Below are 50866 nucleotides of genomic sequence, written 5' to 3'. Positions count from 1 at the left end.
GATCCTGGGTTCTGCGTCTTATTTGCTTATATGGCCGGGCGTTGTTTTGGCGAACGCGTTTCGGCACGGTGGCATTAAAGCACGGCGGGTTAGGTAGACCAGCGTCTTATTTGTCTATATGGCCGGGCGCTGTTGCGGCGAACGCGTTTCGCCACATTGAATAAAGTTCGCCTACTCAAGTTCGCAAACTGGAAGTTAGGACACTGACTTACTGAATCTAACACCTTTAAGAAGCAGCTTAACAAACTAAACCAAGGTAAATTTCAATCGAGATCAAAACTGAATTAAACCATATCAAACCGATTTCTCTCCCGAGATTGTTTTGGTGTGGCTTTTTTCACTTTTCCCAGGAAACCAATCACGTAGTTAAAAATTAAATTGACAAATACAATAGCAACTTATATAGTTAGTTACATAAGTAATTAACCAATTAACGAACTTAAATTTAAAGCCTGGAGGAACATCATGCAAACAGCGTCTATTGTCTCAGTTAAAGACCTACACAAAACGTATGGCAAGTCAGGGGAGAAACAGTATGAATCATTGAAAGGAATTAGTTTTGAAGTTGCTAAAGGCGAATTTGTTGGCATCATGGGTGCTTCTGGTTCAGGCAAAACGACCTTGTTAAATATATTAGCCACTCTGGATCAACCCACTTCTGGGCGAGTTGAAATAGACCACCAGTCGATTGCTGACCTGAAAGGCAACCAAATGACTGATTTTCGAGCTCATAAGGTTGGCTTTATTTTTCAAGACTTTAACCTATTGGATAATTTAACGAACTACGAAAATATAGCCTTGCCGCTTTCTTTGCAAAGCGTGAGTTGGGATAAGATTCGATCTGCCATCACCCAAGTGGCACAACAATTAGCAATTAAAGATATTTTGGACAAGTATCCCACTGAAATATCTGGTGGTCAAAAACAGCGAATTGCCGCAGCACGGGCGTTGATTTCTCACCCAGCATTTCTTTTCGGTGATGAGCCAACCGGTGCACTTGATTCGAAAAGTGCTCGGGATTTACTGGAAATGCTGACTAGGGTGAACGTAGCCCAGCAAGTGCCAGTCTTATTGGTAACCCACGACCCTTTTTCTGCAAGTTACTGTCAACGAATCCTTTTTATAAAAGACGGTAAAATTAGCCAGGAGTTAAAGCGGGGTGGCCGGTCACGAAAAGCATTTTACCAAGCTATTTTGAACTTGCTAGGCACGTTTGACTGAAAAGGGGGATACCATGATAAATAAACTTGCATTTGCCGGTGTTAAAAAGCGTTTGAAAGACTATCTCGTCCTCTTTTTAGGGCTGATGATCTCCAGTGCCATCTTTTACATGTTTGAATCACTGGCAACTAATCAATCTTTTCTGAAAGCCAACGCCCAACAAATTACAGGCGCTAATTTCATCTTTTTATTTGGCTCAATTTTACTGACTATCATTACGTTAGTTTATGTTTTTTATGCCAATTCCTTTTTGATGAGTATGCGTCGTCATGATTACGGTCTTCTCATGATGCTGGGAGCTAAGCAGTCTAAAATCGGTCAACTGATCATGATTGAAACTACCTGTATCGGCGCGTTTGCCAGTATTCTTGGTGCACTGGTAGGCTGGGGATTAACAGCCTCCATTGGCAGTTTCTTAATCGGCCAGTTGATTGGCACAAAATTACATCATTTTAGTGCTTTTTATCTTCCCGCTATGATTGTCACCGTTTTACTTTACCTTGGCCTATCTTTGATAGCTGGTTTGATCAATCGATCGACCTTAACTAGGACGCCAGTTTTAAAGTTATTAAAGGGTGATCAGCAGCCAAATCGGCCAACCTTAAAACCGACTTATCAAATTGTTCAAGTGGTTTCCGGTACTATCTTATTGGCAATGGGCTATTATTGCATGAGTCAAATTACTAAAATTGGCCTGAGTACGATTCCCATTGCGTTACTAACAGTTATTGGCGGGACGTATTTTCTATTTAACGCGGTTTTCGTCTGGTTGATGAGATTGTTAAAGCACTCCGCTCTAGCAACTCGCGGTCTCGGTAATTTCACGCTTTCACAGCTGACATTTCGAATTCGAAACTACACGAAAATTCTCTCAGTGGTCTCTATCTTGGTAGCTCTCGCCTTAGGAGCAATTACTGTTGGAATAGGATTACGACGCCAGGTACTGTCAATGGCAACTTCTAACACCGCTTATACCATGGCAATTAAGGATCCGAGTCAAAAAACGCTTCGACTCATTAACCAATTGCATTTGGCAACTAAAGTCACTTATCAGCAAAAAGAAGGACGTCGCAACGTTTATTACAGCCGTGATCAATTTATTGCTAAACCTTTTGAAGTTACTGGTCAAAACGCTAAGATGAATCTTCGTAAAAGTGGGTTAACAACGTCGACTTATAGGAAACTCACGACACAGCAGTTACAAGCGCATATTGAAAAGCTAATGTTGATGCAACCTGGTCAACAACAGTCTAAACGACCCAGAATTGCGTTAAAATCCACTTTTGAGCAGTCTCAAAACCGGCTCAGCCATTTGCTGCTTTTTCGGGTGAAAACGTTAAAGAACGACTTACCCATTTTAAGGCGAATCACACGTAGTCTGGGCATGAGTCAAACAGCAAGTCTCATTCCAGGTAGTTATGGCATTTACGTGGCCGGTAACGGTTTATTTGGTGGGCTGGAGTTCATGGGCTTCTTTTTGGGAATCGCCTTTCTAGCCATGCTTGCCAGTTGCTTGATGTTTAAGATTCTTAGCGGCGCCGCAAGTGATCGAATCAGATATGAGATGTTAAATAAAATTGGTACTAAGCAAGTAACTTTGCGGCGTTCAATCAGCAAGGAGATCCTCGTTTTATTTGCGCTTCCTGGTGTTGTGGGTGTTGTGCACGTCTTATTTGGACTCCAAATGTTTAAGCCTTTGATGCTTGATCCATATGGTCAACTCTGGGTGCCGTTTACAATCTTCTTTGTCTTGTATATGATTTACTACGTGATTACGGTTTGGCTCTATGAGCACATTGTCATACCAAAGCTTAAAATTGATCGATAGGAGAGTTAGAACAGCTAAATGAGGAACCAGGTGGTGCAACATGCAGTTTAACTTTGATAGTACTGAACCGCTATATCTGCAAGTCGCTGAACAGATTGAAGAAGCCATTTTTTTAAATAGTTTTGAGGAGGGTGCGCAAGTGCCGTCCACAACAGAAATATCTAAACAGTTTCATATTAATCCAGCGACCGTACTGAAAGGCATGAATATTTTAGTGTCTGCCGGTTTTTTGGAAAAGCGCCGGGGACTGGGAATGTTTGTAGCTAGTGGTGCAAATGGCAAAATTCGTGAAAAACGACAACAGGAATTTTACAAAGACTACATTTTAAATCTCGTCAGTGAGGCTCAAAAACTATCGTTGCCGGAAACTGCGATTATTGAAATGATCAAGAGGGGGTACGAACAAAATGGACTCGATTAAAATTGCGCACTTGTCCAAGTCATTTGGTCAGCAAGCGGTGTTGACAGATATCAATCTCACCATTGAACCGCAAACTATCTACGGCCTTCTTGGGCGCAACGGAGCCGGTAAGAGCACTTTATTTAATATCATTTCCGACCGTATCCCAGCAACTTCAGGGGAAGTTGTGATTGAAGGCCAAAACAACGTTAATAATGATCGGGTGCTTAACCGGATTTATTTGATGGGTGAACGCAATCTGTACCCGTCACGGATGCGAGTCAGTGATATTTTTCAAACGACTGCAGCACTGTATGGCCGAATGGATATGGATCTAGTCCATCAATTATCAAGCCAGTTCGGACTAAATATTCGTACCAGATTCGCTAAATTGTCCACTGGGTATCGGTCGATCTTAAAATTGATTATTGGCTTAGCGGTGGATGTTGACTACGTTTTCTTTGATGAGCCGACACTGGGCCTTGATGCTAATCACCGGGAATTGTTTTACAGTGCCTTAATGGACAGTTACGCCAAAAGGCCAAGGACGTTTGTGATCTCAACTCATCTGATTGAAGAAATTGCCAACATGGTCGAACGGGTGTTGGTCCTTCAAGAGCATCACATTACGATTGATGAGACCACTGAAAAGGTTCTGAATAAAGGCTATTCAATTACCGGGCCAACTGCAGACGTCACGGCTTATACAGCGGGTCTCAATGTGATTGGCCATGATCAGTTGGGCAACTTACGAGTTGATTATGTCTACGGACAGTTGAATGGATCCCGGCCCATTCCAGATACAGTGTCGATTAGTCACATTGATTTACAAAAGTTATTTGTGAACCTAACAAGTCAGGAGGTAGCAACTTTTGAAAACTAAAGCAGCTTTTTCTTATCAGTTTAAAAACTACTTGCGGCTTTTTGGCTGGACTTATCTTTGGGCAATTGTTTTGGTGGTCTTTTTGCCACTTTTAATTGCGTTGATTTTGGGGCAAATACACGGCTTCTCCGTGGCTGATTATTTACCCAGAGTTCTACCAGCAATTGTCGTTGGTTCGTTTGTATTTGCCTTCGGCGGTATTACTTATGATGGATTTAAGCTGTTCATTCAAAATGGTATCGGCCGTAAGACTTATTTCTACAGCAAACTGCTGGCGTTAAGTTCGATCTTGTTGATTGGAGAACTCATTAACGTTGTTTATGGTGTGCTCTACACGCACTTTATTTCTAATCGACGCGCAGCAATTTTTGCCTTTTCCTCCTTATACGGCAAGTACTTTAATTCTAAGGTTGAAAACACAATTTCAGTCATTGTGATCACGCTATTGTTTATTGTGTGCATCATGGTAACTGGTATGCTGCTGGGAACTATTCTGGGTCTCTTTAGTCGCCGAGCTCAAATGATGTTGATTGTTGGCGCCCCAATCCTCCTGATTATTCTGCTAGCCGTACTGATGTCGGTAAACACGCAAAATCGATTGATCTCAACTTGGCTACCACAGTTTTTGCTGTACATTATTGGGATGAGCGACATGTCAACACCACAGGGCCACTTTATTGCTTTTGCACCGATGATATCCGGAAGTGTGTACATCATTATTGTGCTAGTGACCACCTATTACCTGACACTGCGTCTGCGGGTACCACGGTGATCGATTCCAGGGAAATACCGTTTTTTGACGCTTTTGACTATGACTACCTGGACCGGTTTTCGTCAGACGTGCAAACGTGCTAAAATAGATAGCATAGTTAAAGAACGGAGCGAAGACAGTGGAAGCTAATAAACAAATCGAAGCGTTACGTGCGCAATTGGACGATATTCGCAAACAAGTCAATGCTGGAGAGCTATTTCAATCTCTCAGTACCAAGCTTGAGCAAATTATTGCTTCAGTTACACGTGATTCACAGGTTTCAGACGTGCATCTGTCAGATGATAGTGACGGGATTCGCGCCTTACTAACACGTTTGAATGACCAGTTTAAAAGTGAGTCATTGACCGCATTGAGCGACTCAGAAGTTTTGCAATTAGTGCGCCATATTGGTTCTCCAGATCCAAGTATTAGGGACAAGGGAATCTATTTCCTATTTAATGATTTGATTCAGCAGCATTTATTGTCTGATCAGCAGATGAACTTGGTCGTCCGTTATCTGATCAGCGATACAGTGCTATTTGCTCACGTTTTAGAACCGGAAAATGATGCCATTTATCAGCGGTCGTTTGCCGTTCTTTTGCTTTCTGTGATGCTGTATGCTGACCGTGCTGGTTACGACTTTTTAAGTCAGGATCTCGTTAACCAGATCGTGGATCAAGTTGCACTGTATATGGTTCTGGAGGTTGACACTCGGGGGTTCATTGACACCAACGGCTGGGCCCATGCCTTTACCCACGTTGGCAATGCTTTAGATGAATTATCTGAACGCGCATTATTGACGCGGGCGGATAAATTATATCTGATGGCTTTAATGATCGAGCGGTATAAAGCTTTGACTGGCGCACTAATTTTTGGCGAACCTCAACGGCTGGCCGGTTATCTGGCACGCTTGACCAATAAAAATAAGCTTTATGCGGATTATTTCTTAAAACAGTTAAAACACTGGCGACAACAATTAGTTGTCATTCAGTCTCAAGAAAGCCAGTCCGGTTGGAACCAAATTTATAACCGCGGGCGGCTGATTGAAGCCATGATTATTCGTCACGATTTTAGTGATCCAATCATGAAATATCTCAGTTCGGTGATTGATTTTTTAGGTTAAAAATAGCCGACTGTCATTCAATGAAAGGGTGAAACCAATCAATTATTATCGACGTTTATTTCAAACGTGCTATCAATTGTTAAGGGTTCGTGCGGTCAATTTAGGCTGGCTACTTTTATTGGCGATTTTAATGACGCTGCATATTTTAATGCTAAATGCCGGCCTGGTGTTAGTCAAAGCGGTATTGATCATTGCTTTTTTGTTCGGGTTGATCCTAGAACTTAATTTGATTCTAACGGCCTTTACAACGAATAAATCAATTCTAAATCAAACTGATCTACTGGTCATGACGGCTTGGAAACGCCTTTCTAAGCGGTGGCTGTCACTGCTCGGAATCGTTATTTTACTGGCAATTTTGTGGTTACCATTTGGGGACGCCGGTTTTACCGCACCGGTGCTAAATCTAGTCATGCTGCCACTTAAGTTCGTTGATCTAGTGGTTCTTCAGCGGCGCATTGTTGTTGTTATTCTGGCCATCTTATACTGTGGTTTGTTATATTTATTTTTAAAACTTCTTGCCCGTATAAGGGTCACCGTGAAACCGGAATTAGTTCCAATTAACGGTTGGCATCGGCTGGTGTGGTTTTTGCGCCCCTTATGTGCATTTTGGCTGCCAATGGCTATTATCGATCACGTCGTTATTTGGGGATTGCGAGAGCTTGGAGACCAGTTATCCAGTGGCGTTAGTAATGGTGCTAGTTTAACTATTTTAGTGATTTTAGTGGCTTTTTCGCTGTTAATGTTGAGTGCTTTTTTGATTGCCATGATTTGGGAATCAGTTGCACAGCCAGCGTTTCAACCAGATTTTGATGAGATCGAGTTACACAGCATGGCGTGGTTCCCGACCGGCCTAGTCTTCTTATTGGTGGTCCTTTTTGGCCTCCAGGCGTTTCATTTTGGGGTTGCTGCTTCTCCTAGCGTTACGGTCGCTCATCGAGGCGTGATTGGGAATAATGGCGTGCCTAATTCATTAACGTCTTTTAAGCAAACCGTGAAACATCATCCTAATTATGTGGAAATTGATGTTCAAGAAACTAAGGATGGTCACTTTGTAGTTTCTCATGGTCAAGATGTGACTGTAAAGAACTCTTCGGGGACTAAAAAAGTGGATTTACAGGAAATAAACTACCACGATATTTTACGACACCAGGTTAAATTCCACGGCAAAAAGACTAAACTTGTTGAATTATCGACTTATATGTCAGTAGCTCAATCTAAGCATCAGCGCTTGATGGTGGAACTGAAGGTTACACCACAGGATAGTGCGGATGTTGTGCAACGGTTTGCTAACCAGTATGGCGATCGATTGATTGCCCAGCACGACTTTGTTCATACGATGAGTTATCAGGCAGTTCTGAAATTAAAACGGCTGAAGCCTAATTTGATTGTTGGCTATGTTGTACCGTTGAACATTATGTCAATTAAAAATTTACCAGCTGATTTTTATTCACTACAAGCCATTGGCTTAAATAACACGATGGTTCGGCAGGCTCATTCCATTGGAGCACCGGTCTTTGTTTGGACACCAGATCGTGTTTCGGATATGCAAATAATGCGGGTGTTGGGTGTTGATGGTCAAATTACCAATCAGCTGATAAAGCTGCAGCAAGTCAATCGTCAGCCAGTGCGGAAATTTAACTGGGCGATTGTTGAAAATGTAATCAATCAATTTTGCTGAATTTCTCGTAGTTAACTCTATGAGGAGTGATAATTGTGACTAGTAGATGTCCGTGGGCTGAAAAAAGTCCGCAATTATTGATTTACCATGACTTAGAGTGGGGTGTTCCGGTGCATGATGAACGTCAGCTATTTGAGAATTTGTCGTTAGAGATTTTTCAAGCTGGCTTAACATGGCAGTTGATTTTAAAGTATCGTCAGGCGCTGAAACATGCTTTTTGGGACTTTAATCCAGAACAGATTGCCGAGTTACCACCAAGTAAACTGCAGGAATTGTATCATGATGACCGGATTATTCGTAATCATCAAAAAATTGATGCGGTGGTTGAAAATGCCAGAGTGCTGACCAGCCTTCATGAATTGGGTTGGCGCTTAAGTGAAACAGTGTGGCAACATGTCAACGGCGTCCAACTTGATCATCATTTACAGGCTAATGAGCAATTGGCGTTTGAGTGGTTCGTTGCAGATCTATCACAAACCCTGCGTCATTTGGGATTCAAACGGATCGGGCAAAAAACCTGCTACTCAATGTTGCAGGCGTCTGGCATGGTCAATGACCACTTATTGACTTGTTATCGTCATGACGAGATTAGTGACTCTGAATCGTAATGCTGATTCAAAAAGTGGCAAGCTTCCGAAATTGGGAGCTTGCCACTTTTTGTTTGATTAAAGTTATTCAATAGTATGAGGCTGTAACAAAACGACGATTGTCAAGTATGACTGGCTTTCTTCACGGCCCCAGTGATTTTTATTTTCAATTCTCTCAAGAATGTGACTTAGCCTAAACCTACTTCAGAACTCAGATCCTGGTCAAATAAGAAAATAGCCCCGCAGATTCCAGCCCAGGAATCCACGATGCTATTACTTAACTTCTGGGACCTACCCGAGTTTTATCGTCCTCGCATTGCGTTACCATATTTCAACATGGTAAATTAACTTTTATCGGTTGTTTTCAAAATCGCAGTGAGTCATAAAGATAACCCCGCTGAGAATTATTCAATTATCGATTAATCATCGACGTGTTTTGCAGGATGTTTAGCCGGCTTATTCTCCAAGTCGGTCCGAACAACCAAGACGTCGCAAACTGCGGTTCGAGTGACGTATTCAGTAACTGAACCAATCAGCAAACGCTTCACGGCGTTTAGCCCAGTGGCACCAATCATAATCAAGTCGATATCTAATTTCTTAGGCATGTCACGGGCGATAATGGTCTTAGGTGCACCGTATTCAATTGAGTAGTCAACGCTGCTAATGCCAGCATCTTTGGCCTGTTGAATATACTTATCCAAGGTCTTCTTGGCAGTATCGGTTACTTCTTCGACCATGGTCGTATCGAAGCTCGAAATATTTTGAAATGCGCGGGTGTCCACAACGTGAACAAGGTGCAGATCGGAATCGTTTCGTTTAGCAACTGCAACGGCTTTTTCGAAGGCCAGTTCGGCTTCGTAAGAACCATCAACTGGAACTAAGATATGCTTATATTGTTGTAACATGATGACTCACCTCTCTCTACTTGTTAACTCCATTCTACGTTATTTTGACGTAAATAAAAAGAGAAATGTAAATCGTTTTCATTTGATCTTCGGAAAGAAATGCACCAGCATTAATTGGACAGCGATGATATCAATGACGCCAACAAGCAACGTCATGGAAATGAAAACGTCATTTTGCATGATGGTTGCAATTGCTGCCACAACGCCAATCACAATCAACGACCAGCCACCAAAACGGACAATGCCAGAAAGGTTACGGTTACTTTCGGGATGAAAAACCAGAAATGGCCGCTTGGTGTGGCTAAGAAAATACCAGCCGATAAAAAAGGTTAATAAAATAAAGATGATCATCAAAATATTAATTAACACGGAAAAGCCTCCAGTGGGTGATCGTTAAATCAACAAATAAAGAGCTGACTTACAAGGTGCAAGTCAGCTCCCAAAGTGTTGCCACTTTGAAGATCTAATAGTGCCGTTAATTGCCCGATAGGTTTTGGCCCGCTGATAAGCAGGTGGGACAGGTATATCGGTATTCATGCTACCAAGTGTACAAGGCCTGCAATCCAACCGAGTTAACCTAAGTCCCAATGTAACAATATTGTTCGGCAAACACGTATGTGGGCAACGCGCACACCCTAGAACTTAAATATATTTTAGCATAAATAAGGCCGATTATCCATTTTAGCCCTCGCAACGGGTCAGTCTATTTTTGACCACGCTGTGCAGCTCGTAGACGCTTATACTGAGCTGCCAGGGCGGTTTCAAATTTACCGTTGGTTTTAGGTGAATAGTACTGGGCATGCTTAATTTTATCTGGGAGGTATTGCTGGGCCACCCAGTCGTTTTTAAAGCTGTGCGGATATTTGTAATCGACGCCATGTCCCAGTTGGGATGCGCCTTTGTAATGTGCATCCTTCAAGTGATCAGGAATCTCACCATAATTGCCGGAACGGATATCGCTCATTGCAGCGTCAATGGCCATGATTCCTGAATTGGATTTTGGCGACAGACAAAGTTCAATCACGGCATCTGCTAGTGGTATTCTCGCCTCGGGGAACCCAAGCCGTTGAGCTGCTGTGACGGCCTCAACAACCCTTGCTGCGGCTGGCGGATTAGCGAGACCAATATCTTCATATGCGATGACGGTCAAGCGTCTAGCAATTGTCGGCAGGTCGCCAGCTGTTACCAAGCGTGCCAAGTAGTGGAGGGCGGCATCGGTATCACTGCCACGAATTGATTTTTGAAATGCAGAAATAACGTCGTAATGGGCATCACCGTCTTTGTCGTGGCTGAAGGCTTTTTTCTGCAAACATTCTTCGATGATTGGCAGGGTTAAATGAATCGAACCATTGGTTTCATCTGTGGACTTAGCGGCCAATTCCAGACCGTTTAACGCACTTCTTAAATCACCGTTGGTGGCCGTTGTCAGCATCCGTTCAGCAGCAGAGTCTAATTCAATCTTTTCATTTCCCAAGCCCCTTACCTTATCCGTCAAAGCTCGGTCAATGGCTGTCCTAATGTCATCTGGTGTCAGCGGTTTGACCTCAAAGATTTGCGTTCGACTCCGAATAGCTGGATTGATTGAAATATAGGGGTTTTCGGTGGTGGCGCCGATTAGAACAATGCGGCCGTTTTCAAGGTGGGGGAGTAAGAAGTCCTGTTTTGCTTTGTCTAAGCGGTGAATTTCATCCAGTAATAATATGACTGTTCCGCTCATTTTGGCTTCCTCGGCCACGATTTGAAGGTCTTTTTTTGAATCAGTCGCTGCATTCAGTTTACGGAAAGCGTATTTTGTTGAACCAGCAATGGCACTGGCAATACTGGTTTTACCGGTACCAGGTGGCCCATAGAGAATCATTGAAGACAGCATTTTAGCTTTGACCATCCGGGAGATAATTTTTCCTGGGCCTACTAAATGCTGCTGGCCGACCACGTCTTCAATTCGTTGTGGGCGCATGCGGTAAGCTAAAGGTTGTGGCATATCTGTTCCTCTTTCAAAATTTACTGATTAAAGTGGTGCTTGATTTTTTCCCAGAATGAAGTTGGCGTTTTGGTTTCTTCTGGCTGAGCATCCTTAGACGCGGGATATTTTAGTTCCACTTTGATTGGATTCACATCGATCGCTGTTTTAGCGATCACGACTAAGCCAGAATTTTTCGGCTGGTCACCGTAAAAATCATCTTGCACGATCGTAAACGCTCGCTGCAACTGCCCAGCAATCGTTAGGTATGGCTTTAAAGATGCCATGCCTGCGTGGCCATTAAAGATGACCTGATAAACGGGATGAGCAGTAAGTTCTTGCTTGAATGCGGTTTGAAATTCACCTTGCTGCACCTGTTCGATCGACATTAGAAGTGAGACCCGTTCGCGGAAGGTTCCTAAATATTGACGTTGTTCATCGGGATGCAACTTTGGTGGACCGTACATGGCGTTGTCCAAGTGTGACGTTAATTCATCTTTGTCAGGCATTGCGTAACACCAACTTTCTTATATAATAGATTTGTTTGAAATTATCAGATGCATCCTGATATGAACATGAAGCAAGATGCGAATTGACTGTAAAATACATTGTAACATGGCTGAACAAGGAATGTGATCTTAGGGATGATTTGCAATCCTTCAAATCCAAATAGAGGTGATTAGATTGTTTACCGAATCAGATTTTGAGATCTTTGATGACCCGACGCTTTCGGGACGAATGGCTGGTATTCGTGCCAGAATCGATCCTAAGTTTGAGGCACTAGCACCGAAAGTCATTAAAGGCTTGTCACTTGCTCAGGCCATTTACCCGCATATCGCCAAACATTTACGGCGGCATAAAAATCCACCAATGAATACTTGGATTGCATTTAGCACTAATCCGAGGGGCTATAAAATGATGCCACATTTAATGATTGGGTTTTGGGATGACCGTTTATTTGTTTGGCTTGCGACTCTAGCAGAAGCCAAGGAACGCCAAAAGATGATTGCGAGATGGGAAGCATTATTGCCAAAGCTGACTGAGTTGAGTGGGAATTATCAAATCAGCCCTAACCATACTGCTAAATCTTATCGTGACCTCACACCAGCGGGGTTAATCGCTCAACTTAACCACTATCGAAGGGTTCAACAAGCCGATTTTATGGTGGGAAAGCAGTGGTTTAGGGGCGATAACATCTTTTTGCAACCTGCTCAGGTTCAATCGGAGTTATTACGGGTCAGTATTGAACTTCGACCAATTTTTGCTGAATTAATTAAATAGGCAGACGTCATTAATTTCATTGATGAAAGTCGACTCCAATCTTGATTACCATCTAGCTTGAATCGGTGTTAAAAATCAAAATACAGTTGGCGATGATACCAAAAGTGAGTTTTGACGGGTACCTTCAGAAAAAATTTCGATTTCGTGGGTGCACCTCAACTCTCAAGTTTCAAGGTGCCCACTTGGGGTATTACTATCCTTTATGTTTAAACGGATTTTGTCACCCAATCGAAAAAAAACGATTTGCACGGGTTCGTGCAAATCGTTTTTTGATAATCATTTGTGAATCAACGGTTGTAGAATTCAACGATAAGTGATTCGTCAATATCAGCATCCAGTTCCTCACGTTGTGGTTCACGAACAAGCTTACCTTCAAGCTTGTCAGCATCGAATTCAACGTATGGTGGACGGCCAACAACTGCTTCTACAGCATCCTTGATGACTTGCATATCCTTTGACTTTTCACGAACGCTGATCACTTGACCAGGCTTAACTTCGTAAGAAGGGATGTCCAAACGCTTACCATCAACGGTGATGTGACCGTGGTTAACCAATTGACGAGCTTGGCGACGTGTCGTAGCCAAACCTAAACGGTAAACGACGTTGTCAAGGCGACGTTCAAGTAAGATCATGAAGTTAACACCATGCTTACCTTCACGGATCTTGCCAGCACGCACGAACAAGTTGTGGAATTGACGTTCAGTCAAACCATAGGTGAAACGCAGCTTTTGCTTTTCACGAAGTTGAGTGCCATATTCGGACAACTTTGAACGACGGCCTTGACCGTGTTCGCCGGGTGCAAAAGGCCGACGTGCTAATTCTTTACCAGTACCTGAAAGTGATACACCAAGACGACGTGAAACCCGCCAGCTTGGTCCAGTATAACGTGACATAAATTTGGTTCCTCCAATATTTTTAGTTGGAGTAAAATAATCTAACGTGAGTTTGATATTCGTGCAGATCCCTTTGCAGTTTTCGCCTTGTGCAGCCGCAGGTTACTTACTGAACCACCATTTGGCAGTGATCTGTTGACGAGCTTACCGCTCACCGCTGCATTATTTTACACAAACGCCAGTATACTGCCAATCTTTACTGAATGTCAATATGTTTCAGTAGAATGGCAGCAAATTGTTCCAGCTCTGCTTGGTCGTCTTCAGTAAAACGCCCAATTTTAGGTGAGTCAAGATCCATGACACCAAGTTTAATACCATCCTTGGTTAACGGGATCACAACCTCACTATTGCTGGCAGAATCACAGGCGATGTGACCGGGAAATTCGTGTACGTCACGAACAAGCTGCGGTTCTTGCTGCTGCAGAGCAGTTCCACAAACGCCAGTGCCGTTTTTAATGTGTACACATGCAACGTTGCCTTGGAAGGGACCTAAAATCAGCTCATCATCTTTTGGCTGATAAAGATAGAAGCCAGCCCAGTTTAAATCTGTCATACTTTGATTTAGTAAAGCTGAGGCGTTACTGAGGTTAGCAATCAAATTGTGTTCATCGTATAACAGAGCGTCTAACTGTTGATTCATCATTGAAACGGTGGTCTTAGTTTCCGTCATATTAGTACCTTCTTACTTTTTAGTTTACGAATGTTTAAATTCGCATGAAGCCTTTTCGCTAGGTATGCTATAATTTAAGCTGTTATAGATTTTAATGGCTATTCGATGAAAAATCAAACATAACTATTTCATATACATAAAGTTATATTTTTGGTCACGAAGGACGGGGATTAGATGTTTAGGGTTTTAATAGGTATCGTTATCCTGGCAATCGTCATTTACGCTGCGATTTTAATTTACCAGCAGTACTTGATTCGGCGGTTGAAGGGAATCGATGAACAAAGAACTGAACTTTCGTTGGATGCGCTGGGAACTGCCGTAGCGGAAGTTAAGGCTATGAGCCTGACTGGTAAAACGTTGGAGCAGGTTAAAGACCTCACTAACGATTATGAGGACCTGAATAAAAACCGGCTGCCAAGGTTGGAAAAACAGATCAACGATGCGATCAACAACGCTAAGCAGTACCGGGTATTAACTGCTCAGCAAGCAACCAATAAGGCCACCCAGTCTTTAAATGTTGCTCAACAGGCAATTGATCAAATTCAAAAACGGATCCAGGAACTTAAGAAGATCGATGCCCAACATAAACAGGCCGTTAAATCACTGGAGGCCAAGTATCAGTCGCTCCGGAAGACACTGCTGGCAAAGAACTTTATGTATGGTGATGCTATCGATGGACTGGAAACCCAACTTGGAAAACTGGAAGACGATAACGATCACTTTCGAGAACTCACCAGTCAAGGCGATCATGAAGCGGCAGCAAAACTGTTGGATCAACTTCAATCGGATACGGACCACCTTGACGACATGTTGGAAATGATTCCGCCGTTGGTCAAGAACCTCGAAACTGAATTTCCAACCCAAATTGATGAACTTAAACAGGGTGAAAAAGAACTCAGCGAACAGGGTTATCAGTTTCCAGAAGCTGACTTGCATGACCAGATTGCTGCGTTACCTGCCGAGATTAAAAATAGTAAGGCTCAGTTGGCAAAGCTGAATCTGGATAACGTTCAACAAGTAGATACGGCGCTGTCGACAAAGATCGATCACTTTTACGACCTCATGCAAAAAGAAATGGCTGCTAAGCCGAAGGTCAATGAGAAGCTGGATTATTTAGCCAAGTTCATTTCCCATGCTAAGAACCAAAATACGTTGCTGACTCGTGAACTAGAGCGTTTGAATCTCAACTATACTTTAGACCATAACGAACTGGAAACCGCGCGGGAGTTTGCTGAACAGATCAGAAACATTGAAACGGCTTATCAAAAAGATGTGGAAGCCGTCCACAATAATGAAGCAATCTACACGGAAGTCGAAGCTCGTCAGACTCGGCAAGCTCAAGATTTGACTCAGATTGAAAAGCAGCAACAGGAGATCAACGATTCAGTGGCTGGTCTTGCTCAGGAAGAAGAGCAGGCCAAGCAAACTTTGCAGAAGTTCGAATTTAAACTGCACAGCATTCGTCGGGAAGTTGAAAATTTGAATCTACCAGGAGTTGCTAAAAGTTACCTTGATTATTACCAAGTTGTTAGTGATGAGATCGATAAATTGAATGATGATATGAACCAGGTTCAAATTGACATGGAAGACATTACCAAACAGCTCATCATGATTCAGTCTGACTTAGATATTTTGAGTGAAAAGACAGAGGACCTGGTTGATTCTGCGCAATTGGCAGAGCAACTGATTCAATATGCCAACCGCTATCGGATCACAAACGAGGAAGTGGCAACTGCCAGCAAGGAAGCCCAGCGCCTTTTTGATGAAGATTTCGACTATGCCAAGAGCTTGGAGACCATCGCCACTGCCGTTGACCAAGTTGATGCAGGCGCCTACAAAAAGTTGGAAGATCGATACTATCAAGCTAAGGCATCGTCTGATGAACCTGTTACTGATGAGGAGACAGATCAACAGTAAATGATACGTGCAGAGGTAGGGGCAAAAGTTAATATTGGTAAGTATCGAACTAATATTTTCACACAGAGGTCGTTAAAAATATGACTCAACCTTCAAGACTGTCCATGGTCTAAACGGGCGTCAAAATTCAGCTCCCTGCCATGCATGCAAAGAGCGCCGCAGATTCCAGAACCAGGAATCCACGGCGCTCTTTGTCTACACTATGGGCTCTAACCGAGTTTCGCCCCATTTTTTGGTGTCTGATGAAAGGCTAAGTTATCAACTTGTATTGGGTCAGGGAACTAAATTACGGTGAACAAGTTGATGATTTTCGCGTTAAAGAAGCACTCCTAAACTTTAGCTGGTTTGTTTGTAGACCGATTTTTATCATGGTCTCGCTTACGTCCGGTGCTTGCTTTCCCCATCCTAATCCATTATAATCAATCCCAGTCTACGTGGTTGGAGTCGAACCAATCTAAAACAAAGAGGCATAGGATATATGATTTATTTTGATAATAGTGCAACTACCAAGGCGGATCCCGAAGTTGTTTCCACTTACGATACCGTAAGTCAACAAGTCTGGGGTAATCCTTCTAGTCTGCATCAATTTGGCGAACAAGCCTTTAACTTGCTTGAACAGTCCCGCAAACAAATTGCCGATTTGCTAGGCGCTTCTCAAAGTGAGATCCTTTTCACCAGTGGTGGTACCGAGGGTGACAACTGGGTCGTCAAAGGAACCGCCATTGAAAAACGGCAGTTCGGTAAGCATCTCATTACAACTGCTGTTGAACACCCAGCAATTCATAATTCGATGGAACAGTTAAAACAACTGGGCTACGATGTTACGTATCTACCGGTTGATAAGCACGGCCGTATTTCAGTTGATGATTTGAAAGCTGCGATTCGGCCAACAACTATTTTGGTTTCTGTGATGGCCGTTAACAATGAAATTGGGACAATTCAGCCACTCAAAGAAGTCGCTGAGGTCTTAAAAAACTACCCCAAGATTCACTATCACATTGACGCCGTTCAAGGGATTGGCAAGGGTATTCAAGATTTGATCATGAACGACCGGGTTGATTTTGTGACCTTTTCAGGCCATAAGTTTCACGCTCCACGAGGGATCGGTTTCATTTACGCTCGTCGTGGCCGGAAGATTGCGCCTTTGATGACTGGCGGCGGTCAGGAACGAAATCTGCGCAGTGGAACTGAAAATCTGCCAGCAATTGCTGCCATGGCCAAGGCTCTCAGGTTATTATTAACTGATGAAGATCAAAAAGTGGCCTTGGAACGACAAATTAAGCAGCGGATATTTGATCACGTTAAACAATTTCCATTAGTGACAACATTTTCTGAAACGGGCGCTGATTTTGCCCCTCACATTCTTTGTTTTGCCATTCAGGGCGTCCGAGGCGAGACTATCGTGCACGCCTTTGAAGAGCACGATATCTACATTTCAACGACTAGTGCCTGCAGTTCTAAGAAACACGTGGCTTCCAGTACGCTAACTGCAATGCACATACCAGAAAATCTTTCTACTAGTGCGATTCGGATCTCTTTAGACGATCATAACACGCTGGCTGAAGCCGATCAGTTCAACCAAGTATTTGATCAACTTTATGATAAATTCAAAGTACTGTCAGCATAATCAAGAACGAAAAGGGGATCCATATGCAATATTCTGAAATTATGGTGCGTTACGGTGAACTCTCTACCAAGGGTAAGAACCGTAAAGACTTTATTCGTCAACTGGGCCGCAACGTTCGACGCAGTTTGCACGAATTCCAAGGCCTTAATATTCGCGCCCAATATGACCGCTTACACGTGGCCCTGAATGGGTACGATACAGATCAAGTCATTAAACGGCTTAAGGGTGTCTTTGGCATTGAAAATTTTTCGCCAGTGATTAAATTGGAGAAGAATTTTGATGCTGTTAAGGACACAGCGCTTGAAATGATTCAGGCCCAATTCCAACCGGGAATGACATTTAAAATTAATACCAGACGTCAGGATCACCACTACGAGTACGATACCAATCAAATTAATGATAAGTTAGGCGGGCATATTTTACGTCATATCCCAGGTATCAAAGTTAAAATGAAGCATCCTGATATTACGTTACGTGTAGAAGTCCGTTTGAACGGTATCTTTTTGAGCAGTGAAACCATTCAAGGCGCAGGTGGTCTGCCCGTTGGAACTGGTGGTAAAGCCACCATGATGCTCTCTGGTGGCATTGATTCACCGGTGGCGGCATATTTAGGCATGAAGCGGGGAGTTCAACTGGATATGGTGCACTTCTACAGCCCGCCATATACGAGTGAACAGGCTCTAGCTAAGGCTAAGGATCTGACCGCTAAGTTAGCCGGCTATGCTGGGAGTATCCAATTTATTCAAGTCCCGTTTACCCATGCTCAAGAAACGATCAAAGAGAAGATTCCCGAAGGTTATTTGATGACTATTCAACGGCGGATGATGTTACGAATTGCTGCGGCCATTTCACTGGCCCGCGGGGATAAAGGCGTCTTCACAGGTGAATCGTTGGGTCAGGTTGCTTCTCAGACACTAGAAAGCATGATGGCAATTAATGATGTCACCACGTTACCCGTTTTGAGGCCATTGGTATCAATGGATAAGACTGAGATCATTAAGATCGCCGAACAAATTGATACCTACGATTTGTCGATTTTACCGTTTGAAGATTGCTGTACCATTTTCACGCCACCAGCACCAAAAACACGGCCAGATCTGGAGAAGACGCGCAACTTTGAGAAACTGATCGATGTTGAGGGGCTAATGAAAGAGGCTCTGGATGGTATTGTGGTTTCTGAAATTAAACCAGGTGATAACTTCATGAATCAGCAACAAGAAGTTTTTGCTGAGCTTCTGTAAGCGTGATTTCTGCGGTTAAACAAATAAACTTGAAGTGGTAATCAAATTAATCGTTGTCATCTCTTTTGCAATCAAACTGTCAGACTTTGGCAGTTTGATTGCGATTTTAGTTATCGTAAAATTTCGATGATATTGCCTTGCTTTTCGAGCTTTATCGCGGTAAATTTAACCTAAAAGTTGACCGTCAAGGTTCGACTAAAGGAGTGGTAATTCATGCAAGTTACATTTAATGGTGAGGCTGCCAAGCTGGAGGGAACGCCGCCACAAGTTGGTGAGCAGTTGCCAAAGTTTAAAGTTTTCAATCAAAACGATGAAAAAGTTAAAATGGCGCAACTTTTGGGCAAGCCACTGGTTCTGTCCATTGTTCCCGACTTAGATACACCAGTCTGCAGTACGCAGACGCGCAAGTTTAACCAGCAGGCTGACCATTATCCAGATGCGACTTTTGTAACGATCTCTAACAATACTATTCAGCAGCAAAAGAACTGGTGTGCTGCGGAAGGTGTGACAAATTTGCAGGTTTTATCCGATGAGGAACTGTCATTTGGGTATGCTACCGATTTGTATTTGCCCAACCTCGGTTTTTTAGCGCGTTCAATCATCATTACTGATGCAGAAGGGAAGATCACCTATGAGGAGATTGTTCCGGAGATTACCGACGAACCAGATTACTTGGCTGCACTGGCCGCTTTAGAAAAAATGACGGATAGAGTTGACGAGTAATCAAAAATTGGCTATCATAGCGAGTATAAGCAATGAGCAAGAGAGTAGATCGTAGGTGCCGTGCAGAGAGAAAACGCTAGGCTGGAACGTTTTTCGCACCGCTGATTGAAGGTAACTTGTGAGCTGTCGGGCTGAACACTAGTAGGCCTGACCGGAGTGACATCCGTTAACGATTGTTATTAAGAGGGGTTAAAAGCCCAATTTAGGTGGTACCGCGAAGCACTTCGTCCTATGTTGATAGGACGGAGTGCTTTTTTCTTACATAGCAATCAATTCAAGAAGGGAAGAGATTAGATGACAGATAAGTCAACAGAAATGCCACCCAAGTACGATCCTCAGTCTGTTGAAGCTGGACGGTATAACCAGTGGCTTGCAGACGGATTATTCAAACCTAGTGGGGATAAGAAAGCCCACCCATATTCAATCGTTATTCCGCCGCCAAATGTTACTGGAAAGCTGCATTTAGGTCACGCTTGGGATACAACACTGCAGGATATGATCATTCGGCAAAAGCGGATGCAGGGCTATGATACTCTCTGGTTGCCAGGAATGGATCATGCCGGAATTGCAACGCAGGCGAAGGTTGAAGCTAAACTTCGTGAGCAAGGCATTAGCCGTTACGACCTTGGCAGAGAGAAGTTTATTGAAAAGGTTTGGGAATGGAAAGACGAATACGCGAATACCATTAAGCAACAATGGGCGAAGCTTGGTCTTTCGCTTGACTATTCCCGTGAGCGGTTCACGTTGGACAAGGGGCTGTCAGAGGCCGTGAAAAAAGTTTTCGTTCAACTTTACAAAAAAGGGTTGATCTACCGCGGTGAGTACATCATTAACTGGGATCCGCAGGCCCGAACAGCTCTTTCCGACATTGAAGTTATCCATAAGGATGATAAGGGTGCCTTTTATCATGTTAAATACAAGTTTGCTGACGGTCAGACCAAGCTGAACGGTAAGGATTACATTGAAATTGCAACCACTCGGCCCGAAACGATGATGGGCGATACTGCCGTGGCAGTGAACCCAAGCGATGAACGTTATAAAGATGTTGTCGGTAAAAAGGTCATTTTACCGTTAGCAAATCGTGAAATTCCGATTATCGCTGATCAACACGCGGATCCAGAATTTGGTACTGGGGCTGTGAAAATCACTCCAGCCCATGATCCAAATGACTTTTTGGTTGGTAACCGGCACCATTTGGAACGAATCAACACCATGAATGAAGACGCCTCAATGAACGAAAAGGCGGGTAAGTACGCCGGTATGGACCGTTTTGAAGCTCGCAAAGCAATGGTTAAAGACTTGCAGGATCAAGGCTTAATGATTGCTATCGATCCCATCGTCCACTCAGTTGGGCATTCGGAACGGACTGGTGTCCAAGTTGAGGCACGGCTGTCGACGCAGTGGTTTGTTAAAATGAAACCACTGGCTGAACAAGCCTTGAAGAACCAAGAAACGGATGATAAAGTCGATTTTGTGCCCGAACGATTTGAAAAGATCTTTGAACAGTGGATGGATAATATCCACGATTGGGTAATTTCCCGCCAGCTGTGGTGGGGTCATCAGATCCCTGCCTGGTACAACAAGAAGACCGGTGAGATCTACGTTGACGAACAACCGCCGAAGGATATCGAAAATTGGGAACAGGATAAAGACGTGCTTGATACCTGGTTCTCAAGTGCTTTGTGGCCGTTTTCAACCATGGGCTGGCCGAACACGGACGCCCCTGATTACAAACGGTACTTCCCAACGAACACGTTGGTTACCGGCTACGATATTATTTTCTTCTGGGTATCACGGATGATTTTTCAAAGCCTTGAATTTACTGGTCGACGGCCGTTTGAACACGTTTTACTGCACGGCTTAATTCGTGATGAACAGGGTCGTAAGATGAGTAAATCCCTTGGTAATGGGATCGACCCAATGGATGTTATTGATAAGTATGGTGCTGATGCCTTACGTTGGTTCTTGTCGAATGGTTCGACGCCTGGTCAAGATATTCGGTTCACTTACACCAAGATGGACGCCGCTTGGAATTTCATCAACAAGATCTGGAATGCCAGCCGATACGTCATTATGAACTTAGGCGCTATGAGCAAGCCCGAATTACCTGATGAGAGTCAGTGGGACTTGGCTGACCGTTGGATCCTAAGTCGTCTGAACAAAACGGTTGCGCAAGTGACTGAACAGTTTGAAAAGTTTAATTTTGGTGAAGCTGGCCGAGCACTTTATGATTTTATCTGGAGTGACTTTTGCGACTGGTACATTGAAATGAGTAAGGAAATCTTGACTGGTGATGACGAGGATGCTAAGGACAAGACGCGTAACGTTTTAGCCTATGTTTTGGATCAAACGTTACGCCTGTTACACCCCATCATGCCATTCGTGACTGAAAAAATTTGGCTCACGATGCCACACGAAGGCCATTCACTGGTGACCGCCCAATATCCAGTCACTCATAAGGCGTTTGAAAATGAAAAGGCCGAGGCTCAGATGGCTAAACTGATCGAATTGATCAAAGCGGTCCGTAACATTCGTGCGGAAGCCAACGCACCAATGTCATCCGAAATTGACGTGTTGATCAAGACCGATGATGCAGAGTTGACTCACGTTTTTGAATCCAACCGCGATTACATTGACCGTTTTGTTCACCCAAAGGAACTGCAAATTGGTCCTGATGTTAAGGCACCAAAATTAGCAATGACCGGGATCATTACCGATGCTGAAGTTTATGTACCATTGGCTGAACTGGTTGATTTAAATGATGAGGCCGCACGGTTACAAAAAGATATCAAGAAGTTTGAGTCTGAAGTTGACCGCGCTAAAAAGAAACTTGCAAACAACCGCTTCGTTGAAAATGCACCTGATGAGGTGGTCGAAGGTGAGCGTCAAAAGCAGGCTGAAAATGAATCAAAATTACAAGCTACTAAAGACCGTTTAGCAGCTTTACAGACTGCACAGTAAGTGAGTGACATGGTATAATAGGACGCATGATCAACGAGTGGTGTCGCACGAGTTGTCAGTTGATTAGCGACGTTAATATACCAATTCAATGACTGATACAAAACAAGCGAAATTCTCAGTTGATAGCTGAAAATCTCGCTTGTTTCATATTATCGTTAAATGATTGCGTAGCAAAATTAGTGGTCTGAACCGGAAAGAGTGGCAAAGTTAACATGGTGGAGAATTATGAAGCGGCGTTAGGATTTATTCATGGCAGAACAAAGTTTAAAAAAAGTGATCATCTTAACCGAATGAAAAAGTTTCTAGCCTTACTCGGTGATCCTCAAGATAACGTGTCGGCGATTCACGTAGCCGGGACTAATGGCAAGGGGTCCACCGTGGCGTTTACTCGTGACCTGTTACAGTCACAGGGGTACACAGTTGGCACGTTTACCTCGCCGTTTTTAGTGCGGTTTAACGAACGAATCTCAGTGGACGGAAAGGCTATAAGTGACGGTGATTTAATCGATTTAGTCAATCAGGTACAGCCGGTGGTTGCTGATTTGGATGCCCATTATCCAGAGGGCGGTCCAACAGAATTTGAAATCATTACGGCAATGATGTTCCTGTATTTTAAAAACCACGTTGATGTCGCCGTGATCGAAGTCGGCATCGGTGGCCTGTTAGATTCGACAAACGTTTTCACACCGGCTGTTTCGGTGATCACGACGGTCGGTTTTGACCATATGAAATTGCTGGGCAACACGCTGGCTGAAATTGCTTCACAAAAAGCTGGGATCATCAAGCCCCATGTCCCAGTGGTCGTTGGTAAATTACCGGATGAAGCAATGGCGGTGGTCAATCAAACTGCTAGTGCCCACCAAAGCCCAATTTATCGGCTTGGCAAGGAGATTCAAGCACCAATTAAATCTGAGGCAGGCTGGCAGGAAAAATTTGACTTTCATTTTCGTGATTTCAACTTTAAAGGGTTAAAAATAAGTCTTTTAGGTGATTATCAGGTTGATAATGCCAGTTGTGCTTTGGCAGCGTTTCTTTTATATCAGCAGCAACATCATCAGCCCGTCGTGGCAGCCAACGTGGCGCGCTCATTAGATGAAACCGTGTGGGCTGGCCGTTTTGAGCCGTTACACAAAGAGCCTTTGATCGTCATCGATGGTGCCCATAACGAACCTGCGATCACCGAGTTAACGAGATTGCTTAAGCAACGATTTAGCGATAATGAAATTTTTATTTTGTTCGGCGTACTGGCTGACAAGCAGCATGATAAAATGCTTTCAACGCTGCGGACAATTTCAAATCTGCATATTATTCTGACTACCTTTAAGGGCCCAGGGACCCGTCAAGTTACTGATCCCAAGGCGTTAGCTGCGCAGTATGCTGACGATGATCGAATCGAGGTTATTGATAACTGGCAACTAGCAATTGGTGCTGTTTTACAGCGAATGTCTGCTGAGGATCTTTTCTTGATTACCGGTTCGCTGTACTTCATTTCTGATGTACGGGCCTTCTTTTTGGAGCCTTAAAGTACTGAAGATGCGTTTAGGTTGCAATGTAATATTTAATTTCTTTTAAATCGTTAATTAATACTTGCCAGGACGCCCCTAAATTAGTTATGCTTTTAACCGGCAAGTAGTTATTAAATGACTAGGTATGGTATAATAACACCTAGCAAATTAACAAGCAATCTAACCGTGTGATTGTGGCTAAATGAAGGGATGAAACAGATTGTTCGGATTAGGAACTAAAAACATTGGCATCGACCTCGGTACGGCCAACACGATAGTCTATGTCGACGGTAAGGGAATCGTTTTACGCGAACCCTCAGTCGTCGCAAAGAACTCGAAAACTGGCGAAATTGTTTCCGTTGGTGAAGATGCGAGAGCAATGATCGGACGCACACCAGCAAGTATTGTAGCTATTCGTCCAATGAAAGATGGAGTGATTGCCGATTATGACACAACCGTTGCCATGATGAAGTATTACATTCAAAAGACATTGGGTAAGTCAAACGGTAAACCATACGTCATGGTTTGTGTGCCAAGCGGGGTCACAGAAGTTGAAAAACGGGCTGTGATCGATGCTACTCGGGTTGCCGGTGCTCGTGATGCATACGTGATTGAAGAGCCATTTGCAGCAGCTATTGGTGCCGGTCTTCCTGTAATGGATCCTACTGGGAGCATGGTTGTGGATATTGGTGGTGGGACCACCGATGTTGCCACGATTTCATTAGGTGGGATCGTTTCTAGTCGTTCAATTCGAATGGCAGGGGATAAGTTGGATGAAGCCATCGTTGCTTACGTTCGTCAACACTTTAACCTCTTGATCGGTGAACGAACTGCTGAACAGTTGAAGTGGGATATTGGTTCCGCCTCAAAGGAAGCCGTTAAAGAAGATGATGGGGCTACGATTCGTGGGCGTGATCTCATTTCGGGACTGCCAAAGACGATTGAGGTATCAGCAATCGATATTGCCGATGCGATCCACGAGCCAGTCGAAGAAATTATTTCTGCCATCAAGGAAACCTTGGAAGAAACTTCTCCAGAAATTGCTGCTGATGTGATCGACCATGGGATCGTTTTAACCGGTGGCGGTGCGCTCTTGAAAAATCTGCCTGACGTGATTGCTGATGCTACAAAGGTGCCAGTTTTCATTGCTAATGACCCACTTGATTGTGTTGCGATTGGCACAGGTGAATCACTTAAGAGTATTGATGTCATGAAAAAGAAATAACATTCGGGAGTGAGGCATCGGTTCCAGTCATGTATCTGTTAGGCATAATGCACTGCGGATAGGCTGAGAGCCCCTCCAGCCGTGAAAGCAAATAATTCCGTATGTTCAATTTCAGAACATACGGAATTATTTACTTATAGCCGTTGGATTGAAAAATGCCGCGCTTTTTGAATGTGGTAATGAGACGATATCAACTTGTTACAATTTTGAGATTGCAACGTTCATTGGAGGACGATCATGAATAAATTCTTTTCAAACCGACGATTAGTGATCGTGATTGTTTGTCTAATTGTCAGTTTTGGGCTTATGAGTGTTTCTGTTGCTATCCGCAACAAACGCTCAACACCGCCATTGATCCAGCAGTTTGGCAATGACGTTGTGGGACTGGTCAACCGGGTTATTGCGTGGCCAGTTAATGGTTTGAAGGGTTCCGTGACTGGTGTTTCGGATTTACTTAACACCTATCAGGAAAACCAGCGATTAAAGAGTCAGGTTCAAGAACTGGCGCAGACTAAAGTTCATGATCAATCTGTTAGTCAGGAAAATAAGCGGTTAAAACAAGAACTAAAGTTAAACCACGCCTTGACCGATTACTCACCTGTTAACGCTACCGTAATTGCACGAACACCATCATCATGGGAAAATCAAGTGATCATTGATAAGGGTAGTGCAGCAGGTATTAAAAAGAACATGCCAGTGCTTTCTGGGTCTGGTTTGGTCGGGCGTGTCTCAGAAGTTAACCGGACAAACAGTAAGGTTGAACTGCTGTCAAATAGTAGTGAATCTGCCAACCGTTTTGCGATTTCAATCACCAATAAGAGTGGTAGCACGGTCAATGGTATTATTTCCGGTTTTGACAACGCTAAGAATCAAATTGAGATGGGTAACATTACCTCAAAGACCAAGATTCAAAAGGGCGATAAAGTCGTTACCAGCGGTCTTGGCGGTATCATGCCGGCTGGCCTGTTGGTGGGTACAGTCGCCTCAACTGGAACGGATAACTATGGGACGGCCTCAAAGATTACGATCAAACCCGCTGCAGACATTTCCGAACTTAGCGTTGTGACAGTTGCAATCAGACAAGCTCAAACAACCAATTAAGGAGGCAACTATGTTACGAGTAACTAAATTACGTTACGGCTTTCCAATTGGGTTGTTACTGTTTTTCTACCTTGACGGTATCTTGGGTGCGGTTTTTCCCAAACAACTTTTCAGTTATCCGTATTCAATGAGTAGCTACTTAGTTGTTTTGTGGCTGGTACTTTCGGTTTTTTTTGAAGACCAGATTCATATTCCGCTAGAAATTTGGGCTGCAATTGCTGGGGGCCTGTTTGACGTCTACTATACCGGTATTTTTGGAATCTTTGTGTTTGTATTTCCAATTGTAGTTGCACTGACTAGGGCCTGTTACAAAGCCTTTCCAATCAACTTTTTAAGTGGTCTGCTGGTTCATTTTATCGACGTGACCATTGTCTGCACCTTAAGTTACGTGGGCAATTTGGTTGTGCACTTGACCAGTGCTTCTTTTGCTGACATGCTGGTTTACTCGTTAGCGCCGACACTGGCGTATAATTTGGCCGCTTACGTGATACTATATTTTCCAATTCAATGGGTCTTTGACCGGTTGAAGAATTAAAGAGGGGTCGGGAGTATGCAAGCTGTTGTGTTAAGAGGAAATCAAGATGGTTACCAGATCGTGTTGGATCAGGCCGCCGGTTTTGAAGAGATCAAGGAGAAACTTAGGGAACTGCTTGATAATTTGGCAACTGATTCGCCGGTGACTGATAAGATCAGTTTCGATGTTTTAAGCCCAAAACGGTTACTGACGGCGGATCAACATCAGCAATTAGAAGCGATTTTTGGGACCTACGATCATTTCCAGATTCATAAAGTGATTCCGGACGTGATGACGATTGAGGATGCCACCCGTTTAAAAGAACAGGAAAACGTTCACCTAGCTACTCAGACTATTCGGAACGGGCAGACGCTTGAAATGAAGGGTGACGTTTTATACTTTGGTGTCATTAACGAAGGCGGGCGGCTATTAACAACCGGCAACATTTACGTTATGGGTCGCGTCTTGGGAATCTTGCAAGCTGGTTACCCTAGTTCTGAAGATAAGATCGTGATCGGTGATTTTCACCGAGCACAGCAAATTCGAATCGGTGAACAAATCAACATCGTAGAACCGGATGAAGTTCCGGATGACGCACAGACTGTGGCATACGTGAACGACCTTCATGTATTGGAATACGGACAACTTTCAGAGTTAAAAACAATCAATCCAAAAATGTACCACCAAATGGGAGGCTAACATAAAATGGGAAAATCAATTGTAATCACCTCAGGTAAGGGGGGTGTCGGCAAGACGACTTCGAGTGCAAATATTGGTACGGCACTCGCATTGATGGGAAAACGGGTTTGTCTCGTTGACCTGGATATTGGTCTGCGAAACCTGGACGTGGTACTCGGGTTAGACAACCGAATCATTTACGATATCGTTGATGTGGTTGAGGGTCGCGCTAAATTGGCTCAGGCCCTGGTCAAAGATAAACGGTTTGATGATCTGTTGTACTTACTGCCCGCGGCACAAAATACGGATAAAACCGCCCTGTCTGAAGAGCAGGCTAAAAGTATCGTCGATGAGTTAAAAAAGGATTTTGATTACGTCTTGATCGACTGTCCTGCCGGTATTGAGCAGGGATTCTTAAACGCCATTGCGGGTGCCGATACGGCGATCATTGTCACCACCCCAGAGATTTCGGCTGTTCGTGATGCTGATAGAGTGGTTGGCCTTTTAGAAAAGAATCCTTTGAAAGAGGAGTCTCATTTGCTGATCAACCGAATTCGCAGTCATATGATGGCGGATGGCGATGCTATGGATATCGATGAGATCACTCATCATCTTGGCGTGCCGCTACTGGGCATTGTCCTCGATGATGACGAAGTCATTGCAACCTCTAACCGTGGCGAACCGATCGTTCTTGACTCGGATAATCCTGCCGGTCGCGGTTACCGAGATATTGCACGTCGCTTGGAAGGCGAGACGATTCCATTGATGAAGATTCAGCAGCCCAAGACTGGTTTTTGGGCCCGAATCAGCCACTGGTTCAAACGCGGCTAGGTCAGCGTTAAATCCATTTAAACGTTGACTAATATGGCTTGATTGAGCTTTGAGATGTCTGGGGTTTCCAATTTTGAGAAATAAACGATATTGACACCTGAAAGATTTAAGCTATAATGAGAACTAATCTAATAAATAACTTTGATCAGACTAGTAGTGATGATGTTTTAGCCAGAGAGTCCGGGATGCTGAGAGCCGGATAAATGATCATGATGAATCACATCTGTGAGTTGACTTTCTGAATGAAGTAGGAAAGATCCGGTAAGCTCGTTATCGCTGAAGTTTATTAATTAAACTTACTGAGGTTAGCTGTGTGAGCAGTTAACGAATCAGAGGTGGAACCGCGAAATGATCGTCCTCTTGGCATTGGCCAAGAGGACTTTTTTAATTAGTGGACTTCTTGAGGGTCGCTGTGTGAGCAGTGACTGATAGTGAGGTGGAACCGCGATAATTGTCGCCCTCTTGAACCGTATTTGGTTCAGGAGGGCTTTTTTATTTAAGAAGGGGGATCCGTTATGTTACATTATGCAAGTCAAATATTACCATCACTTTTAAGTGGTGCTTGGATGACCATCAAGATTTTCTTTTGGACCTTGATTGCTTCTATCCCGTTAGGCGTTGTCGTTAGTCTGGGATTAACGTCAAACATCCCGCCACTGCGGTGGATCTTAAAATTTTACGTCTGGCTGATGCGAGGGACACCACTGTTACTGCAATTAATTTTTGTCTTTTACGGTTTACCGATCATTGGCATAATCTTTCAACGTTATGACGCCGCCATTTTTGCTTTTATTTTAAATTACACCGCCTACTTTGCCGAGATCTTTCGTGGTGGTTTTCAGGCGATTCCTCGCGGTCAGTACGAAAGTGCTCGGGTGCTCCGCTTAACACGTGGTCAAACGTTACGTCGGATCGTCATTCCACAAGTGGTTAAAATTGTTGTGCCGTCAATTGGCAATGAAGTTATCAATCTGATCAAGGACTCATCATTGGTCTACGTCATTGGTCTTGGCGACTTATTAAGAGCTGGAAACGTAGCGACTGCCCGCGATGTCACTTTGCTGCCACTGGTATTGGTTGGTATCATTTACCTTTTGATGACCGCCGTTGCCACGTTTATTCTACGGCGAGTGGAACAGCACTATCGGGCATGGCGTTAGAACCAGAAAGGAGATCACAAGATGCTTGAACTTAAAAATATTAAAAAGCAGTTTGGCAACCGAACCATTTTAAATAATTTCAATTTGCAGGTTCCTGATGGCCAAATTGTTGCTGTCGTTGGTCCTTCTGGTGCTGGTAAAACAACGTTACTGCGATGCATTAGTGGCTTGGAGTCCGTTGATTCTGGTCAGTTTTTACTGGATGATAAACCGTTTGATCCCGCTAACAATCGGGACAATGACAATGTAATTGGCGTCGTCTTTCAAGACTTTCAACTGTTTCCTAACCTAACTGTTTTGGCTAACATTACGTTAGCACCACAATTAGTTTTGAAACAGTCCAAGGCTGATTCAGAAAAACGGGCGCAAGAACTGATTGACCAACTGAATTTAACCGGAAAAGAATCCCTTTATCCTTATCAGTTGTCAGGTGGTCAAAAGCAACGCCTGGCCATTGTTCGAGCTTTGGCAATGAACCCCAAGATCCTTTGTTATGATGAACCCACCAGTGCTTTGGATCCTGATTTGAGGCAGACCGTTGAGCAAATCATCCTTGGCCTAAAACGTGATCAAATGACTCAAATCGTGGTGACCCATGATATGCAGTTTGCAAAAAATATTGCTGATCAATTGGTACGAGTTGAACCAATCAAAGCCTAGTGAGGAGATGTGAGCATGAAAAAGAAAATTTGGCTTGTCCTGATCATGCTGGTCTGCACCGTCTCCCTACTGTCAGGCTGCGGCGGTGTTAGCATTGGCAAACGAGCCAATCACGTTGATAATTGGGAACGGATCAAGAACCGGGGATTTGTCACCGTTGGGTTAGACGATACATTTGTTCCCATGGGATTTCGCGAAAAGAGCGGTAAATTAGTTGGTTACGATGTCGATTTAGCGCGTGCCGTTTTCAAGCTCTACGGGATCAGGGTGAGCTTTCAGTCGATTGATTGGTCAATGAACGCTACTGAACTTAATAATGGGACGATCGACTTGATCTGGAATGGTTATTCGAAGACGCCGGAACGTGAAAAGAAGGTCGCCTTTAGTGACACTTACCTACAAAATGACCAAACCCTTGTTACCTTACGTAAGAACCATATCAATTCATTTGCCGATATGCAGGGGAAAACATTGGGGGCCCAAGCCGGTTCATCAGGTGCTCAAGATATCAGTACCTATCCAAAATTATTAAAGGATCGCATTAAGGGTAACACCCCAGTACTTTACGACTCATTTACGAATGCCTTCATTGATCTTAATGCTGGGCGGATTCAAGGGATGATCATTGACTCCACATACGCTGGTTACTATGTTAACCATGAAAGTAATCCCAAGGCATACCAGATCACTAACGGGGCATTTCCAAAGGAACAATTTGGTGTTGGGATGCGGAAAACCGATGTTACAATGCGTCGAAAAATCAATCGTGGGTTAAAGATTCTGGCTAAGAACGGTACCCTAGCTAAGATCAATCATAAATGGTTTGGAAATAGTGCCGACTCACCTTTACTCCAGAATAAGTAAAGCTTTAAAGCACAAAATACGTTCAGAGCGTGGGACAAAACTCGATTAGATCCCAGAATGTAATCAAGAGCGCCGTGGATTCCTTGTTTTGGAATCTACGGCGCTCTTTGATACATGGCCGGGATCTGAGCTTTGACGCCCGTTTAGGCCACGTCCAGTTTCGAGATTGAGTAACACGGTAACTACCTCAGCGTTTAAAAAGGAGTGCGATACTTACCAATATTAACTTTTATCCCAGCCTCTAAATGTATTTTTAATTTAGTGATTTTGTTTTTACTTGAATCGTTTTGGAGAAAGTAACCTGCGCCACAAAAATCACAAATCTGGGAAGAACGTATCATAAAGCGCTCTGACAGCTACGTCAGCATGAGCCTGCTTGATCCCAAACATCATCGAAATTTCCGAAGCGCCTTGGTTTACCATGACTAGCTTCACGTTTTGCCGTGCTAAAGCATCAGTTGCTTTTGACATAATTCCGGTGCGGTTGGCCATTCCTTCGCCAACGACCATTAGTAAGGCGTAGTCATGAGTGATATGAATCTCGTCGGGGCGCAGTGCAATGACCAATTCACGAATCAACGTTTCTTCAATATCCGCGTTTAATTGGTCCTGACGCATAATGACCGTCAAATCATCAATCCCAGACGGCATATGTTCATAAGACAAATCATGTTCAGCAAGAACTTTGAGAATTTTTTGCGAGACACTTTTTTTGTCCAGCATGTATTTTCGAATGTAGATCCCACAAAAGCCAGGCGAACTTGCGATTCCTGAAACGGGGTAGGCCGGATTAACACGTTTGTGTGACATGATCGACGTTCCGCGCTGACTAGGATGATTGGTGTTTTTAACTACCACCTGAATGTCACCTTGGATGGCGGGAATCAAGGCTTCATCATGAAAGACAGAGAAGCCGGCGTATGCTAGTTCCCGCATTTCTCGGAAGGTCATGTTATGGATCGCAATCGGATGACTGACGACCTGCGGATTAGCGGCGTAAATGGCATCCACATCGGTAAAGTTTTCGTAGCGACTGGCGTGAACGCCACGAGCGATGATGGCACCCGTGATATCAGAACCACCACGAGAAAATGTGCAAATCTGCTCCTGTGTATTGTAACCAAAGAAGCCAGGTATCACCCGAACTACCGAACTGTCCGCCCAAGCATAGATTCTTTGATAACTGCTGGGCTCAATTTCGGCATCATTTGGTGAATCGGTCACTACCAGACCAGCGTCGTGCGGATCTAAGTACTTTGCCCGAACCCCTGACGCCTGTAGAACTTGAGCAAAGAGAACAGCATTCATTTTTTCACCGTGAGCTTTAAAAGCGGCCATGAGGTAGGTTTCATCTTCGTATTCTTGATCTGGCAGTGACAGAATGGTCTGTTTAATGCCCTCAATCACTGAAGCAGGTAAATTAAAGGCCGTTGCTATCTCGTCGTAGCGGGCAATGATTTGACCGGTGATCGTTTCTGTAGGCTGTTGCTTCAAAGTGGCATTTGCGTACTGAATTAAAAGGTCAGTGACCTTGATATCACCGTCAAAACGTTTGCCAGGAGCAGATACGATAACAAATCGCCGGGCTTGATCAGATTTGATTATACTAACTACCTTGCTCACTTGAGCGGCATTTGCGAGGGAACTGCCCCCAAACTTAACGACTTTCATTAAAATTTCCTCCTAGATGGTAACCTTGACATTAAGAATAGCAAAGAAACCAGTTAAATTGCAAGTTGCTACAATTGGATTTTAGGTTGAAAAACAAGGGGCTAACAGACTTTTAGAAAATGAGATAATCCTCAGTATTCGTTAAACTGGTCATTCTTTTTGAAAATTAGGCTTAAACTGAATATATTTGTTATTTTTCAAATCAAAGGGGTAGCGTTTTGTTTCTAAATCATCTAATATAATTTGGTAATGTTTAAGAGGAGGGCAAAAATTGCCAAAGCAATTAGCTAAGGGTGTATGGCTTAATGTGATGCCAACGACCCAATTTAAAACAATCAGTATGACTGTCGATTTCTTAGTACCAGGTTCCGCCCCAGAACTATCTAATCGCATTCTTTTAGCACAGCTATTAGAGACTAGCAGCGCGCAATATCCGACCCAAACAGCGATGGCCGAAAAATTATCAATGATGTACGGTGCCAGCTTTGGGGTTAACGTTTTTCGCTATGGCAAAGCTGAGGGACTTCGTTTTTCAAGTACTATTATCAATGACCACTTTATTGGCGGTCATTCCCTGCTTAATGAAATGATTGACTTCATGCAGAGTGTCATTTATCAGCCGTTAGTAAAGGATCGCGCCTTTGATCCGGAGACCTTTAACCGTCAAAAGCAAAATCTAATTGCTTATTTGAGGTCGTTAAACGATGATAAACAGTACTATGCCGAACAACAATTGAATGCGCTGTATTTTAAGGGTCAGCCTTTTTTTGCGACTAGTTTGTATGGTGATGAAGCCTCTATTTTAGGAATTAACGGTTCAGACCTTTATCGCGATTACCAAACTTTATTAGCGCATGACCAGATTCAGATCACAGTCGCCGGTGATGTCGACGAAAAGGCGGTGGCTTTTGCCCTATCAAAGTGGGGACTGACCGACCGCCAGGAGCAGATTGAAAATCCAATTTTTCAGCGACCGGTTACCGCCGTTGAAACGGCTACTGAAAGTCAGAAGTTGCAGCAATCTAAGTTGAATTTAGCCTATCGATTGCCAGTCTATTACCGTGATGAAAGGTTTTACCAAGCCCTAGTTTTTAACGGTCTCTTTGGTGGCACACCAATCTCGATGCTGTTTAAAAACGTTCGTGAGAAAAATAGTTTAGCCTATTACGCCTCCAGTCGTTTTGACGGTTTTACGGGCACACTGCTCGTTCAAGCCGGTATCGACCAGTCAAAAGAAGCCGTTGTCAAGCAACTCATTGACGAACAGTTGGTTGCAATCAGCAAGGGTGAGTTTAGTGATGAGGTCTTTAACCAAGTGGTCGCCAGCTTGATCAACGCTAGGGAGTCGCGCCTTGATTCTCAACGCGCCTTGGTGAATCATTCAATGTTAGATCATTTAGTACGGCAAACTGTGAGTGCGAAAGAGTGGGTTGCTAAGGTCAAACAAGTCACGCCGGCTGAGGTAGCTGCCATTGCAAGACAAGTCCGGTTACAAGCGGTTTATTTTTTGAAGGGAGAGGATCTCAAATGAAACAGCAGCACTATTCAGAGTTAGGTGAGACCCTCTATTCCGAAACCTTAGCCAATGGTTTGCGGGTCTATTTGTTACCCAAAAAGGGCTTTCATAAAACCTACGCAGTTATGACGACCGATTATGGTTCCGTTGACCAGTCCTTTGTTCCCTTGGGTGAAACCAAACCGGTGACTCAACCGGCGGGTATTGCCCACTTTTTGGAACACAAGATGTTTGAGAAAGCCGACCACGATGCATTTGATACGTTTGCGCATTTTGGCGCGAGCTCCAACGCATTTACCAGTTTTACACACACGAGTTATCTCTTTTCAGCCACTCATCACTTGAAGGATAATTTAGTGACGTTGCTTGACTTTGTTCAAGATCCTTACTTTACAGCTCAGACTGTTAATAAGGAAAAGGGAATCATCGGCCAGGAGATTCAAATGTACGATGACGATCCTAATTCACGGGCTTACTTTGGCACGATTGCTAACCTTTATCCCGGTCAGCCATTGGCAGATGATATTGCAGGAACGATCAGCTCAATCGATAAAATTACGGCCGATGACCTCTACCTAGCACACAAAACCTTTTATCATCCAAGCAACATGAGCTTATTTGTGGTTGGTAAATTAGTGCCAGATGAAACGTTAGACTGGATTCGAGAAAATCAAGCGGCAAAGCAGTTTGCTAAACCAGCAGTTATTCAGAGAATCTTGCCAGCAGCATCCTCGAAAGTTATTTCTCACCGAATTTTGAACATGCCGGTAGAACGTTCCAAGGCCACCATTGGTCTACGTGGTTTCGATTCTTTGCCAACTGGGTTAGAGCGTTTAAAATACGAAGATGCGCTATCACTTGGATTCACACTCTTATTGGGAGAAACAGCACCCGACTTTTTAAAACTCTATGATCAGGGCGTGATTGATGACAGTTTTGGTTATAATATTGAGATTCAAAGGGATGCCCACCACGTGATCATGGCGGGTGAAGCCGAGGATCCACAGGCCTTTGAAGAGGCAATTTTATCAATCTTGAAGGGTTTCACAGAGAAGCTGCAGCGTGCCAGCAATCGTTTTGAAGCGGTTCGCAGAGAAGCTATTGGCAATACGCTAACTTCATTTAATTCCCTTGAAGCGATCGCCAATCAGTTTGATGACCAACTTTATGCACCGGCAAGTTTATTTGACGAGGTCAAAGTCATCAATTCTCTGACACTGGAAGATGTGATCGACACGATGAGTCACTTTTTAGAGGCTGCTACGATCAGTCGACAGGAAATTCTAGCCGGTAATTAAGAAACCATTAAAAAGATGTTGCGATTCAATTCATCGTTAAATCAGGGTCAGACCTATGCTATACTAAGACTGAAATAAACAGATTTTATAGGTGGAGAAATATTTATGAGTGAAAATACTAAGTCAATTGGCGAAACGTTACGTGACGCCCGAATCGCTAAAGGTTATACCTTAGACGACCTGCAACAAACGACCAAGATTCAAAAACGTTACCTGATTGCGATTGAAGACGGTAATTTTTCGGATCTTCCCGGCGACTTTTATGTCCGTGCATTTATCAAACAGTACGCTGAAACAGTTGGTCTAGATGGTAATGATTTACTGGAAGAATACAGTGATCAACTGCCAAGTACCAAGACCCAGGAGTACGTTGACCGCGTGAATGAGGACAATCCATCAACACGTTCGGCACAGCGCAAAGTGGATGATCGAACTGCTCGAATCAGGCGGCAGGTACCGATTGTTGCTGCCGTGGTCGTGGTCGTTGCAGTGCTCATTGGTATCTGGTATGCTAGCACCAGGAATTCACAGTCGAGCAGTAGCTCGCAAAATGTTGATAGCAGTTCCGTTTCCGTTTCTGGCAGTAGTGCTAAGTCCAGTTCACAGGCAAGCAGTTCGAGTAAGAAGGCCACTAAGGCCTCTACTAAGGCTTCTAAAGCTAGTTTCAGTAAGGTTTCAACTTCTGGCTCGACGACGACCTATACCATGACTAATGCACCGAAGACTAAGACGCTGAAGATTAGGACTTCTTCGAGTGCTTGGGTGGCCGTCACTTCGGCTGGATCGTCGGTTTATCAGGGCACACTGCCGGCTTCGCAGGTAAAGACGGTTAAGCTGAGCTCGAGTGCAACCTCGGTTAATATTAATTTAGGTAATGCACCTGTGACCAAAATTTCAATCGGCGGTAAGCAATTACCGATTTCAACGGCCACTAGTTCAGCCACAACCGCTTCTTCGACAACGACCGGCAGCAGTTCCACGACTACTGGAACGGCAAATGGAACCAGTGCAAGTTCTACGTCATCAACGACCACGTCACAAGTTCAAAACATTGTGGTTCAATTTAAGTAGTTGTAGAGGTGAGCCTAAGGGCTTGCCTTTTCTAAAAAGATAAAAGAAATGTTTAGGGGTGGCAGCTTTGAATTTACCAAATAAATTAACCGTTGGGAGGATCATTTTAATTCCAATCTTTCTCCTAGTCCTTGCAGTTCCAATGAACTGGGGCTCTGTTGTTTGGCTTTCGACTAGGATTCCTGTCACACAGATTGTTGCCGCTTTGATTTTTGCCGTGGCGACAGCGACCGATTTTTTGGATGGGCAAATTGCCCGTCGACGTCATCTGATTACTAACTTTGGTAAGTTTGCTGATCCACTCGCTGATAAAATGATTGTGATGACCGCGTTTGTTTTATTGGTGGAAAAAGGACTAGCACCAGCTTGGGTAGTAGCAATCATTGTTTGTCGAGAACTAGCCGTAACTGGTTTGCGGCTCTTGATCGTTGAAACCAACGGTGAAGTCATGGCCGCTAAAATGCCTGGTAAGATCAAAACGGTGTCGCAAATGTTCAGTATTATTTTTCTTCTGCTGAATAATGCGTTCTTTGCTATTTGGCATTTCCCGTTAGGTACGATTTTACTGTATATCTGCCTGATCTTTACGATTTATTCGGGAATTGACTATTTTGTCAAGAGTCGTGGGGTCTTTTCAGAATCCGTTCATGAATAAGCAGTATCTTAGGGAGTACTCGGAAGGGTGCCCCCCTTTTCGTTAAAATTGATCATTACTGGAGGAATGTGTATTGAATGCTGAAATTATTGCTGTTGGAACCGAATTATTGTTGGGCCAAATTGCTAATACAAACGGCGCTTATTTAGCTCAAAAATTAGCTGAGATCGGCGTTAATGTTTATTATCAGACAGTTGTGGGGGATAATCCCGAACGACTGGAAAAGGTGCTTAATGTTGCTGAGAAGCGAAGTGATCTAGTGTTGACCATTGGGGGATTGGGTCCGACTGAAGATGATTTAACCAAGCAGATCGTGGCGCGTCATTTAGGGGAATCACTCGTAACTGACCAGCCGGCAAAGGATAAGATCGATACCTATGCTGCAACAACCAAGCGAAATCTGACCGCTAATAATTTAAAGCAGGCCTTAAAGATCGACCATGCAATCAGTTTGACCAATCACAACGGGTTTGCGGTTGGGGACCTGTATGTCAACGAAGATGGTCCTAGTTATGTCCTATTGCCGGGTCCACCAGCGGAGTGCCTAATGATGATTGATCGTGAATTAATTCCGCAATTAAAAAAACGTGGGCATTCAAATCACGTATTTATCTCTAGGGTGTTAAGGTTTATTGGAATTGGTGAGTCAAAATTGGTGACGGACTTAGCTGATTTGATCGATCACCAAACCAACCCAACCATTGCACCGTATGCAAAAATGGCAGAGGTCACACTTCGAGTTACCGCTGCTGCCCAGGATGAACAGCGGGCAAATGAACTCATTGAGCAAACCGTTGATAAAATTTTAAAGCGTGATGGCCAATATTTCTATGGTTATGGGGACGATAATTCATTGACTCAGGTTGTCATTAATCAGTTGATCGATCGAAAACTGTCTGTTACCGCAGCGGAAAGTCTGACAGCTGGAGAATTTCAAAGTACGATCGGCAGTGTGCCCGGTGTATCAGCGGTCTTTCCCGGCGGTTTTGTGACCTACGCAAATGAGGCTAAACACCAGTTGCTGGAGATCCCTAACGACGTCATTGATACTCAGGGAGTGGTCAGTAAAGCGACTGCCATTTGGATGGCAAAGCAGGCCAAGGCGAAAATGCAAACGGATATTGCAGTCTCCTTTACGGGTGTGGCTGGTCCCGATGAGTTGGAAGGTCAGCCAGCGGGTACTGTTTGGATCGGGATTGCGTATCGTGATCAGGAACCAGAGGCTTTCTTGTTTCATTTTACTAATGGCAGACAGCAAGTTCGTGCTCGAAGTGTCATGACTGGTCTTGATTTGATTCGGCAACGTTTAGCAGCAGAATAAAAGTACGAACCTTTGTTCTATTTTTGCTTGCATTTTCACTTCAATACAGGTATAGTTTAATTTGCAAATGGCTACTAAGGAGGAACTACATGGCTGACGAACGGAAAGCGGCTTTAGACGCTGCTTTAAAGAAAATTGAAAAAAACTTTGGTAAGGGCTCGATCATGCGAATGGGTGATAAGGCCGATACTCAGATCTCAACGATTTCCACTGGTTCACTGGCACTTGATAACGCACTGGGTGTGGGTGGCTATCCACGGGGTAGAATCGTGGAAGTTTACGGACCTGAAAGCTCTGGTAAAACGACCGTGGCTTTACACGCAGTTGCAGAAGTTCAAAAAGAGGGTGGTACGGCAGCCTATATCGATGCTGAAAATGCCTTGGACCCAGCCTATGCCACGCATTTAGGCGTGAACATCGATGATCTGCTGTTGTCCCAGCCAGATACTGGTGAACAAGGCTTGGAAATTGCAGATGCTTTAGTTGCCAGTGGCGCCGTTGATTTACTAGTTGTTGATTCAGTCGCTGCATTAGTTCCACGAGCTGAAATTGACGGTGAAATGGGTGACGCCCACGTTGGTTTACAAGCACGACTGATGTCTCAAGCACTGCGGAAACTTTCAGGGTCGATCAATAAAACCAAAACGATTGCGATCTTTATCAATCAGATTCGTGAAAAAGTCGGTGTCATGTTTGGTAATCCTGAAACAACTCCTGGTGGTCGGGCTTTGAAATTCTACGCCACGATTCGTTTGGAGGTTCGGCGAGCTGAGCAGATCAAAGAAGGTACTGATATTATTGGTAACCGTGTTCGTATCAAAGTCGTGAAGAACAAGGTTGCGCCGCCATTTAAGCGTGCTGAAGTTGATATTATGTACGGTACTGGAATTTCTCAAACTGGTGAGCTCGTTGATATGGCCGTTGATAAGGATATTATCAATAAGTCCGGTTCATGGTATTCTTATGGTGATGACCGGATTGGTCAGGGACGTGAAAACGCGAAGTCTTACCTTGCAGAACATCAAGATGTTATGGATGAAATTCGGACTAAGGTTCGTAAAGCCTATAACATGGATGGGGATGCGGAAGATGACGCTAACATACCATCAGAAAAAGACGTGGAGACGTTAGATATCGATACGCCTGATAAAGATGCTAAAAAAGCTAAATCAGCTAAATAATTCCCTTATTAAAGTCCGAGATGATCGGGCTTTTTTTGTGCGAGGCTATTCAAGAAAAGTTTTTATTTTATAAGCTAATTTTCAAAATATTGAAATTGCTAAAATGATGTTGCATTTTGCAATCCCTGATTGATTTGTTTTTTGAGGAGTCAGTTTTGTTGAAAACAAGTCATGGAGGCAAATTATTTTTTCTATTCTCGCTTAGTTGGTTGAATGATTGGCAAGCTAGCTCAGCGAATTTTGTCAAGACATTCCTTCTGCCTAAGTTTCAGCTCCACTCTTTTATTGACAGTCTCGCCTCTAAACATTAGAATGTTAGTTGTGTCAATAATCAATTAACATCTAAAAATTTACTGATTTAGCAATCAAATAATTTTGATGATGCGGAGGTGGAATCATGAGTATTCCTGAAATAATCCTCGCTATCATCGCTATCGTTGTAGGTGTTGCTATCGGTTACTTCGTTCATAAAAGAATTATTGAAAATCAATTGGACGCGGCACACGAAACAGCACAGGGCATTTTAGCTGATGCGAAAAAGCAAGCTGAGACTGACACCAAAGAGGCCCTGCTTGAGGCCAAGGATGAAAGTCATCGCTATCGATCCGAAGTTGAACGTGACTTAAAGCGGCAACGCGGAGAAGTTCAAAAACAAGAGGATCGGGTTTTACAGCGAGAAGAAGCACTGGATCGCAAAGATAACGCTTTTCAGAAGCGTGAAGATGTTTTGGAGCGAAAGGAAAATAAACTTAACTCTGAACAGCAAAAACTGACCAAATTGCAACAGCAAGCGGACTCACTTGTTGAGAAACGACAAGCAGCCGTGGAAGAAGCAGCTGCCTTGTCACAAGAAGAAGCGCAGTCTCTGATTATAAACGAAGCAAAGCAAGCGTTAAGTTCTGAACGCGCTAAAATGATTAAAGAAAGCAACCAGAAAGCTGCTGAAGAAGCAGACACAAAGGCGAAGGAATTAATCGTTCAAGCCATTCAAAGAAGTGGGGCTGACATGGTCTCTGATACGACCGTTTCGGTTGTCACACTGCCTAACGACGACATGAAGGGGCGGATCATTGGCCGTGAAGGTCGTAATATTAGGACTTTAGAGACCCTAACAGGAATTGATCTGATCATTGATGATACTCCTGAAGCCGTCGTCTTAAGCGGTTTTGACCCGATTCGTCGTGAAGTTGCCAAGATTGCCTTAGAGAAGCTCATTCAAGATGGCCGAATCCATCCAGCTCGAATCGAAGAGATGGTTGAAAAGGCGCGTAAGGAATTGGATGAGCAGATTCAAGACCTTGGTGAACAAACGGTGTTTGACCTTGGGATCCATTCAATGCATCCTGCATTGATCAAACTGGTCGGTCAGATGAACTACCGAATTTCATATGGGCAAAATGTGTTAACGCATGCAATTGAAGTTGCTAAATTATCAGGGGTCTTCGCTGCTGAATTAGGTGAGGATGTTACGCTAGCAAAACGCGCAGGATTATTACACGATATTGGTAAAGCGGTTGAAAATGACGTTGAAGAGTCTCATGTTCAAATCGGTATCGATCTAGCTAAGAAGTATAAAGAAAGCCCGGTTGTGATTGACGCAATCAGTGCTCACGAGTCGACTGGCACAGCCCATTATGTTATCTCTGAATTAGTGGCTGCTGCTAATACGATTTCGGCTTCTCGACCTGGTGCACGGAGTGATTCACTGGAAAGCTTCATTCACCGATTGGAAAAGTTAGAAAACATTGCCAACGAATTTGATGGCGTTAAAAAGTCATTTGCCATTCAAGCAGGACGCGAAGTTCGCGTAATCGTTAAACCAAATAAAATTTCAGATTTGGACGCTGTGACACTAGCTCACGATATTAAAGAAAAAATTGAGAGTGATATGGATTATCCAGGTCACATCAAGGTTTCGGTTATTCGTGAAGTTCGGTCAGTAGCGTACGCAAAGTAACACTTATGTTTTACAAAAGTATTCCTTGGAACGCAACAGTTCTTAGGAGTACTTTTTTACGCTATGAATGTGTTAAACTAAAGCATGTTGTAGCAAACTAAAAAAGATTAGAGGAACAGCATGCGTATTTTATTTATCGGTGACGTTGTTGGTAACCGCGGCGTTCAAATGATTCAGACGTACCTTCCCAAATTAAAACGGGACCTAAAACCTCAAGCGACCATTGTCAATGGTGAAAATTCGACACCGGTTGGTCGGGGTATTAGTCAAAAGATTTATAAGCAGCTACTTGAAAGCGGCGCAGATGTCGTCACGATGGGTAACCACACGTGGGATAATCGCGAGCTGTTTGATTTTATTGATTCTGCGACTAGGCTGGTTCGGCCAGCCAACTTCCCGGGAAAAGATGTGCCTGGACAAGGGTGGACAAAATTACGCGTCAATCAGGCTACCTTAGCAGTTATTAATTTGCAGGGGCGGGTCTTTTTACCGCCATTAGATGATCCGTTTGCTGTTGCTGACCAGCTGGTGACTGAGATTCGCAAGGAAACTCCGGTGATATTTGTCGATTTTCACGCTGAAGCCACTAGTGAGAAACGGGCTATTGCCCTGTATTTAAAGGGTCGTGTGTCGGCTGTTATTGGGACCCATACTCACGTTCAAACCAGCGATGGTCAAATCATCGATCGGCAAACTGCTTTTATGAGTGATGCCGGGATGACTGGACCTTCCGCGGGAGTCTTGGGTATGCAGCCGGCGGGGGTGCTTTCCCGATTTCTCAATCAGCGGCCTTCAAGATACGAAGTTGAAACGAGCGAGCCAGGTATTATGTCGGGCTGTGTGATTGATATTAATGACCAAACAGGCCACGCAACCAAGATTCAGCCGGTTTTAATTGACGGCGCGCATCCTTATGATATTTAATTAAGTTGACAAGAAATGAAGTAGAGGTGGAAGGATTGGCGAAAGTAAGTCAAACGCCGATGATGGTTCAGTATCAAAAGATCAAGGATCAATACCCAGACGCTTTTTTATTTTACCGTCTAGGTGATTTTTACGAAATGTTCAACGACGATGCGATTAAAGGTGCCCAGTTATTGGAACTGACGCTGACAACTCGAAATCATAGTTCCAAAAATCCCATTCCCATGTGTGGTGTTCCCCACCACGCCGTGCAAAACTATATCGACATTTTAGTTGATAAGGGTTATAAGGTTGCCATCTGTGAGCAAATGGAAGACCCCAAGCTCGCTAAGGGCATGGTCAAACGTGAAGTGATTCAGTTAGTGACACCGGGGACACAAACCGATGCAGGAGCGGGCAACGCTAAGCAGAATAATTATTTGACCGCTCTGACTCGAGTTGATCAGCAGTTTGGGTTTGCCTACGCAGACCTTTCCACCGGAGAGTTAAAGGTTGCAACGTTAAGTAATTTTGATTCGGTTTTAAACGAAGTTATGAGCCTGCAAACCAAGGAAACGGTCGTTGATAAATCGATTACAACTGACGTGATCGAGAGACTGCAAAAAATTGGTATTTTAATTTCCCATCAGGATGAAGTTGTCACTAAGTCAGAGCTTAGTTATTTGACTCAAGATGTTGAGTTGCCTGAACAAACGGCGGTATTAAATCATCTTCTGACCTATATTGTGACGACCCAAAAACGCAGTCTTGCTCATTTACAACGGGCTATCGTCTATGAGCCGGCATTTTTTCTCAAGATGGATCACTATTCACAACGAAACCTTGAACTGGCTCAAAATATGCGAACCGGAAAAAAGAGCGGTACGTTGCTTTGGTTGCTTGATGAGACTAAAACGGCCATGGGTGGCCGCCTACTTAAACAGTGGCTTGATCGGCCGTTAGTCAATCGTACCGATATTTTAAATCGGCAAAATAAGGTGGCTGTGCTAGTTGATCAGTATTTTGAGCGCAATAGCTTGCAGGAAGAGCTCACGCAGGTGTATGATTTGGAGCGCTTGGCGGGCCGCGTGGCGTTTGGCAGCGTCAATGGTCGTGACTTGATCCAGTTGAAAACATCTCTGCAGCAAATTCCCAAATTACAGCATATTATTAATGAATTGCCCAATGATACGTTCGATGATATTTTGAAACGGTTAGATCCAATCGATGACGTGACCGATGTGATCGAACGAGCGATTGTGGACGAACCATCTGTTTCCGTGACGGATGGTGGCGTGATCAAAGACGGTTATGATCAGAAGTTGGATGAGTATCGTCTAGCAATGCACAACGGTAAGCAATGGCTGGCAGAACTGGAAGCCTCGGAACGTCAAATTACGGGGATTAACAATTTGAAAATTGGTTTCAATCGTGTCTTTGGCTACTACATTGACGTCACCAAGACCAATTTAGGAAAATTGCCTGAGGGACGTTACGAACGGAAGCAAACGTTAGCAAATTCAGAGCGCTTTACAACTCCTGAATTGAAGGAAAAAGAGCGACTCATTCTTGAAGCCGAAGAACAGTCAACTGACTTGGAGTACAAGTTGTTTGTTAAAGTTCGTGAATTAGTGAAAAAAAACATCCAGCGAATTCAAAAATTGGCCCATGCGGTTTCAGAACTGGACGTTTTGCAAAGCTTTGCGGATGTCAGTGAGAAGTATCGTTTCGTGGCGCCAACACTGACGAAAAAGGGGCATACCTTAGACATCGTTGAAGGTCGGCATCCAGTTGTTGAAAAAGTTCTTGGCCGTCAAACCTATGTGCCCAACGACGTTAAAATGCCAGAGGACACGTCGATTCTTTTGATCACTGGGCCTAACATGTCTGGTAAAAGTACTTATATGCGTCAACTGGCCTTAACCGTGATTTTAGCGCAAATGGGCTGTTTCGTTCCTGCCAAATCGGCAACCATGCCAATCTTTGATCAAATATTTACTCGAATTGGTGCGGCTGATGATTTGATATCGGGTGAAAGTACCTTCATGGTGGAAATGAAGGAAGCCAACGAAGCGTTGGAGCATGCGACAGCTAATTCACTGATTTTATTTGATGAAATTGGCCGTGGGACTGCCACATACGACGGCATGGCTTTAGCACAGGCAATTATTGAATTTGTCCACGATAAGGTCCACGCTAAGACGCTTTTTTCGACCCACTATCATGAATTGACCGTCCTTGAAGATAGCTTAGCGGGATTGAAAAATGTTCACGTGGGTGCAGTCGAGCAAAACGGAGAGTTAGTCTTTTTGCACCAAATGCAGTCTGGACCCGCTGATAAATCATATGGGATTCACGTTGCCAAATTGGCAGGTTTGCCTGATTCGCTTTTAAAACGGGCGGATACGATCTTAAGTCAGTTGGAAACCACGCAAGACCAAAAAAACACCGGTCAAGTGGTGGCGACTAACCAATCCCGTGATCTGCCAGAACCGGATGAAACGGAACTCGTTCAGTCTGAACCAGTTGACTTGACACCACCAGAACAGGCCGATGATACGCAACTATCATTATTTGGAGAACCAGAAAAAGAGCCATCTCAGGCGGATCAGCTAGCAAGTCAAGTGAAGGCCTTGAATTTAATGGGTATGACTCCAATGGATGTTATGAACCAAGTGTATAAATGGCAACAGCAGCTAAATCAGACAAAGAAAAAAAGATAATGGGGTGAGAAGATGGCAGTGATCCACGAACTTTCAGCAGTTTTGGCTGATCAAATTGCAGCTGGTGAAGTGATTGAAAGACCGGCATCAGTTGTTAAAGAACTCGTTGAAAATGCCATTGACGCTGACAGCCATGAAATTGATATTTTAGTTGAAGAAGCGGGCTTAAAATCAATTGAGATCATTGATGACGGCAGTGGCATTGAAGCTGATCAGCTGGCCCTTGCATTTCGTCGGCATGCCACCAGTAAAATTGATGACCGTAAAGACCTTTTCCGTGTTCACTCGTTAGGCTTTCGTGGTGAGGCGTTACCCAGTATTGCATCAATTGCAGACGTGGAGATGACAACTTCAACTGGCGGGGAGGGTGCAGTCATCCACCTAGCAGGCGGTAAAGTTATCTCTCAAAAACCGGCTGAGGCGCGCCGTGGCACGGATATCAAAGTCCGTGATCTGTTCTATAATGTCCCAGCTCGGTTAAAATACATGAAGTCGCTGAATACTGAGCTCTCAAAAATTGTTGATATCGTCAACCGATTGGCTTTCGGGCATCCAGATATTCAAATTTCGCTAACTCACAATAATCGTGAATTAATGCGCACAGCCGGACGGGGTGACCTTCAGCAGGTCGTCGGCAGTATTTATGGCATGAATAAGGCGGCTAAGATGCTGCCAATCTCAGGTTCTGACGCCGATTTTAAAGTTAGCGGTTACGTCTCGCTGCCGGAACTGACTCGTGCTAGTCGCAGTTACATGACAATTTTGATCAATGGGCGCTACATTCGTAATTTTCAATTAAGTAAAGCGATCATTGCTGGTTACGGTTCAAAACTGATGGTTGGCCGTTATCCAGTTGCAGTGGTGAACCTGGAAATGGATCCGCTGCTAGTAGATGTGAATGTGCACCCGACAAAACAAGAAGTCAGAATCAGTAAGGAAGACCAACTGAGTAAGCTTTTAACGGTCACTATCCGATCAAAATTAAGTGAACAAAACCTTATTCCTGACGGTTTAACGAATCTTCACCATGGCAGAGTCGACCCTGCTAAAGTGTCAGTCGAGCTAGAATCAGTCTCTCAGACTCACCAACCCCAAAGCAGTCAGACTGAAACCGATTCAACTGATAGACAGTTGGTAGTCCGTTCCCAATCTTCCGCACCGAAACCGAACTCGGCTTCGGTGGGCACGGCGGATTCGCAGGCGTTATTTGCCCAACAGCCCTCTGAAACGGGTCATCGGCCAATTGTAATTCGTTCTAAAGAGCAGTTGGATTCTCCAACGGTAGCAGCATTTGAGAACAAGTATCAGGTACCCAAGCCACCGTTCGATAAGGTAGTTCAAACGTTAGATCAAACGAATGCAAAGCGGTCTTCCAAGATGACGGAACAAGAATTGTTTCAGCAAAAAGGCCGGTTTCCAAATTTGGTTTATATCGGTCAATTCCACGGAACCTACCTTTTAGCCCAGGCGGATGAGGGACTTTACATTCTTGATCAGCACGCTGCCCAAGAGCGCGTTAACTATGAGTATTATCGGCAGGTAATTGGTGAAGTCAGTGCCGACCAGCAGCGATTGTTAGTGCCTATCGTTCTAGACTATAGTACTAGTGATATGCTTAAAATCAGTGATCAGTTGGAGACACTTGCAGCTGTTGGTTTGCATTTGGAACAGTTTGGCCCAAATAGTTTCATTATCCGCCAGCACCCGACTTGGTTTAAAACTGGTCAAGAATCAGATACAATTAAAGAAATGATTGATTGGGTATTGCGAGATGGTCATTTAACGGTGGCTCAATTCCGTGAAAAAACGGCCATCATGATGAGCTGTAAGCGCGCTATCAAAGCTAATCATCATTTGGATGATCAACAGGCAAGAGCCCTGATCGAACACCTTAAAAAAGCTGAAAACCCATTCAATTGTCCCCATGGCCGTCCAGTGCTGATTCACTTTACGGATAAAGATATGGAAAAAATGTTTAAACGAATTCAAGAACCACACCAGTCACTTAGATCTGAGATTTAACGATCAGTAACTGAAAACGATAGGTCATTTGATAGTACAAATTAAAAAGGCAATTGTTTGAAATGGTTTTGCTCCTTTGGATAATAACCGTGATTCTGGAGTGAAGGCTGTGATGAAAACGATTGCCTTTTTTAGTAATCAATGGGTATCTAGGAGTCCGTTATTCAGCTAATCTTGGTATTTATCAAATGAGGCATTAGACGATTGGAAGGCCTGATTAACTGATTAGACAGCATCATTTGAGGACTGCTGATGAGTATTCGCGTTCAGCTCGCTGCATGTAAGAGTGTGTGTAGGTGATATTTTCTCGAAAATTCCGTGCTAATAGTGGCTGTATTTGGTAAAATTAGACTGTTAAATTGATTTCGGAAAGGGGATTCTCATGGAAGAATCACAATTAATTGGCATCATTAACCGCCTTAAGGCGATGCAGGAAGATGCAGGTGACGAGCCGCAGCCGCGTCGTTTCGAACGTGATGGTGTTGAAAAAGCACAAGTTGTTTATAACCCTGATACGCAGACCTATACCTTAGATGAATATCAGCCAGATGAACATTTTGAATTTGATAACATCGACCTAGTCGCCATTGAATTATTTGAACTTCTTACTGATAACTAGACTGAAAACTATGGGGAACCATAGTTTTTGTTTTATTGTCGTTGTATGATTATCAATGCATAGCGCGGTTATTAAATTTACAAGTTTGAAGTTTTTTCAAAGTAATTCTGATGAGATTGCTATTTACTTGAGATTCGATATAATGGCATTTGTTAAGTTTATCCTGGAGGCACGAGTTTATGTCGGATTTTGTAAAGCGAATGGCTGCTAAGTTACACACCGTGTTCGGCTTTTTTATCTTAGTGGTCGTTTTATTTTGTATTAAAACCTATATCGCTTACCAAACAGAGTTTACGTTAGGGGTAAAGGGTGGCGTGCAGCAGTTTTTACTAGCTGTCAACCCGATTCCAACGGCGCTGCTACTGTTTGGTATTGCGCTTTATTTCCGTGGTCGTTTAGTTTACTGGTTAATGCTTATCATCGACCTGTTACAAACCACTTGGTTATTTGCCAATATTATTTACTACCGGGAATTTTCAGATTTCCTTTCGTTTAGTGTGATCAAAGGTTCAGGAAATGTTCAAAACAATCTGGGGAAGAGCATTGGTCAGATCATTCATCCAACGGACTTTTTAGTCTATCTAGACATTGTCTTATTGATCATTTTACTTATGACTCACGTGATCCGAATTGATGGGCGTCCGTTTAAACGCCGCTATGCACTGACAATGACGGTCCTCGCGTTTTCCCTGATGGGTGCCGAGTACGGGATGGCTAATGCCGACCGTTCAGGACTGTTGACCCGGACATTTGATAACAATTATTTAGTCAAGTATTTAGGACTTAACGAGTACGGTGCTTTCAGTATTTATCAGACCCAAAAGCAAAGTGCGACTCGTGCACACGCCAGTGCTAGTGACTTACGAAGTGTCGAAAAGTATTTGAAACATAATCGTGTGGGTGCTAATCCGACTTATTTTGGTACTGAAAAGGGTAAAAACGTCATTATCATTCACCTAGAAAGTTTCCAGCAGTTCTTGATCAATTATAAAGTGGATGGCAAAGAAGTGACTCCCAACTTAAACAAGTTTTATAAGAATCAAAACACGATGAGTTTTGATAACTTTTATAATCAGGTGGCTCAGGGTAAGACTTCAGATGCTGAAATGATGCTTGAAAATTCATTGTTTGGTCTGCCTCAAGGCTCCGCAATGACGGAGTACGGGACCCAAAATACCTTTCAGGCAGCGCCGGCGATCCTTGATCAGCGCGGTTATACATCAGCTGCTTTTCACGGGGATGTTCCAAGTTTCTGGAATCGTGATAACACTTATAAATCATGGGGTTATGACTATTTCTTTAGCTCACAATATTATAAGGAGAAAGCAGACTATACGGTAGGTTACGGTCTTAAAGATAAGATCTTTTTCCGTGATTCGGCTAAGTATCTACAACAGTTGCCTCAACCGTTCTATGCTAAACTGATTACTCTAACTAACCACTATCCGTATGAATTGGATAAACAAAATACGGATTTTCCAGCAACCAAGACGGGTGACAAGACGGTTGATCCATACGTTCAAACTGCCCATTATCTCGACGAGGCATTTGGTGAGTTTCTCACGTACCTGAAAGAGTCGGGACTCTATAAGAACAGTATGATCGTTCTCTATGGTGATCATTATGGGATCTCGAATAATCACCGCTCTGCCATCGCACAATTGTTAGGTAAGAGTAAGGTGACAAATTATGACTTAGCTCAGTTTCAGAAAGTTCCATTGATGATTCACGCTGCAGGTTTGAAGGGTGGCATTAACCATACCTATGGTGGTGAAATTGATGTGTTGCCAACGTTGCTAGATTTGTTAGGCGTAAAGAATACTAATACGATTCAGTTTGGTAATGATTTGCTAGCCAAGAATCGAAATCAAACCGTTGCGTTTCGGGATGGTGACTTCGTGACACCTTCATACACTAAGATCGGAAGTACGGTTTATAATACCAAAACGGGTGATGTGATCAAGCCGACAGCCAAACAAAAGAAGGTTTTGGCCAAGGAACAAAATCATGTTACTGCGGAGCTATCTTTATCTGATCGGGTTATTCAAGGTGACCTGTTACGCTTCTATCAACTGAAAAATTTTAAGACTGTAGATAAGAAGAATTATAATTATCGTTATGTAAACGGCGTTAAGCAGTTAGAGCAAGCACAGAAGAAAGAACCAACTAGTTTGAAAGCCAAGAATCATGGCAAGGTGACTGCCACGTATAAAACGGATGCACCTGAGTTAAAGTAGTTTGAAAAACATCACGAGAACAGCGCATTTGGCGTTGTTCTTTTTTATGAGATATTCCAAAAAATGTAAAATACATCTTGACCTAAATTCTTTATCTTGGTAATATTATATTCGTTGTTAAAAAGTGTATTCAGGAATCGTTGTAGATGGCAGATGATTGTTCATCAACTTTTGATGTTTTGGATTCAGCGTTGTTCTTTGAAGATGGTTGAATACACAAGTTAATTAATAATTATTCAAATTATTGTTTGACTTCATTAATAGCAATTGCTATACTAATATAGCTTACTGATTTGATCTGAGTCCATAAAGCTAATTTATCGTTGCAAGTCTGGGATTTATTCTTAATTAGTTAGATAAAATATCGCTTGACATTTTATTGCTCGGATGATATCATTTATAAGTTGCCTGTTTAAATATTCATTGGTAACCAACAATAGTAGACCTTTGAAAACTGAACAAAGTTTCGTTTCACAAATGTGCAGGGCATATCGACTAAGGCCGA

General features: G+C 43.5%; 42 protein-coding genes, 1 other RNA gene and 2 other annotated features. Of the genes, 35 read left to right on the top strand and 8 right to left on the bottom strand.

What is annotated here, in order from left to right; genetic code table 11:
- Positions 1-465: 465 nt before the first annotated feature.
- From GM612_RS10350 to GM612_RS10315, 8 genes are all read left to right on the top strand, one after another.
- The gene (locus GM612_RS10350; protein WP_155432289.1) at positions 466-1221 is read left to right on the top strand and encodes an ABC transporter ATP-binding protein; all 756 of its coding nucleotides are present in this window, start codon (positions 466-468) and stop codon (positions 1219-1221) included.
- 13 nt (positions 1222-1234) lie between these two features.
- The gene (locus GM612_RS10345; protein WP_155432288.1) at positions 1235-3049 is read left to right on the top strand and encodes an FtsX-like permease family protein; all 1815 of its coding nucleotides are present in this window, start codon (positions 1235-1237) and stop codon (positions 3047-3049) included.
- 40 nt (positions 3050-3089) lie between these two features.
- A complete protein-coding gene (locus GM612_RS10340; RefSeq protein WP_155432287.1) occupies positions 3090-3470 on the top strand; it encodes a GntR family transcriptional regulator in 381 nt (126 codons plus the stop codon).
- A complete protein-coding gene (locus tag GM612_RS10335; RefSeq protein WP_155432286.1) occupies positions 3457-4332 on the top strand; it encodes an ATP-binding cassette domain-containing protein in 876 nt (291 codons plus the stop codon). The genes GM612_RS10340 and GM612_RS10335 overlap by 14 nt, the downstream gene beginning before the upstream one ends.
- On the top strand, positions 4322-5104 hold the full coding sequence (locus GM612_RS10330) for a hypothetical protein (protein WP_155432285.1): 783 nt from the start codon (positions 4322-4324) through the stop codon (positions 5102-5104). The genes GM612_RS10335 and GM612_RS10330 overlap by 11 nt, the downstream gene beginning before the upstream one ends.
- A gap of 118 nt (positions 5105-5222) precedes the next feature.
- Positions 5223-6206: a DUF2785 domain-containing protein gene (locus GM612_RS12640; protein WP_155432284.1), complete on the top strand. Its 984-nt coding sequence runs from the start codon at positions 5223-5225 to the stop codon at positions 6204-6206.
- A gap of 118 nt (positions 6207-6324) precedes the next feature.
- Positions 6325-7884 carry a glycerophosphodiester phosphodiesterase family protein gene (locus tag GM612_RS10320; RefSeq protein WP_173021266.1) on the top strand — a complete coding sequence of 520 codons (1560 nt, stop codon included), beginning with the start codon at positions 6325-6327 and terminating at the stop codon, positions 7882-7884.
- Positions 7885-7919: 35 nt separating this feature from the next.
- Complete coding sequence (locus tag GM612_RS10315) at positions 7920-8492, top strand: DNA-3-methyladenine glycosylase I (RefSeq protein WP_155432282.1); 573 nt, start codon at positions 7920-7922, stop codon at positions 8490-8492.
- A gap of 398 nt (positions 8493-8890) precedes the next feature.
- Here GM612_RS10315 and GM612_RS10310 read toward each other — a convergent pair whose 3' ends face one another.
- From GM612_RS10310 to GM612_RS10290, 5 genes are all read right to left on the bottom strand, one after another.
- Positions 8891-9376 carry a universal stress protein gene (locus tag GM612_RS10310; protein WP_155432281.1) on the bottom strand — a complete coding sequence of 162 codons (486 nt, stop codon included), beginning with the start codon at positions 9374-9376 and terminating at the stop codon, positions 8891-8893.
- Between the two features lie 78 nt (positions 9377-9454).
- On the bottom strand, positions 9455-9745 hold the full coding sequence (locus GM612_RS10305) for a hypothetical protein (RefSeq protein WP_343031888.1): 291 nt from the start codon (positions 9743-9745) through the stop codon (positions 9455-9457).
- An 87-nt stretch (positions 9746-9832) separates the two neighbouring features.
- Positions 9833-10021: non-coding RNA, 6S RNA (gene ssrS, locus GM612_RS10300), on the bottom strand.
- Between the two features lie 58 nt (positions 10022-10079).
- Complete coding sequence (locus GM612_RS10295; RefSeq protein WP_155432280.1) at positions 10080-11357, bottom strand: replication-associated recombination protein A; 1278 nt, start codon at positions 11355-11357, stop codon at positions 10080-10082.
- A 20-nt stretch (positions 11358-11377) separates the two neighbouring features.
- Positions 11378-11845 (bottom strand): YueI family protein, encoded by a 468-nt coding sequence (locus tag GM612_RS10290; protein WP_155432279.1) that lies wholly within the window; start codon positions 11843-11845, stop codon positions 11378-11380.
- A gap of 175 nt (positions 11846-12020) precedes the next feature.
- Between GM612_RS10290 and GM612_RS10285 the strand changes: the two genes are divergently transcribed.
- Positions 12021-12617, top strand: a complete 597-nt coding sequence (locus GM612_RS10285; RefSeq protein ID WP_155432278.1) for a DUF1054 family protein — start codon at positions 12021-12023, stop codon at positions 12615-12617.
- A gap of 287 nt (positions 12618-12904) precedes the next feature.
- Here the strand turns inward: GM612_RS10285 and rpsD are convergent, their stop codons facing one another.
- On the bottom strand, positions 12905-13510 hold the full coding sequence (gene rpsD / locus GM612_RS10280) for a 30S ribosomal protein S4 (protein ID WP_155432277.1): 606 nt from the start codon (positions 13508-13510) through the stop codon (positions 12905-12907).
- A gap of 196 nt (positions 13511-13706) precedes the next feature.
- Complete coding sequence (locus tag GM612_RS10275; protein WP_155432276.1) at positions 13707-14180, bottom strand: GAF domain-containing protein; 474 nt, start codon at positions 14178-14180, stop codon at positions 13707-13709.
- Positions 14181-14354: 174 nt separating this feature from the next.
- Between GM612_RS10275 and ezrA the strand changes: the two genes are divergently transcribed.
- The 14 genes from ezrA to GM612_RS10205 all read left to right on the top strand — a co-directional run bounded on the left by ezrA (position 14355) and on the right by GM612_RS10205 (position 31187).
- Entirely contained in the window at positions 14355-16097 is a 1743-nt protein-coding gene (gene ezrA / locus GM612_RS10270; RefSeq protein ID WP_155432275.1) for a septation ring formation regulator EzrA, read from the top strand.
- Positions 16098-16575: 478 nt separating this feature from the next.
- Complete coding sequence (locus GM612_RS10265) at positions 16576-17724, top strand: cysteine desulfurase family protein (RefSeq protein WP_155432274.1); 1149 nt, start codon at positions 16576-16578, stop codon at positions 17722-17724.
- Between the two features lie 23 nt (positions 17725-17747).
- Positions 17748-18965 (top strand): tRNA uracil 4-sulfurtransferase ThiI, encoded by a 1218-nt coding sequence (thiI, locus tag GM612_RS10260; protein WP_155432273.1) that lies wholly within the window; start codon positions 17748-17750, stop codon positions 18963-18965.
- A gap of 213 nt (positions 18966-19178) precedes the next feature.
- Positions 19179-19688: a thiol peroxidase gene (gene tpx / locus GM612_RS10255; RefSeq protein ID WP_155432272.1), complete on the top strand. Its 510-nt coding sequence runs from the start codon at positions 19179-19181 to the stop codon at positions 19686-19688.
- A 23-nt stretch (positions 19689-19711) separates the two neighbouring features.
- Positions 19712-19923 (top strand) — a binding site (T-box leader).
- Positions 19924-19982: 59 nt separating this feature from the next.
- Positions 19983-22649, top strand: a complete 2667-nt coding sequence (locus tag GM612_RS10250; protein WP_155432271.1) for a valine--tRNA ligase — start codon at positions 19983-19985, stop codon at positions 22647-22649.
- Positions 22650-22861: 212 nt separating this feature from the next.
- Entirely contained in the window at positions 22862-24172 is a 1311-nt protein-coding gene (locus tag GM612_RS10245) for a bifunctional folylpolyglutamate synthase/dihydrofolate synthase (protein ID WP_155432270.1), read from the top strand.
- A 202-nt stretch (positions 24173-24374) separates the two neighbouring features.
- Positions 24375-25379 (top strand): rod shape-determining protein, encoded by a 1005-nt coding sequence (locus GM612_RS10240; protein ID WP_155432269.1) that lies wholly within the window; start codon positions 24375-24377, stop codon positions 25377-25379.
- Positions 25380-25616: 237 nt separating this feature from the next.
- Complete coding sequence (gene mreC / locus GM612_RS10235; protein WP_155432268.1) at positions 25617-26480, top strand: rod shape-determining protein MreC; 864 nt, start codon at positions 25617-25619, stop codon at positions 26478-26480.
- Positions 26481-26490: 10 nt separating this feature from the next.
- Positions 26491-27015 (top strand): rod shape-determining protein MreD, encoded by a 525-nt coding sequence (gene mreD / locus GM612_RS10230; protein WP_155432267.1) that lies wholly within the window; start codon positions 26491-26493, stop codon positions 27013-27015.
- 15 nt (positions 27016-27030) lie between these two features.
- Positions 27031-27693, top strand: coding sequence for a septum site-determining protein MinC (locus tag GM612_RS10225; RefSeq protein ID WP_155432266.1), 663 nt, complete (start codon positions 27031-27033; stop codon positions 27691-27693).
- Positions 27694-27699: 6 nt separating this feature from the next.
- Complete coding sequence (gene minD / locus GM612_RS10220; protein WP_155432265.1) at positions 27700-28503, top strand: septum site-determining protein MinD; 804 nt, start codon at positions 27700-27702, stop codon at positions 28501-28503.
- A 132-nt stretch (positions 28504-28635) separates the two neighbouring features.
- Positions 28636-28866: a binding site (T-box leader), on the top strand.
- Between the two features lie 152 nt (positions 28867-29018).
- Entirely contained in the window at positions 29019-29663 is a 645-nt protein-coding gene (locus GM612_RS10215; RefSeq protein WP_155432264.1) for an amino acid ABC transporter permease, read from the top strand.
- Between the two features lie 21 nt (positions 29664-29684).
- Positions 29685-30323 carry an amino acid ABC transporter ATP-binding protein gene (locus tag GM612_RS10210; RefSeq protein ID WP_155432263.1) on the top strand — a complete coding sequence of 213 codons (639 nt, stop codon included), beginning with the start codon at positions 29685-29687 and terminating at the stop codon, positions 30321-30323.
- 15 nt (positions 30324-30338) lie between these two features.
- Positions 30339-31187 carry an amino acid ABC transporter substrate-binding protein gene (locus tag GM612_RS10205; protein WP_155432262.1) on the top strand — a complete coding sequence of 283 codons (849 nt, stop codon included), beginning with the start codon at positions 30339-30341 and terminating at the stop codon, positions 31185-31187.
- 315 nt (positions 31188-31502) lie between these two features.
- Here the strand turns inward: GM612_RS10205 and GM612_RS10200 are convergent, their stop codons facing one another.
- Positions 31503-32858 (bottom strand): aspartate kinase, encoded by a 1356-nt coding sequence (locus tag GM612_RS10200; protein WP_155432261.1) that lies wholly within the window; start codon positions 32856-32858, stop codon positions 31503-31505.
- A 271-nt stretch (positions 32859-33129) separates the two neighbouring features.
- Between GM612_RS10200 and yfmF the strand changes: the two genes are divergently transcribed.
- The 12 genes from yfmF (at position 33130) to GM612_RS10140 (ending at position 50361) form a co-directional block, all read left to right on the top strand.
- Positions 33130-34389 (top strand): EF-P 5-aminopentanol modification-associated protein YfmF, encoded by a 1260-nt coding sequence (yfmF, locus tag GM612_RS10195; RefSeq protein WP_155432260.1) that lies wholly within the window; start codon positions 33130-33132, stop codon positions 34387-34389.
- Positions 34386-35672 carry an EF-P 5-aminopentanol modification-associated protein YfmH gene (gene yfmH / locus GM612_RS10190; RefSeq protein WP_155432259.1) on the top strand — a complete coding sequence of 429 codons (1287 nt, stop codon included), beginning with the start codon at positions 34386-34388 and terminating at the stop codon, positions 35670-35672. The genes yfmF and yfmH overlap by 4 nt, the downstream gene beginning before the upstream one ends.
- Positions 35673-35777: 105 nt before the next feature.
- A complete protein-coding gene (locus tag GM612_RS10185; RefSeq protein ID WP_155432258.1) occupies positions 35778-36743 on the top strand; it encodes a helix-turn-helix domain-containing protein in 966 nt (321 codons plus the stop codon).
- A 67-nt stretch (positions 36744-36810) separates the two neighbouring features.
- Entirely contained in the window at positions 36811-37398 is a 588-nt protein-coding gene (pgsA, locus tag GM612_RS10180; RefSeq protein ID WP_155432257.1) for a CDP-diacylglycerol--glycerol-3-phosphate 3-phosphatidyltransferase, read from the top strand.
- A gap of 73 nt (positions 37399-37471) precedes the next feature.
- Positions 37472-38719, top strand: coding sequence for a competence/damage-inducible protein A (locus tag GM612_RS10175; protein ID WP_155432256.1), 1248 nt, complete (start codon positions 37472-37474; stop codon positions 38717-38719).
- 89 nt (positions 38720-38808) lie between these two features.
- A complete protein-coding gene (gene recA / locus GM612_RS10170) occupies positions 38809-39900 on the top strand; it encodes a recombinase RecA (RefSeq protein WP_155432255.1) in 1092 nt (363 codons plus the stop codon).
- Positions 39901-40297: 397 nt separating this feature from the next.
- A complete protein-coding gene (rny, locus tag GM612_RS10165; RefSeq protein WP_155432254.1) occupies positions 40298-41857 on the top strand; it encodes a ribonuclease Y in 1560 nt (519 codons plus the stop codon).
- A 120-nt stretch (positions 41858-41977) separates the two neighbouring features.
- The gene (locus tag GM612_RS10160) at positions 41978-42781 is read left to right on the top strand and encodes a TIGR00282 family metallophosphoesterase (RefSeq protein ID WP_155432253.1); all 804 of its coding nucleotides are present in this window, start codon (positions 41978-41980) and stop codon (positions 42779-42781) included.
- A 35-nt stretch (positions 42782-42816) separates the two neighbouring features.
- Positions 42817-45483, top strand: coding sequence for a DNA mismatch repair protein MutS (gene mutS, locus GM612_RS10155; RefSeq protein WP_173021265.1), 2667 nt, complete (start codon positions 42817-42819; stop codon positions 45481-45483).
- A 12-nt stretch (positions 45484-45495) separates the two neighbouring features.
- Positions 45496-47505, top strand: coding sequence for a DNA mismatch repair endonuclease MutL (gene mutL, locus GM612_RS10150; RefSeq protein ID WP_155432252.1), 2010 nt, complete (start codon positions 45496-45498; stop codon positions 47503-47505).
- Between the two features lie 382 nt (positions 47506-47887).
- Positions 47888-48124, top strand: coding sequence for a YkuJ family protein (locus GM612_RS10145; RefSeq protein ID WP_155432251.1), 237 nt, complete (start codon positions 47888-47890; stop codon positions 48122-48124).
- Positions 48125-48303: 179 nt separating this feature from the next.
- The gene (locus GM612_RS10140) at positions 48304-50361 is read left to right on the top strand and encodes an LTA synthase family protein (protein ID WP_155432250.1); all 2058 of its coding nucleotides are present in this window, start codon (positions 48304-48306) and stop codon (positions 50359-50361) included.
- Positions 50362-50866: the final 505 nt, after the last annotated feature.

It is taken from the genome of Secundilactobacillus folii (assembly GCF_009720675.1).
Classification (GTDB): Bacteria; Bacillota; Bacilli; order Lactobacillales; family Lactobacillaceae; genus Secundilactobacillus; species Secundilactobacillus folii.
This window is presented reverse-complemented; position numbering and strand designations above follow the sequence as displayed.

Bases quoted from the DNA above. Each gene is read 5' to 3' on its own strand.
- GM612_RS10350 (WP_155432289.1), top strand. From the start codon at position 466: ATGCAAACAGCGTCTATTGTCTCAGTTAAAGACCTACACAAAACGTAT.
- GM612_RS10345 (WP_155432288.1), top strand. From the start codon at position 1,235: ATGATAAATAAACTTGCATTTGCCGGTGTTAAAAAGCGTTTGAAAGAC.
- GM612_RS10340 (WP_155432287.1), top strand. From the start codon at position 3,090: ATGCAGTTTAACTTTGATAGTACTGAACCGCTATATCTGCAAGTCGCT.
- GM612_RS10335 (WP_155432286.1), top strand. From the start codon at position 3,457: ATGGACTCGATTAAAATTGCGCACTTGTCCAAGTCATTTGGTCAGCAA.
- GM612_RS10310 (WP_155432281.1), bottom strand. From the start codon at position 9,376: ATGTTACAACAATATAAGCATATCTTAGTTCCAGTTGATGGTTCTTAC.
- GM612_RS10295 (WP_155432280.1), bottom strand. From the start codon at position 11,357: ATGCCACAACCTTTAGCTTACCGCATGCGCCCACAACGAATTGAAGAC.
- GM612_RS10290 (WP_155432279.1), bottom strand. From the start codon at position 11,845: ATGCCTGACAAAGATGAATTAACGTCACACTTGGACAACGCCATGTAC.
- rpsD (WP_155432277.1), bottom strand. From the start codon at position 13,510: ATGTCACGTTATACTGGACCAAGCTGGCGGGTTTCACGTCGTCTTGGT.
- GM612_RS10275 (WP_155432276.1), bottom strand. From the start codon at position 14,180: ATGACGGAAACTAAGACCACCGTTTCAATGATGAATCAACAGTTAGAC.
- ezrA (WP_155432275.1), top strand. From the start codon at position 14,355: ATGTTTAGGGTTTTAATAGGTATCGTTATCCTGGCAATCGTCATTTAC.
- GM612_RS10265 (WP_155432274.1), top strand. From the start codon at position 16,576: ATGATTTATTTTGATAATAGTGCAACTACCAAGGCGGATCCCGAAGTT.
- thiI (WP_155432273.1), top strand. From the start codon at position 17,748: ATGCAATATTCTGAAATTATGGTGCGTTACGGTGAACTCTCTACCAAG.
- tpx (WP_155432272.1), top strand. From the start codon at position 19,179: ATGCAAGTTACATTTAATGGTGAGGCTGCCAAGCTGGAGGGAACGCCG.
- GM612_RS10250 (WP_155432271.1), top strand. From the start codon at position 19,983: ATGACAGATAAGTCAACAGAAATGCCACCCAAGTACGATCCTCAGTCT.
- GM612_RS10245 (WP_155432270.1), top strand. From the start codon at position 22,862: ATGGTGGAGAATTATGAAGCGGCGTTAGGATTTATTCATGGCAGAACA.
- mreC (WP_155432268.1), top strand. From the start codon at position 25,617: ATGAATAAATTCTTTTCAAACCGACGATTAGTGATCGTGATTGTTTGT.
- mreD (WP_155432267.1), top strand. From the start codon at position 26,491: ATGTTACGAGTAACTAAATTACGTTACGGCTTTCCAATTGGGTTGTTA.
- GM612_RS10225 (WP_155432266.1), top strand. From the start codon at position 27,031: ATGCAAGCTGTTGTGTTAAGAGGAAATCAAGATGGTTACCAGATCGTG.
- minD (WP_155432265.1), top strand. From the start codon at position 27,700: ATGGGAAAATCAATTGTAATCACCTCAGGTAAGGGGGGTGTCGGCAAG.
- GM612_RS10215 (WP_155432264.1), top strand. From the start codon at position 29,019: ATGTTACATTATGCAAGTCAAATATTACCATCACTTTTAAGTGGTGCT.
- GM612_RS10210 (WP_155432263.1), top strand. From the start codon at position 29,685: ATGCTTGAACTTAAAAATATTAAAAAGCAGTTTGGCAACCGAACCATT.
- GM612_RS10205 (WP_155432262.1), top strand. From the start codon at position 30,339: ATGAAAAAGAAAATTTGGCTTGTCCTGATCATGCTGGTCTGCACCGTC.
- GM612_RS10200 (WP_155432261.1), bottom strand. From the start codon at position 32,858: ATGAAAGTCGTTAAGTTTGGGGGCAGTTCCCTCGCAAATGCCGCTCAA.
- yfmH (WP_155432259.1), top strand. From the start codon at position 34,386: ATGAAACAGCAGCACTATTCAGAGTTAGGTGAGACCCTCTATTCCGAA.
- GM612_RS10185 (WP_155432258.1), top strand. From the start codon at position 35,778: ATGAGTGAAAATACTAAGTCAATTGGCGAAACGTTACGTGACGCCCGA.
- recA (WP_155432255.1), top strand. From the start codon at position 38,809: ATGGCTGACGAACGGAAAGCGGCTTTAGACGCTGCTTTAAAGAAAATT.
- rny (WP_155432254.1), top strand. From the start codon at position 40,298: ATGAGTATTCCTGAAATAATCCTCGCTATCATCGCTATCGTTGTAGGT.
- GM612_RS10160 (WP_155432253.1), top strand. From the start codon at position 41,978: ATGCGTATTTTATTTATCGGTGACGTTGTTGGTAACCGCGGCGTTCAA.
- mutL (WP_155432252.1), top strand. From the start codon at position 45,496: ATGGCAGTGATCCACGAACTTTCAGCAGTTTTGGCTGATCAAATTGCA.
- GM612_RS10145 (WP_155432251.1), top strand. From the start codon at position 47,888: ATGGAAGAATCACAATTAATTGGCATCATTAACCGCCTTAAGGCGATG.
- GM612_RS10140 (WP_155432250.1), top strand. From the start codon at position 48,304: ATGTCGGATTTTGTAAAGCGAATGGCTGCTAAGTTACACACCGTGTTC.